The organism is Bariatricus sp. HCP28S3_A7, assembly GCF_052066375.1.
Lineage (GTDB): Bacteria > Bacillota > Clostridia > Lachnospirales > Lachnospiraceae > Allocoprococcus.
In genome coordinates this window covers 57,672-115,342 of the sequence record NZ_JBQHSG010000003.1, presented here as the reverse complement: position 1 = coordinate 115,342, position 57,671 = coordinate 57,672, and the positions used below count along the sequence as shown (strand labels likewise).

54 protein-coding genes (2 of these 54 cut by a window edge) are annotated in these 57,671 nt (G+C 42.6%); 3 read left to right on the top strand and 51 right to left on the bottom strand.

Features of this window, described 5'->3' with window-relative positions:
• The 7 genes from ACTNA4_RS03070 to ACTNA4_RS03040 all read right to left on the bottom strand — a co-directional run.
• Positions 1 to 328: the 5' portion of an acyl-CoA thioesterase gene (locus ACTNA4_RS03070; protein WP_427806563.1), read on the bottom strand. The gene continues 143 nt to the left of window position 1, outside the view; only the first 328 of its 471 coding nucleotides appear in the window; the start codon lies at positions 326 to 328; its stop codon lies off the left edge, out of view.
• Positions 318 to 1,208 (bottom strand): patatin-like phospholipase family protein, encoded by an 891-nt coding sequence (locus ACTNA4_RS03065; RefSeq protein ID WP_441028484.1) that lies wholly within the window; start codon positions 1,206 to 1,208, stop codon positions 318 to 320. The genes ACTNA4_RS03070 and ACTNA4_RS03065 overlap by 11 nt, the downstream gene beginning before the upstream one ends.
• A 44-nt stretch (positions 1,209 to 1,252) precedes the next feature.
• A complete protein-coding gene (locus ACTNA4_RS03060) occupies positions 1,253 to 3,364 on the bottom strand; it encodes a bifunctional metallophosphatase/5'-nucleotidase (RefSeq protein WP_441028482.1) in 2,112 nt (703 codons plus the stop codon).
• Between the two features lie 83 nt (positions 3,365 to 3,447).
• Positions 3,448 to 5,082 carry a SpoIIE family protein phosphatase gene (locus ACTNA4_RS03055; protein WP_441017049.1) on the bottom strand — a complete coding sequence of 545 codons (1,635 nt, stop codon included), beginning with the start codon at positions 5,080 to 5,082 and terminating at the stop codon, positions 3,448 to 3,450.
• Positions 5,079 to 5,693: a hypothetical protein gene (locus tag ACTNA4_RS03050; RefSeq protein WP_427806557.1), complete on the bottom strand. Its 615-nt coding sequence runs from the start codon at positions 5,691 to 5,693 to the stop codon at positions 5,079 to 5,081. The genes ACTNA4_RS03055 and ACTNA4_RS03050 overlap by 4 nt, the downstream gene beginning before the upstream one ends.
• Positions 5,694 to 5,696: 3 nt before the next feature.
• Complete coding sequence (locus ACTNA4_RS03045) at positions 5,697 to 6,551, bottom strand: class I SAM-dependent methyltransferase (protein ID WP_427806556.1); 855 nt, start codon at positions 6,549 to 6,551, stop codon at positions 5,697 to 5,699.
• Positions 6,552 to 6,567: 16 nt separating this feature from the next.
• The gene (locus ACTNA4_RS03040) at positions 6,568 to 8,316 is read right to left on the bottom strand and encodes an MATE family efflux transporter (RefSeq protein ID WP_441028480.1); all 1,749 of its coding nucleotides are present in this window, start codon (positions 8,314 to 8,316) and stop codon (positions 6,568 to 6,570) included.
• Positions 8,317 to 8,522: 206 nt separating this feature from the next.
• Between ACTNA4_RS03040 and ACTNA4_RS03035 the strand changes: the two genes are divergently transcribed.
• Entirely contained in the window at positions 8,523 to 10,157 is a 1,635-nt protein-coding gene (locus ACTNA4_RS03035; RefSeq protein WP_427806554.1) for an ABC-F family ATP-binding cassette domain-containing protein, read from the top strand.
• Between the two features lie 245 nt (positions 10,158 to 10,402).
• Here ACTNA4_RS03035 and ACTNA4_RS03030 read toward each other — a convergent pair whose 3' ends face one another.
• The 4 genes from ACTNA4_RS03030 to ACTNA4_RS03015 all read right to left on the bottom strand — a co-directional run bounded on the left by ACTNA4_RS03030 (position 10,403) and on the right by ACTNA4_RS03015 (position 14,858).
• Positions 10,403 to 10,609 carry a hypothetical protein gene (locus tag ACTNA4_RS03030; RefSeq protein ID WP_427819832.1) on the bottom strand — a complete coding sequence of 69 codons (207 nt, stop codon included), beginning with the start codon at positions 10,607 to 10,609 and terminating at the stop codon, positions 10,403 to 10,405.
• Positions 10,610 to 10,615: 6 nt separating this feature from the next.
• Complete coding sequence (locus ACTNA4_RS03025) at positions 10,616 to 11,119, bottom strand: GNAT family N-acetyltransferase (protein WP_427819831.1); 504 nt, start codon at positions 11,117 to 11,119, stop codon at positions 10,616 to 10,618.
• Between the two features lie 929 nt (positions 11,120 to 12,048).
• Positions 12,049 to 13,539 (bottom strand): UDP-glucose--hexose-1-phosphate uridylyltransferase, encoded by a 1,491-nt coding sequence (galT, locus tag ACTNA4_RS03020; protein WP_427806552.1) that lies wholly within the window; start codon positions 13,537 to 13,539, stop codon positions 12,049 to 12,051.
• Positions 13,540 to 13,577: 38 nt separating this feature from the next.
• Positions 13,578 to 14,858, bottom strand: a complete 1,281-nt coding sequence (locus tag ACTNA4_RS03015) for a galactokinase (RefSeq protein WP_427819827.1) — start codon at positions 14,856 to 14,858, stop codon at positions 13,578 to 13,580.
• 237 nt (positions 14,859 to 15,095) lie between these two features.
• On the opposite strand from ACTNA4_RS03015, the gene ACTNA4_RS03010 reads away from it, so the two are divergent.
• Complete coding sequence (locus ACTNA4_RS03010) at positions 15,096 to 16,094, top strand: LacI family DNA-binding transcriptional regulator (protein WP_441028478.1); 999 nt, start codon at positions 15,096 to 15,098, stop codon at positions 16,092 to 16,094.
• An 84-nt stretch (positions 16,095 to 16,178) separates the two neighbouring features.
• On the opposite strand, the gene ACTNA4_RS03005 is transcribed toward ACTNA4_RS03010, so the two are convergent.
• A complete protein-coding gene (locus ACTNA4_RS03005) occupies positions 16,179 to 16,811 on the bottom strand; it encodes a histidine phosphatase family protein (protein WP_441028476.1) in 633 nt (210 codons plus the stop codon).
• Between the two features lie 107 nt (positions 16,812 to 16,918).
• Here ACTNA4_RS03005 and ACTNA4_RS03000 point away from each other — a divergent pair, with 107 nt between their 5' ends.
• Positions 16,919 to 17,398 (top strand): S-ribosylhomocysteine lyase, encoded by a 480-nt coding sequence (locus tag ACTNA4_RS03000; RefSeq protein ID WP_427806548.1) that lies wholly within the window; start codon positions 16,919 to 16,921, stop codon positions 17,396 to 17,398.
• On the opposite strand, the gene ACTNA4_RS02995 is transcribed toward ACTNA4_RS03000, so the two are convergent.
• The 39 genes from ACTNA4_RS02995 to ACTNA4_RS02805 form a co-directional block, all read right to left on the bottom strand.
• Positions 17,386 to 17,946 (bottom strand): 5-formyltetrahydrofolate cyclo-ligase, encoded by a 561-nt coding sequence (locus tag ACTNA4_RS02995; RefSeq protein WP_441028474.1) that lies wholly within the window; start codon positions 17,944 to 17,946, stop codon positions 17,386 to 17,388. The genes ACTNA4_RS03000 and ACTNA4_RS02995 overlap by 13 nt on opposite strands.
• Positions 17,924 to 18,145 carry a DUF896 domain-containing protein gene (locus ACTNA4_RS02990; RefSeq protein ID WP_427806546.1) on the bottom strand — a complete coding sequence of 74 codons (222 nt, stop codon included), beginning with the start codon at positions 18,143 to 18,145 and terminating at the stop codon, positions 17,924 to 17,926. Before ACTNA4_RS02990 ends, ACTNA4_RS02995 begins: the two co-directional genes overlap by 23 nt.
• Before the next feature lie 46 nt (positions 18,146 to 18,191).
• A complete protein-coding gene (locus ACTNA4_RS02985) occupies positions 18,192 to 18,566 on the bottom strand; it encodes a hypothetical protein (protein ID WP_441028472.1) in 375 nt (124 codons plus the stop codon).
• Between the two features lie 55 nt (positions 18,567 to 18,621).
• A complete protein-coding gene (locus ACTNA4_RS02980; RefSeq protein WP_441028470.1) occupies positions 18,622 to 20,289 on the bottom strand; it encodes a putative polysaccharide biosynthesis protein in 1,668 nt (555 codons plus the stop codon).
• A gap of 28 nt (positions 20,290 to 20,317) precedes the next feature.
• On the bottom strand, positions 20,318 to 20,812 hold the full coding sequence (ybeY, locus tag ACTNA4_RS02975; RefSeq protein WP_427806542.1) for an rRNA maturation RNase YbeY: 495 nt from the start codon (positions 20,810 to 20,812) through the stop codon (positions 20,318 to 20,320).
• On the bottom strand, positions 20,809 to 21,816 hold the full coding sequence (locus ACTNA4_RS02970; protein ID WP_427819822.1) for a PhoH family protein: 1,008 nt from the start codon (positions 21,814 to 21,816) through the stop codon (positions 20,809 to 20,811). Before ACTNA4_RS02970 ends, ybeY begins: the two co-directional genes overlap by 4 nt.
• Positions 21,817 to 21,819: 3 nt before the next feature.
• Positions 21,820 to 23,085: a sporulation protein YqfD gene (locus ACTNA4_RS02965; RefSeq protein WP_441028468.1), complete on the bottom strand. Its 1,266-nt coding sequence runs from the start codon at positions 23,083 to 23,085 to the stop codon at positions 21,820 to 21,822.
• Between the two features lie 20 nt (positions 23,086 to 23,105).
• Positions 23,106 to 23,393, bottom strand: coding sequence for a sporulation protein YqfC (yqfC, locus tag ACTNA4_RS02960; RefSeq protein ID WP_427806537.1), 288 nt, complete (start codon positions 23,391 to 23,393; stop codon positions 23,106 to 23,108).
• Between the two features lie 61 nt (positions 23,394 to 23,454).
• On the bottom strand, positions 23,455 to 24,210 hold the full coding sequence (locus ACTNA4_RS02955; protein WP_441028466.1) for a hypothetical protein: 756 nt from the start codon (positions 24,208 to 24,210) through the stop codon (positions 23,455 to 23,457).
• A 5-nt stretch (positions 24,211 to 24,215) separates the two neighbouring features.
• On the bottom strand, positions 24,216 to 25,016 hold the full coding sequence (locus ACTNA4_RS02950; RefSeq protein ID WP_441028464.1) for an NYN domain-containing protein: 801 nt from the start codon (positions 25,014 to 25,016) through the stop codon (positions 24,216 to 24,218).
• Positions 25,017 to 25,324: 308 nt separating this feature from the next.
• Entirely contained in the window at positions 25,325 to 25,873 is a 549-nt protein-coding gene (locus ACTNA4_RS02945; RefSeq protein WP_427806534.1) for a biotin transporter BioY, read from the bottom strand.
• Between the two features lie 102 nt (positions 25,874 to 25,975).
• Positions 25,976 to 26,746 carry a peroxide stress protein YaaA gene (gene yaaA / locus ACTNA4_RS02940; protein ID WP_441028462.1) on the bottom strand — a complete coding sequence of 257 codons (771 nt, stop codon included), beginning with the start codon at positions 26,744 to 26,746 and terminating at the stop codon, positions 25,976 to 25,978.
• 119 nt (positions 26,747 to 26,865) lie between these two features.
• On the bottom strand, positions 26,866 to 27,897 hold the full coding sequence (locus ACTNA4_RS02935) for a dihydrodipicolinate reductase (protein ID WP_427819817.1): 1,032 nt from the start codon (positions 27,895 to 27,897) through the stop codon (positions 26,866 to 26,868).
• Positions 27,898 to 28,010: 113 nt separating this feature from the next.
• On the bottom strand, positions 28,011 to 28,853 hold the full coding sequence (locus tag ACTNA4_RS02930) for a MerR family transcriptional regulator (protein WP_441028460.1): 843 nt from the start codon (positions 28,851 to 28,853) through the stop codon (positions 28,011 to 28,013).
• A gap of 101 nt (positions 28,854 to 28,954) precedes the next feature.
• Positions 28,955 to 29,758, bottom strand: coding sequence for an energy-coupling factor transporter transmembrane component T family protein (locus ACTNA4_RS02925; protein WP_427806532.1), 804 nt, complete (start codon positions 29,756 to 29,758; stop codon positions 28,955 to 28,957).
• Positions 29,755 to 30,618: an energy-coupling factor transporter ATPase gene (locus ACTNA4_RS02920; protein ID WP_441028458.1), complete on the bottom strand. Its 864-nt coding sequence runs from the start codon at positions 30,616 to 30,618 to the stop codon at positions 29,755 to 29,757. The genes ACTNA4_RS02925 and ACTNA4_RS02920 overlap by 4 nt, the downstream gene beginning before the upstream one ends.
• Entirely contained in the window at positions 30,615 to 31,490 is an 876-nt protein-coding gene (locus ACTNA4_RS02915) for an energy-coupling factor transporter ATPase (protein ID WP_427806614.1), read from the bottom strand. The genes ACTNA4_RS02920 and ACTNA4_RS02915 overlap by 4 nt, the downstream gene beginning before the upstream one ends.
• Positions 31,491 to 31,493: 3 nt before the next feature.
• Positions 31,494 to 32,054 (bottom strand): CD3073 family putative ECF transporter S component, encoded by a 561-nt coding sequence (locus ACTNA4_RS02910; protein WP_427806530.1) that lies wholly within the window; start codon positions 32,052 to 32,054, stop codon positions 31,494 to 31,496.
• A gap of 54 nt (positions 32,055 to 32,108) precedes the next feature.
• On the bottom strand, positions 32,109 to 32,681 hold the full coding sequence (locus tag ACTNA4_RS02905) for a CD3072 family TudS-related putative desulfidase (RefSeq protein WP_427819814.1): 573 nt from the start codon (positions 32,679 to 32,681) through the stop codon (positions 32,109 to 32,111).
• Between the two features lie 259 nt (positions 32,682 to 32,940).
• Entirely contained in the window at positions 32,941 to 34,038 is a 1,098-nt protein-coding gene (locus ACTNA4_RS02900) for a glycerol dehydrogenase (RefSeq protein ID WP_427819813.1), read from the bottom strand.
• A gap of 141 nt (positions 34,039 to 34,179) precedes the next feature.
• On the bottom strand, positions 34,180 to 34,800 hold the full coding sequence (locus tag ACTNA4_RS02895; protein WP_441028456.1) for a DUF1847 domain-containing protein: 621 nt from the start codon (positions 34,798 to 34,800) through the stop codon (positions 34,180 to 34,182).
• Between the two features lie 29 nt (positions 34,801 to 34,829).
• Complete coding sequence (locus ACTNA4_RS02890; protein ID WP_441028454.1) at positions 34,830 to 35,804, bottom strand: ABC transporter ATP-binding protein; 975 nt, start codon at positions 35,802 to 35,804, stop codon at positions 34,830 to 34,832.
• A complete protein-coding gene (locus ACTNA4_RS02885) occupies positions 35,801 to 36,826 on the bottom strand; it encodes an ABC transporter ATP-binding protein (protein WP_441028452.1) in 1,026 nt (341 codons plus the stop codon). The genes ACTNA4_RS02890 and ACTNA4_RS02885 overlap by 4 nt, the downstream gene beginning before the upstream one ends.
• A 32-nt stretch (positions 36,827 to 36,858) precedes the next feature.
• Positions 36,859 to 37,773, bottom strand: coding sequence for an ABC transporter permease (locus tag ACTNA4_RS02880; protein ID WP_441028450.1), 915 nt, complete (start codon positions 37,771 to 37,773; stop codon positions 36,859 to 36,861).
• The gene (locus ACTNA4_RS02875) at positions 37,770 to 38,732 is read right to left on the bottom strand and encodes an ABC transporter permease (RefSeq protein WP_441028448.1); all 963 of its coding nucleotides are present in this window, start codon (positions 38,730 to 38,732) and stop codon (positions 37,770 to 37,772) included. Before ACTNA4_RS02875 ends, ACTNA4_RS02880 begins: the two co-directional genes overlap by 4 nt.
• An 85-nt stretch (positions 38,733 to 38,817) precedes the next feature.
• On the bottom strand, positions 38,818 to 40,416 hold the full coding sequence (locus ACTNA4_RS02870) for an ABC transporter substrate-binding protein (RefSeq protein ID WP_441028446.1): 1,599 nt from the start codon (positions 40,414 to 40,416) through the stop codon (positions 38,818 to 38,820).
• 140 nt (positions 40,417 to 40,556) lie between these two features.
• A complete protein-coding gene (locus tag ACTNA4_RS02865; protein WP_441028444.1) occupies positions 40,557 to 41,717 on the bottom strand; it encodes a MalY/PatB family protein in 1,161 nt (386 codons plus the stop codon).
• Positions 41,718 to 41,841: 124 nt separating this feature from the next.
• Complete coding sequence (gene rlmH, locus ACTNA4_RS02860) at positions 41,842 to 42,321, bottom strand: 23S rRNA (pseudouridine(1915)-N(3))-methyltransferase RlmH (protein ID WP_427819812.1); 480 nt, start codon at positions 42,319 to 42,321, stop codon at positions 41,842 to 41,844.
• 88 nt (positions 42,322 to 42,409) lie between these two features.
• Positions 42,410 to 45,634 (bottom strand): carbamoyl-phosphate synthase large subunit, encoded by a 3,225-nt coding sequence (carB, locus tag ACTNA4_RS02855; RefSeq protein ID WP_427819811.1) that lies wholly within the window; start codon positions 45,632 to 45,634, stop codon positions 42,410 to 42,412.
• Positions 45,635 to 45,821: 187 nt separating this feature from the next.
• Positions 45,822 to 47,003: an iron-containing alcohol dehydrogenase gene (locus ACTNA4_RS02850; RefSeq protein WP_427806517.1), complete on the bottom strand. Its 1,182-nt coding sequence runs from the start codon at positions 47,001 to 47,003 to the stop codon at positions 45,822 to 45,824.
• A 118-nt stretch (positions 47,004 to 47,121) separates the two neighbouring features.
• Complete coding sequence (locus ACTNA4_RS02845; protein WP_427819810.1) at positions 47,122 to 47,781, bottom strand: HAD family hydrolase; 660 nt, start codon at positions 47,779 to 47,781, stop codon at positions 47,122 to 47,124.
• Entirely contained in the window at positions 47,771 to 48,490 is a 720-nt protein-coding gene (locus ACTNA4_RS02840; protein WP_441028442.1) for a DNA alkylation repair protein, read from the bottom strand. The genes ACTNA4_RS02845 and ACTNA4_RS02840 overlap by 11 nt, the downstream gene beginning before the upstream one ends.
• 74 nt (positions 48,491 to 48,564) lie before the next feature.
• Complete coding sequence (gene gltA / locus ACTNA4_RS02835; protein WP_427806514.1) at positions 48,565 to 49,950, bottom strand: NADPH-dependent glutamate synthase; 1,386 nt, start codon at positions 49,948 to 49,950, stop codon at positions 48,565 to 48,567.
• A complete protein-coding gene (locus ACTNA4_RS02830) occupies positions 49,950 to 50,837 on the bottom strand; it encodes a sulfide/dihydroorotate dehydrogenase-like FAD/NAD-binding protein (protein ID WP_427806513.1) in 888 nt (295 codons plus the stop codon). Before ACTNA4_RS02830 ends, gltA begins: the two co-directional genes overlap by 1 nt.
• A gap of 76 nt (positions 50,838 to 50,913) precedes the next feature.
• Entirely contained in the window at positions 50,914 to 52,161 is a 1,248-nt protein-coding gene (locus tag ACTNA4_RS02825) for an FN3 associated domain-containing protein (protein WP_441028440.1), read from the bottom strand.
• A 24-nt stretch (positions 52,162 to 52,185) separates the two neighbouring features.
• Positions 52,186 to 54,846: a DNA translocase FtsK 4TM domain-containing protein gene (locus ACTNA4_RS02820; protein ID WP_441028438.1), complete on the bottom strand. Its 2,661-nt coding sequence runs from the start codon at positions 54,844 to 54,846 to the stop codon at positions 52,186 to 52,188.
• A 109-nt stretch (positions 54,847 to 54,955) separates the two neighbouring features.
• On the bottom strand, positions 54,956 to 55,600 hold the full coding sequence (locus tag ACTNA4_RS02815) for a ClpP family protease (protein WP_427806612.1): 645 nt from the start codon (positions 55,598 to 55,600) through the stop codon (positions 54,956 to 54,958).
• Positions 55,601 to 55,898: 298 nt separating this feature from the next.
• Positions 55,899 to 57,179: an O-acetylhomoserine aminocarboxypropyltransferase/cysteine synthase family protein gene (locus tag ACTNA4_RS02810; protein ID WP_427806510.1), complete on the bottom strand. Its 1,281-nt coding sequence runs from the start codon at positions 57,177 to 57,179 to the stop codon at positions 55,899 to 55,901.
• Positions 57,180 to 57,190: 11 nt separating this feature from the next.
• Positions 57,191 to 57,671, bottom strand: partial view of a CFI-box-CTERM domain-containing protein gene (locus ACTNA4_RS02805; protein WP_441028436.1) — the 3' portion only. 281 nt of this gene lie beyond the right edge of the window; only the last 481 of its 762 coding nucleotides appear in the window; the start codon falls outside the window, past its right edge; it ends in the stop codon at positions 57,191 to 57,193.

The following is a 57,671-nucleotide window of genomic DNA, read 5'->3' as shown; positions in this document are numbered from 1 at the left end:
GGTATGCACGGTTGATCGGATGTCTTGTTCCGTCAATATCTTCTCTATAAGTATCTACACGTATTTCCATGGATGTCCGTCCTGCAAATGTTATTTTACCAATAAGAACCAGTACGTCGTTCTGATACGCACTCATGATAAAATTCAGATTATCTACAGAAGCTGTGGTTACCCCGGTATGAGAATGACGCTTTGCAACAAGGCAGGCAACCTCGTCAATCCACTGCATCAGGACACCACCGAACAGCCTCCCTACAGAATTCAGATGCTGTGGGCGCACAATATGGATCGTTTCTACGATAGAATCTGAGATTTTCTTATTCGTCATCTTTCCGATCCCCGTCTTCCATTACTTCTCCCAGGTATTCCAGCATATCAGGAAGCATTTCTCTCATCAACGTATAACCATGTTCATAGAAAGCAGCCAGTTTATCCTGATCCTTTTCAAGACGTGATACCGGCTTCATCTGAGGCCGAAGGACAAAAATATCTCCTTTTTCTTCCAGTTTATCAATATATTCCATCGTCTGGTTATAGCGTTTGGCTCTGAGGATGCAGGTCCGTACCGCTTCCGGATATTTGCTGTACATCTTTTTGTAGACACGTGCGAGGCCCTTAGATACCGGCTTTTTACGATATCCTTTCGGCCGTGTCAAGATCAGAACATTCTTCTTTATCCCCTGTTTCTGCATATGGAGGATCGGTACAGAGTCCGCAAGACCTCCGTCTAAATATGGAACTCCGTCCAGTGTGACAATCGGACAAACAAGTGGCATACTGCTGCTGGCCCGGCATAATTTCATCAGTCTTTCACGATCACTTTCTTCGGTCCTGTATTCTGCTTTTCCTGTAACACAATTTGTTATTACGATCTCACATTTTATATCGGATTCGAAAAAAGTATCGAAATCAAACGGTATCAGTTCATTCGGAAATTTATTGAAGATCATATCCATATCCAGGACACTCCTCTCCTTTACGAATCCCTTCAGTCCATAGTAAAAATTGTAATCTTTTCCCTGGTGGATCATACAGTCCTTCGTTCGTCCGATCTGTTTTGACACATAATCGACCGCATTGCAGGAACCCGCAGAGACACCAACCACATTCGAAAAATATAGATCCTGTTCCATCAGGTAATCCAGTGCTCCGGATGTAAATACTCCTCTCGTCGCGCCGCCTTCTAATACTAATCCTGCCTGAATCAAGAAATCGCCCCTTTCAAATTATACTAAATTCATTTGATCAAGGACTATGATACCATACTTTTTTTCTTTCGAAAAGCCACAATCGTCATTGCTGAAAGAAGAAGCATCGCGCCGAATACTCCCGCGTGATTCTCATCACCTGTTTTAGGGCTGGCAGCGGAAGCCTGGGTATCCGTCTTTTCCTTTTCGGACGGATTTGCAGAAGGATTCTTTGCCTTGCATACGGTACAGATACCGTCTTTATATGTATGAGACGTCTTCAAAATCGGTTCTCCGCTTTCGATTAACTCGCCACAATTCTTACAGTACACATCTCCGGTATATCCTTCTTCTGTGCAGCTTGCATCTTTTTGATCCCGTATTTCAGTATCGGTATGCTGACATTTCTCTGCCGGAATCATAGCCTGGTTAGAAAGAGTCTTGGCAATGGCTTCTTCATCCTGCTCAAAGAAGGATACCAGTGCCTCGTCACATGCACGGAACTGACCGGTTTCTTCGGCAGTTGCCAATGAGTCATAATAATTGGATGCGGAGGCATAATTATTCGTTGCAACCGTATAAAGCTTTTCAAGATCCAGCGGTTCACCCTGAACTTTGGCACTTACGACTCTGCTGCCTGCCGGTTGTGACAGATCATACTCCACGGTTACACCGCCAAACTGAAGATAATTCCCGCTGGATGACGGCCATGCACTGTCATCTCCTCTTTCGTATGCCTCAATACACTGAACCTGGATGTCAAGCGAAGTCTCAAACACGTCAAGAAGCTGCGCACCTGTGAGCTTCTTTGTTACAATATAGTTTCCATAAGGGCTGACACCGATGATATCCCCATAAGTTACATCACCGGCTTTTATGGAAGCTCGGATACCGCCTGCATTTTCAAAAGCTACATCGGCTCCGGTCTCCAGCAGATAAGCATCTGCCACGACTCTTCCCAGATTCGTTTCTCCGATTCTCAGATTGTACCAGTCTCCGTCCAGATATTCCGGTGTCTGTCCCACTACCGTGTTGAGGATTTCTTCCTGTTCATCGTTGATCTCATTCAATAGGGCTGTCATTTCCGGATCCCTCGCATAGGCTTCAGCATCTTTCTCATTGAGGACGGTGTGTGTCAGCTCAAATCCGCTGAATTCGTTATTTTCATCGGTAAAGCATTCCAGTTCGATAAGACTGACGTTTTGCAGGTAGTAACCACTCTCGATCACATATGCAGTTCCTCCGTCCGGTGTTGTCACGGTCTCGTCCAGATTGATATGTTCATGTCCGCAAAGCCAGATATCCACTCCGTCCACCTGGCCTGCAAGTTCCTCCGGACCCAGTGTGTGGGTCAGCCCGATGACAATATCACATCCGAGATCTTCCTTCAGATGTCTTGCGCTTTCTTTCGCATATGCGACCTGATCTGTAAAGGTAAGACCTTCTACATTGGATGGAGTCGTAGAAGTGTAAAGCTGCGGATCTATGGTACCAAAAACCCCATACTTTACGCTTGGTCCATCCGATAAATCAGACTCATATACCGCATATTCATCTTCGAAAAATGATTCGCCGCTGTCTGTTACGACATTGCCGCAAAGCATTTCAATGTCAGCCATTTCCGCCAGCTCTTTCAACCTGTCTTTTCCGTAGCTCCAATCATGATTGCCCGCTGTCATCAGATCGTATCCCAGTGCTTTTGTAATTTTCGCTATGGATTCGCCTTTTGACAGCGTTGCGATCGGCTGTCCGTGAAAAAGATCTCCCGAATCGATCACGGTGCTCATTGCGGCATCTGAAGTCCAGCTGTCAATAATCGTCTTAAGGCGTTCTACACCGATTCCTTCACTTGAGTCGGTCACTCGTGCATGAATGTCATTCGTGTGTACAATCTTGATGATGATGTTATCATCCGGATCCGGAGTGATCGTTCCGGGATGATCGGTACCCGGATCTTCTTTCCCCGGATCCACAGGATCTTCCTCTATGAGTTCATTTACACTTACCCGGTTCCACAGAACATCATAGTCATTATTAAATAATATCAGGCCATATACATAGAAATAATCGCTGTAAACGACACCGTCCGCATAATAGACTTTGGTATCCGATAACTTTTTGGATGCTGTCAAAGACCAGGTGTCCGATGTCTTTTCCCAACCAAAATCGTCACACATAGTAGTGCCAGTAGTCTCTTTTTCATCGTTTCCTCCTTATTCTCAGGCCGAATATAACTGTTTATGACCATTCTGAAGCATTTTTATTGACTGTTTCCTGCCGGTCCCCGATAATACAGGCCAAGCATTGTGATATCGTCAAACTGAGGTGCATCTCCGACAAACGAATCAATATCTGCTTTCACAGCAGGAAGCTGCTCTTCTGGTATTGCATGAGGATTTATGTTCAGTGCGGCCAGCATCCGTTCTGTTCCGTAAAGCTCCTGATTCGCATTGGTCGCTTCGACCACACCATCCGTATATACATACAGGCCGTCGCCCTGTTTAAGCTGAAGCTCATACTCACGGTATCTGGCACCTTCCATTCCGGCCAGAACAAAACCATGTTTATCTTTCACGAGTTCATAACATCCTCCGGCATGGCGGATTGCCGGATATTCATGGCCTGCATTTGCACAGACAATCTTTCCTGTGGAAATCTGCAGAATTCCAATCCATACTGTAACGAACATTTCTGCATCATTATTTTCACAGAGCTGGTTGTTCACCTTTTCCAGAATTTCTTTTGGTGAAGCGCCGGTCTGTGCACTATTCTTCAGCAAAGTCTTGGCAATGACCATGAAAAGTGCTGCCGGAACTCCTTTGCCGGACACATCAGCAATGACAAGAGCAAGATGGTCCTCATCCACAAGGAAGAAATCATAAAAATCTCCCCCGACTTCTTTTGCCGGCTGCATCGTGGCATAGACATCAAATTCAGGGCGATCCGGGAACGCAGGGAAAATGCATGGAAGCATGCTCGCCTGAATCTGGGTAGCCACACTCAGTTCTGCACCGATCCGTTCCTTTTCAGCTGTAACTTTGGCAAGATTATCGATATAGATTTCCAGTTCTTCAAGCATATAATTGAATGAGTGACCGAGATCTTCGATTTCATCCCCGGTCTTCATTTCAAAATGTTGCCTGTTAAACTCTCCGGATTCTATGATCTTTTTGGTAAATAGAGCGAGTTTACTTACCGGCTTTGTAATACTGTTGCGTACAAATACGACGTAAAGCATGATTACAACAACGATATTCAGAAAAGCGATCAGCAGCATCTTATAAAGGAAAGAATTCAGTTCCCCACGTACCTTCTGCATATCAAGGATATATTGGATCTCCGCAATCGCATTTCCATTCTCATCCAGAACCGGAGAAACGGAAGTATAGTTGTATCCATAAGAGTTATCTGTTATGACCGGTGTGTCTGTTCCCTTATTCTCTGAATAGAGATCCCAGATCAGTTCATATTTCTCCAGGTCCTTTTCATCCTGAGCTGCATCCGTATACAGAATATCGGAACCATATGGAATCTGATTTGCCGGATCATCTCCCATTTCTTCCACCATTGCATCTATGTAAAATGTCACGCTGTCCTCATCCGGAACCACCAGAGACAAATAAGTAATCTCACCGTCTTCCTTTAACTGATTGAAAAGCGCTTCCGTTTCTCGATATGCTTCTGTCTCATCGCCGTTTTCACCGATTATATCCCGGACATCATCCACTGAAAGCATCGTAGCAATACTTTCACTTCCTACCGTCACCTGTTTCGCATACATTTCTTCTAATGATTTTTTTGACGTTTCATAGCTGAAAAAAGAGATCGTTACAGTTAAGACGGCTCCCATTGCCCCAAGGGATAGTATAAATTTAGGCAACAGCTTCATTTTCATAGTGCATCCTCCTTTGTGAGTGGTTTATAGTATACCGCCGCGTCGCATTTGCATCGTCCTGCGCAATACGGGCAGATTAAATCCGGAAGATCATACCAGACTTTATGCGCATCGCTGAGATAACAGAAATCCAGTTTTTCAAGTGATGCGCGAAGCGGGACTCTTTTCCCGATCTTCCAGCATACAATAAATGCAGTATCTGCCATGAGCTCTGCAAGATTTTTGAGGCTGAACTCCAATAAAGAAACAGAGAGTCCTTTCCCGCGGAAAGCATCCGCGACACCAATTGACTGAATGTTTCCGATTACCCCTTCCTTATTTGAACAAACTGCTGCGATTTGATCCTCCGGCAGTCTGGCACGTGTCGATAATTCCTTTATGACAGTGGTAAAAAAATAAATATATCCCGCCGCTTTCCCGTCTGACGTAAGAAGAAGATAAAAAAAATGATTTTTACGTTGAATTGCAGAAGCAAGTTCTTTCCTTGGATATAGGTTTACACCCACGCACCGGTCACAGAGCGTGACAGCCATATCCAAATCTTCTTCCTGTAGCTCTTTTAAATAGAATCGTTCTTTTTCCGGTCCCTTTCCGACTAAAATATTTTCCATCTACTACCTCCTGGTACAAGATACGATCAGAAGTCCCATGGAAATCTTTGCATTTTTCTGACAAACAGATTGTTTTAAAGTCTCATAATGAAGATCCATCCATGTTTTCCATTCTTTATATTGGGGATTCTCCGGGTTCTGCTCGCATAAAATATCCAGATCCTGCGGGAGATAGGAAAAAAAGGTTTCAAAAATATCCTGTTTTTTAGCAAGTTCTTCCGGTTTACAGGAGATTGCTTCCTGTTCTATAATTATATCTTGGTACCCGCTTGATGCAAGCAGCTTTGGAAGATCATATCCACAGGTTCTGTTTCCGGCCAGCGGATCACTGGATAGAATTTCCAGAAACGTTCCCAACAGATCCTCTTCATCCGGAACAAGCCTGGATGTGCGATCACTTGGTTCGACAATGACCACCCTCCCATCCTCGGCAAGAAATTGCTGAAGGATAACAAGTAGCTTTTGGGGATTGGCAAGATGCATCAGTACGAAAGAAAGATAGATCACATCAAATGCCTCAATCTTTCTGGTTTTCATTACATCAGTGAGGATCTGTGCAAAATCACGTTCTTCCACATCGCACCGGCAAAAAGTAAAATGATCATTCCCATGAAGGCAAACTGCCCTTGCAGCCAGATCTTCGAGATATTCAAGTCCGATTACCTGTACACCGGGAAAATCCGAAAACAGGTTTACTGTTTTGTGACCATCATTGCAGCCGATATCCAGAATCCGGACATCGGATTTACCGGAAAGAATCCGTCGCAAAACCGGAAGCTCATACTCTCTGAGCAGTCTGTTCTGTACGGTTAGTCTGTGCAGTTCCTGGTCATCCTGAAATACAAAATTACAATTCACAATTCCATTCTCCAAATCATATTATTAAGTATAAATAGTTAAAAATAAGTTTTCGCTGATAATAATAGTATTTTGCTTTTTTTGTGATCAGTTTTAATACACCATTATCAATCTCATCCCCGCTGGAATCAAAGGGGTTATATGTATGGACATTATCCCGTATACGAATGATATATTCGTCTTCGTTCTCCAGCAGCTTAATGGCAACATAACGTTTTTCACCTTTTTCCCTGAGTCCGAACTTAATGATGTTGAGTAGAAGTTCTTCGGCAATAAAATGAATAAAAAACGATTGTTTCGGGCTGATTTTCCATTCCTCACAAACGGAATCCAGATCTGAAGAAATGTGTTCCACACTCTCGGCATGGATTGGATAATTATTTTCAAAGACATGTCCCACTACATGATATTTTTCGGTTATATAAGGATAAGAACTTTGATATTTATGTACGATTGCAACAAAAAGCGTGCCGATTCCTTCCACCAACACATAAGTAAGAGCAAGTCCTTTGATCTGCCATCTGGCAATCAACAGACTTCCAAAAATCAGCATCAGAAGAAAATTGCGCAATGTGGACATGGCACCTGCCAGCTTCGCCCGTCCGATTGCCTGCCAGAAGGCCGTTGCTACCATATTGATCCCTGTGAAAATAATGCTGAATGCAAATATCCGGATTGCCGATTCTGCATATGGCACCGCCGCCAGATCCAGGCCGAAAAAGCCGGCCAAATTTTTCGCAAACAGGATACAGATTATTCCGAAAATTCCTCCCGCGATCACAGCTGCTTTCATACCCTGACGCAGGATCGCAATCATGCTTTCGCTGTCCCGCTCGCCTGCAAAAATAGAGGTCACGACTGCCAGCGCATTACCGGCCCCGTCAAATACTGCGAACGGTGCCATGCTGATGGTATAGATCACTCCGAATACCGCTACCTGCAAAACGCCTTGTTCCTTGCCATATAATAATAGAAGCATATTAAAAACAAGCATGATAAGTCCCTGGAAAATATATGCCGACCCCACACCAAATCCGTTAACAACAAAATTGCGGAGTTCCTTCATTCTCGGAGTAACAAGTCCCAACCGGAGCAAGGACTGCTTTTTCAAGAAATGGGACATCAGTACGATAAGACCAAGTCCTTCTGCAATACATAAAGAAGAAGATGCTCCTATAATTCCCCGGTTCAGCACCTTCATAAACAGAATATCCAAGGTCAGATTCGTCAAGATCACGACTGCGGAAGCTGATGCTGCAAGTTTCGGGTCACCGTCTGTCCGCACGGAAACAGAAAGAATATGATACATGATAAAAACCGGTGCAGAACAAAATACCACAATCAAATATTGTTCGGCGAGAGAATACAACTCTCCTCCTGCCCCCAAAAACCCCAACAGCTCCTTTCGAAGGAGAACTGCAGGAATCAGACAGCAGATACTGATGCCAAGCCCAATTGCAAGTACAGAATGAAAAGCCCGGTTTGCTTTTTCAACATCGGAGGAACCAAGCAGGCGCCCTATGTATACGTTGGCACCCACTCCAAGTGTCAGCCCAAACAATGCGTATGCCAGAAAGACCGGAGTAGAAAGATTTGTCACGGCGAGCCCCTGGCTTCCGACCAGATTTCCGACCAGAAGTGCATCAACGAAGGTCGATATCGTCATTCCAAGTGAAGAGCAGATCCCCCATAAAAGGAAATTCCAGTATGCACTTTTCGCAAATTTCAGATCTACCATTTCTTTGGAGTATGTCATAATATTCATTTCCTCCGAACGTTTACTTTTTCTATAATCTTATCATATTGGTTTAGAAATGGAAACGTTTTTTTGCAACAGAAGAAAGTCATTTTCCTCTTTCACGGTATATGAACAATCTGCATGAATTAACTTGCGTTATTCATCAAGGCATGTTACGATTATGCGAGGACTACCTAAAATCAGATATTTTTATATGAAGGAGATTAAACTTTATGATAAGCACAAGTAATGTAACGCTCCGTGTCGGGAAAAAGGCATTGTTTGAAGATGTAAATATTAAATTTACGGAAGGAAACTGCTATGGCCTGATTGGAGCGAACGGAGCCGGAAAGTCAACCTTTTTGAAAATTCTTTCCGGACAGCTTGAACCGACTTCCGGGGAAGTAATCATTTCACCGGGGGATCGTCTGTCATTCCTGCAGCAGGACCACTTTAAATATGACCAGTATCCGGTTCTGGACACAGTCATTATGGGAAATGCGCGCCTTTATGAGATAATGAAGGAAAAGGAAGTCATCTATGCAAAAGAAGATTTTACCGATGAAGACGGAATCAAAGCAAGCGAGCTGGAGGCCGAATTTGCCACGCTGAACGGGTGGGAGGCAGAATCCGATGCAGCTACACTTCTGAATGGACTTGGTATTGAGACAGAGCTTCATTATACTTTGATGAAGGATTTGACCGGTGCACAGAAGGTCAAAGTACTTCTTGCGCAAGCCCTGTTCGGATCACCGGATATTCTGCTTCTGGACGAGCCGACCAACCATTTAGACCTGGATGCGATCGCATGGCTGGAAGAATTCCTGATCAACTTTGATAATACTGTGATTGTTGTATCCCACGACCGTTATTTCCTGAATAAAGTCTGTACACAGATTGCAGACATTGATTATGGAAAGATTCAGCTTTATGCCGGAAACTATGATTTCTGGTATGAATCCAGTCAGCTTTTGATTCGTCAGATGAAAGAAGCGAACAAGAAAAAGGAAGAAAAAATCAAAGAATTACAGGAATTCATTTCCCGATTCAGCGCCAACGCTTCCAAATCCCGTCAGGCGACTTCCAGAAAGCGCGCGTTGGAGAAGATTCAGCTTGAAGAGATCCGCCCTTCCAGCCGCAAATATCCTTATATCGATTTCAAGCCAAATCGTGAGATCGGAAATGAAGTGCTTACAGTCGACGGAATTTCCAAGACAATTGACGGTGTGAAAATTCTGGACAATATTTCTTTCACACTCAATCATGACGATAAAGTCGCATTTGTCGGTGGAAATGAATTTGCTAAAACGGTACTCTTCCAGATCCTGATCGGAGAAATGGAACCGGATGAGGGAACCTATAAATGGGGTGTTACCACTTCGCAGGCGTATTTCCCGAAAGACAGCGGGAAAGAATTCGACAACGATGACACTATCGTGGAATGGCTGACACAGTATTCCGAAGTCAAGGATGTGACCTATGTACGCGGCTTCCTCGGAAGAATGCTTTTTGCCGGTGAAGACGGTGTCAAGAAAGTTAAAGTGCTCTCCGGAGGCGAGAAAGTGCGCTGTCTGCTTTCGAAAATGATGATTTCCGGTGCGAATGTCCTGATTCTGGACGAGCCGACTGACCACCTGGATATGGAAGCAATTACCGCACTCAACAACGGAATGAAAAAATTCCCGGGAGTACTGCTCTTCGCTTCCCGTGACCACCAGATCGTCGAGACTACCGCAAACCGTATTATGGAAATTATGCCGGGAGGTAAGATGATCGATAAGATCACGACTTATGATGAATACCTTGCAAGCGATGAGATGGCGAGAAAACGTCAGACTTATACGGCTTCGGGGGATGATGAAGATTAGAGGGGATTTGGACTAAGGGACGCCCCGCCCACCTGTCCCATCTATACCTGGACACGCTTTCGCTCGGGAAAAAACGCAGCGGTACTATGATGCCAGGACGCCGCATTTTGTGCGGCTTCTGCCATCAAGTGCCGGCGTTTTTTACGGTCCTGGCATAGATGGGACAGGTGGGCGGGGCTGACTAGTTCAAAGACGGGAGTATGATAGCTGAAATACCATTCAATATAACGGAGTAATACGGATTTTTATTTTGTGTGATTGTATTCTCTCCTTTTTCGGCTGGTAAGTTTGATTCCTTCATTGATGACAGCAATCAGGCAAACGGCAAATAATTCGTGTATCGGTATTTTCTGGCTGGCAGATGCCGATTCAAATACTCGGTGCAGCACAACAGTATGATCAATGGTCTCACGCCGTTTATCTGGGTGTTTGAATGGAATTTCTTTGTCCATACTATTCTATCTCAGTTTCCCCAAAATACAGAGATCATAAATACTCCCATCCTTCACAACGGCCTGTTTCATCGTGCCTTCCATTGCAAATCCATTTTTCTCAAGGACTTTTTTGGATGCATTGTTTGGATTATATACCAGCCCGGTGATCCGCAAAATATCAAGCTCATCAAAAGCAATTTGACATATTTGCCGGACTGCCTCTGTCATAATTCCTTTTGACCAGTATTCCGTCAGTAGAAAATATCCAATTTCCGCATCTTTGCAGAAAACGTCATCTTTCCTTTCAACCGAAATGTTTCCAACGATTTTATCATCCACAGAAATGGAACGAAAAATACCATTTGAACCTTCGTTTTCTTCCACCATACCCAGCCACCATTTTGCATTATCTTCCGTATATGGGAAAGGCAACCGGTTTGAAAGATACGTTCTGCTTACTGCATTACAAATAGATACCAGATCATCTGAATCCTCGATAGACCATTTTTTCAATTCCAGCTTCATCATACGCTCTTCCTCCAAATTGAGTAGATATTTTCCTACCATTATGCTCTTTTCGATCTGCTTTTTCAATATTCATTTTACATATCAATCACTTTTGTCGCAATTTTATTCCGAAACCGAGCATCATGTTCCACAATAAGCATAGTCGGACGAAATGTATCAAACGTCGATTATCTTCTCATCTTTTCACCTCTCTCTTTCAAATTCTCTCAAATTAATTGTAATTATACACTCCGTCTCTACAGATTACAATACTAATATAGCATCTCGAAAATAACTGGACGTTATACTAGAAGTAATAAAGCACCCGTCATAATCCCTATACCGATCACAACGATAAAACCTCCGCCTATCTGCTCCAACAATCGCCCGGGCTCAGACAACTCCGGATTATTATATTTCCACCGGCTCAGGAAAAAATGAACTCCATCCGGATTCAAAATAGTCACAATCCCTAATACATACACAAGAACACCCAAAAACGCAATATACGGTCTTGATATCGTATCCTCATTTCCAAAACGGACATCACAAATCGCCTGAAACTCAAATTATTAACTATTACATGTTGAACATGCTTTTTCTATCATCAACCAAACATCCCTGCTTATACCGTACTTAATTCATATTTTCTTCTAAAAGTACGTAATAATTATCATTCACAACTTATCATCTTAATATTTTCCCAGGATAAGCCGTAAGGCGCCATCCGTCCCTCAAACAACCTTACTCCTAAAGTTTTGCAAAGCACAGCCCCGCCCAATCCCATGTTGTATTCCGGACCGTAAAAAACGCCGGCACTTGATGGCAGGAGTCGCCGGGCAGGCGACAACCTGGCATCATAGTACCGCTGCGTTTTTTCCCGAGCGCAAGCGTGTCCGGAATACAATATGGAATTGGGCGGGGCGTCCCTTTACAAACTAATTCCCCTCTTACAAACTACTTACAAACCGATCAAATGCCTTCTGTCCATCCTCTGTCTGCTTATAAACTCCGGCGTCTTCCAGCACCTGACTGAATACCTTACCAATCTCTTCATGAAGAATATCCATAATATTTCCTTCATTCACCTCGCTGTAATTCGGAAGGAATTCCTCAACCCAGTCAGCATGCTTCTCCAGCATTTCATCTGCACGGATATCGCTTCCTGCAAGGATCGCTTTGGCAAGCTCTTCCATTTCCTGTTTCAGTCTCGCCGGGAGTACGGCAAGTCCCATCACTTCGATCAAGCCGATATTCTCTTTCTTGATATGATGAAGTTTTGCATGTGGATGGTATACACCCAGCGGGTGCTCTTCTGTCGTGATGTTGTTCCTTAGAACCAGATCCAGCTCGAACTGTCCGTTTCTCATACGTGCGATCGGAGTAATCGTATTGTGCGGTTCTCCGTCAGTCTCAGCGAAGATAAATGCTTCTTCGTCTGTATATCCTCTCCAGACTTCCAGGATGTGGGCTGCCGCTTTGATGAGGCGCTCTTTTTCACGGCTCTGAAGACGGATAACGGACATCGGCCATTTTACAATTCCTGCATGGACGTCTTCGAATCCCGGAATCGTACATTCTCTTACAACCGGAGCTTTTGCCATGGCAAATTCATGATTGCCGCCCTGGAAATGATCGTGGCTTAAGATGGATCCTCCTACGATCGGGAGGTCAGCATTGGAACCAACGAAATAATGTGGGAACTGTGTTACGAAATCAAGGAGTTTTGCAAATGTAGCTTCCTCAATCTTCATCGGTACATGCTCGCCGTTAAATACGATACAGTGTTCATTGTAATACACATATGGTGAATACTGGAATCCCCAGTTTTTGTCGTCGATTACAACCGGAATAATTCTGTGGTTCTGGCGGGCCGGATGGTTTACACGGCCTGCATAACCTTCATTTTCTTTACAGAGAAGGCATTTCGGATATCCGCTCTGTTTCGCCGTCTTTGCCGCAGCGATTGCTTTCGGATCCTTTTCCGGTTTTGATAGATTGATGGTGATCTCAAGTTCACCATATTCTGTGGAAGTAAGCCATTTCTGATCCTTTTTGATACGGTATCTTCTGATGTAATCACTGTCCTGACTTAATTTATAGAAATAATCAGTCGCGCATTTTGGTCCTTCCTGATAGAGTTCATTGAAATTTGCAATTACAGTACTTGGAGCCGGAACCAGTTTTCCCATAATCTTTGTATCGAACAGATCACGGTAAACAACAGAATCTTCGATCATACCCCGGCTTACTGCGTAATCGGTGATCTCTTTCAGAATGTCCTCAAGTTCCACTTCTTCCGGGATCTGTTCCGGTTTCTCATACTCGGACAGATTGAGTGCTTCCAACACCTGGTTTGTAACGTAAATCTCATCTTCTGCCGCTACCAGTCCTGTTGTTCTACCATACTGCATCAGTTTCGCAACCGCTTCATAAATCATTTCTTTTTCTTCCTTTCCAACTTCTTTATGCTGAATTATTACATTACTTTCATTCCGCCGTATTTACGCACTTTCAGTACATGACATGCGCCCTCTCCGAATACGGCATCCAGTGCTGCGCGGTAAGTTTCCACGAAATCATTCTGTACAAAAGCCTGAATCGTTCCGGCGAATCCGCCTCCGTGTACACGACATACTCCGTGATCTTTCAGAGTCATTTCGCTGACTGCAAGTGCAATGGACATGCTCTGATTCTGTACGTCCTTGTTGGTATAAATGTTCTGCAGATACTTAAAAGATGAATCGCCGGACTGTTTGATCATTTTCAGGAAGCCTTCGAAATCTCCGTTATTTAGTGCGTTTACCTGATCTGCCACTCTGTCATTATCTTCGAAAAAATGCAGCGCACGAAGCACCGGGCGGTCTCCTGTCTTCTCGCGAAGTGCAGCAATATTTGCATAGAAATCTGCTTTTGGAACTTCACGAAGGAATTCTTTTCCGAAGAATTCTGCAACGAGCTTCATTTCTTCCGGAATCTTTGCATAGTCATCGGTAAGATCGTGATGAGATCCCTTTGTGTCAACGATGCAAAGGCTGTATTTGTGTTCTTCAAAGTCAACATTTACTTTCTCTACGATCGGTTTTGCCGGATCTGCGAAATCAATGTGGATCAGTCCGCCGACTGCACATGCTGTCTGATCCATCAGTCCGCAAGGTTTTCCAAAGTATACGTTCTCTGCATACTGTCCCACCTGCGCGATTTCAACCATGCTGATCACCATATCGTTATATAATCCGGAAATGATGGTGCCGATGATCGTCTCAAATGCTGCGGAGGAAGACATTCCGGCACCGTTCAGCACATCGCTTGTCACATACGCGTTAAATCCGCCGACTTTATATCCTCTTTCACTCAGTCCGGCAAGCACACCGCGGATCAGACCGGCTGAAGTGCTTTCTTCCTCCGGACGTTTTTCCAGCTCGTCAGCACAAAGTTCGATCATTCCGTAACCGTCTGAGTAAATGTTCACGCTGGAATCCTCGTTCTTATTTACGATCGCGATGGCATCCAGATTAATTGAAGTTGCCAGAACCATGCCGTGCTGATGATCGGTATGATTGCCGCCTACTTCGCTTCGTCCCGGAGCACTGTAGATTTCTACTTCCTGTTCTCCGAAGATCTTCACATATTCGCCAAGCGCTCTCACATAGCGTTCTTCCTGATATCCAATCACTCCCTCGTCTACGTAAATATCTCTTAACAGTTCTCTGCAAGCTCCGGCTTTCATTTCTTCCACAATCTGATTGATTTGTCTCATGACGTTCCCTCCGTTTATTTCGTACATTTTTGATTAACTAAATCATACAACATATTTAGTAAATATTCAATATAAATTTACTAAAATTTATGCACAAATTTACTGTTTGATTTTTGTGTAAAGTGAAGGATAAGTACGGAAATATCCTTTTGTACGCAATCTTTATCTTTCATTTTCCATTTGAGTTTGATATAATAGTAAAATATAGTAAACTTGCAAATATCAAGGGGGACTTTTATGGCAACCATTAAAGATATCGCTGCAGCGGCAAATGTTTCGGCAGCGGCTGTTTCCAGGATTTTAAATAATGACGAGACACTCAACGTCTCACCGGAGACACGTCAGAAGGTTCTGGATACTGCCAATAAGATGCATTATGTTAAAAGAAATCGCGTTTCCGTGAAGACGGCGTTCACCATGGGGATCGTCCAGTGGTTTTCTTCCCAGCAGGAACTTGAGGACAGCTACTATCTCCTGATCCGCCAGGGAATCGAGGACTACTGCATTTCACATAATATACAGGTGGTAAGAACATATAAGAGTGATGTCAATTATTTTGACGCGTTAAAAGACGTAGATTGCATTATTTGTATCGGCAAATTCAGTAAAACAGAAGTTGAATCTCTGGTAAACTTAAATCCAAAGATTCTGTTTCTTGATATGCCGGTTAAAAATTCGGATATCTCCACAATCATGATCGATTTTGAACATGCGGTAAAGCTTGTGATGGATTATTTGACCGGACTTGGTCACAAGGAAATCGGTTTCCTGACCGGCAAGGAATATGTCAGCCCTGAACAGCTTTATCCGGATTACCGCAAAAAGGTGTTCGTGAGCTATTGTGAGGAGCATCAGATTCATTATAAACCATATCTCAGGGAGGGATTATTCCGAATTGATTCCGGCTATGAGATGACCTGTGATTTGATCCGAAGCAAAACGCTTCCGACGGCGATTTTTGCAGCCAGCGATCCTATCGCCATGGGTGCGATCAAGGCACTTACGGAATACGGATACCGAATACCGGACGACATCTCGGTGATTGGATTTGATGATATCAGCATCGCCGAATTTACGATGCCGCCGCTCACAACGATCCATGCGCCTGCTTATAATATGGGACATTACGGTGCGTCGATTCTGCACCATATCATCCGGCAGCAGTCCGGTACTGCGATGAAGATCCAGCTCCCCTGCTCTCTCGCGGTAAGGGAATCCTGCGCCGCCCCTGAATAAATAGAAAAAACCGGAAGAGAATGTAAAATAATACATGCTCTCCCGGTTTTCTCTCCCGGTTTTATTTATTCCTAAGTTTTTCTTTTACCAGTCTGCAACCTCTTCCCGGTAATATGTAACAGCCTCTTCCAGTATATGAGCCTTGCCGTCTTTTACTTCCACAACGGTAACTGCACAGTTTTTATGGACTCCGCTGCCCCAGAATTGTTCGATTGGCGCTTTCTTGATCAGACGCAGCATACCACATAAAGCCGCACCATGCGTGGAGACGAGAATCGTTTTATCTGCAAGCTCTTTCTTATGAAAGATCTCTTCCAGAAATGCATGCAGCCGTTCAGAAAGCTGTTCGAAGGACTCTCCTCCCTGCGGAGGGTCATATTTCTCCGGTGCCAGAAAGAAATTTCGAAATGCCGGATCCGGAATATTATAATCATGTCCTTTACAGATCAATCCTTCATATTCACCAAATCCCATCTCCATAATCCTTGTGTCTTCGATCATCGGGATCTTCCGGTCCCCGATCACAAGTTCTGCCGTTTCCTTTGCCCGAAGAAGCGGACTCGTATAGACCACCTCAAAGGGAACGTTCTGAAGTGCCGGCGCTGTTTCGCGGGCAAGCTTTCGTCCGAAGTCATTGAGGGGAATATCCACCTGTCCCTGAAGTCTTCGTGTCTTGTTCCAGTCGGTCTCACCATGCCGTATTAAATAGAGTTTCATTTTTATGCCTCCTGACTCTCTTTTGTTCTCTGTTCGCCTACTTGTTATTTTTATCATTCCACGTTATAATTGAATACAAAATGATGTATATGGAGGAAATGATTATCATGAAGAAAATTACCAGTTTTACCATAGACCACCTCAGACTGATTCCGGGGCTCTACGTTTCCAGGAAAGATTTTGCCGGTGACTGCCCTGTGACCACCTTTGACATTCGTATGACCAATCCGAATGAAGAACCGGTTATGAATACGGCTGAAGTTCATACCATTGAACACTTAGGTGCCACCTTCCTTAGAAATCATGAAGTTTATGGAGATCGGACACTTTACTTCGGCCCGATGGGATGCAGGACCGGTTTTTACCTCCTTCTGACCGGCGATTACGAATCCGAAGATATCGTGCCACTGATGAAGGAAATGTTTACATTTATAGCAGAATATACCGGAGATATACCGGGTTCCTGTGCGAAGGACTGCGGAAATTATCTGGATATGAATCTCAGAATGGCAAATTATCTTGCCAGAAAATACCTCGATGAAGTTCTGAATGATATCACCGAAGAGAGACTGCATTATCCTGCATAAATATGAGATTCTGTCACGATACAGTCCGGTTTCAGATCAAACGGTTCTGCCGGAACCTGTTCCACGATTTGCAGGTCATATGCAGCAGCTATTTTATAAACTGAATCATATCCGGCGAAATACCGGTCGTAGTAACCGCCGCCGTAACCGATTCGGTTCCTGCTGCAGTCAAATGCGACTCCCGGCATAATAACAACTGTCCTGCTGTCATGTTCACGGATAACAGGGCAGTTCTTTTTCGGTTCCGAGATTCCCCATTTACCAGGGATCAGGTCCTTTTCCGACTGGATCCGGGCAAATACCATTTGTGAGCCGATGAGCCTGGGAGCAGCGACATGTTTTCCCATTTTCTGCGCTTTTTCCCAGATCAGACCGGTCTCCACCTCATGATTAAAATCAAGATAAAGAAGGATGATCTCTGCCTGTACAAATTGCTCACAGGAAACAATTTTCCGGCAGATTGCTCTACTCTTATCCGCTACTTCATCTTTAGAAAGTGCGGATCTTCTTTTCAAAATTTCTGCCCTAATTTGCTTTTTTGTTTCCATACTTTTCTCCGAGGTTTGTGATTGTTCCATCCTTTTCCTGAATCGAAATATTATTCAGCTGCCCCCGGAGGCTCATTTTAAATGCTTCAATATATTCACGGCGCAGAATCTGCTGTTCTTTTTTTTCTTTTTCCGTCAATCCTTCTGCTTTTGATTTATGATACAGCTCGTTAATACGGGCAATTTTTTTTTCATCCATTTTCTTTTGTTCCTTTCTGTTATGTCATCCGGAGGTCCGGCGAACTTTAGCTGGAATAATTTTCCAGAAATCCATAGAGTTTTTCCGTTCCTTCGATGATCATTCCATTTTTGATTTCATTCTGATACGTATCGGGCAGATCAGAAATCAAAATATTTGTATATTCATAAACCGTTGTTCTATCGTTCATATAGACGACAACGTAACCGTTCAAATCTTTCAGATAGTACAGTTCATCTTTCTGAGCATCTCCCTGTGTACTTACCGTTTTTTCCTGACTGATACTGTTTTCAGTCTGCTCTTTTTCCCCTTCTTCCACAAGTTCCTGAGAATATCGATATTCTGCCCGATATCCGTAAGTGACCACAGCCATAATAACTAAAGCGATTGTGAAAAGGCCAATACCATATTTTTTCCCCATAAGGACAACTCCTTTTTGTATACAGTATCAACCATTTTCACAGAATTATACAATCTTAGTATGCACTGTCGTTCAATAAATGAAGTTTACGGCAAATGCTGATCAGTGTTGCGCCTTTCGGCATGGATAAAAGTTCATCTTCCGTAAGTCCTCCCATTTTCAGCAGGCACACGGCATAGACAATCACAGCCGTGAACAGTGCAACTAACGTCGCAAATCTTCCGCCAACAAAAATATCGAGTACCAGGTGTGCGAGGTATGCCGCGATTCCCATGATACCGGCTGCGATTCCCGGAATCACAAAGGTTCGCTGGCGTTCCTGAACATATCCGCATGCTTCACGGATATCATGCGAATTCATGATACACATGCTAAGTGAGAAAACGATCTTGCTTACAATCACTGCATAAAGTCCCCACTTAAATACGACCATCATGATAAACAGGGAGACCAGATGAAGGATCAAAGACACCGTTGCATTCTTCACCGGTTTCATCATTCGGTTCAGTCCCTGAAGTACGGCATTTGTAATGGTGGAAAGTGAATAGAAAATCAGCGAGATCGCACCGATCTTCCAGATCATGTTCTGCATCGAATTATCCACGCTCGGCCAGATGAAATTCATGATCGGTTCTCCGAGTACAAAGAATCCAACCGCACTTGGGATTGCAATCAGCATCGTATATCTGGCCGCCATATAAATCCGGTTATGTACCAGTTTGCGCTCATGGCTCTCATACGCACGGACCAGCCCCGGAATCATGGAAGATCCAAGCGCATTTGCGACGGCAAGAGGAACATTGAATAAAGTATAATACTGACCTAATTTACCAAGTAAGGTAACACATTCTTTTTCCGAAAATCCCTGCGCTGTCATAATCTTGTTGAACATGGCACTGTCAACGACATTACTTAAATTATATACGGTCGTACTCAAGATGACAGGTGCGATCGTAAGAAGCAACAACTTGAAGATCGTCTTATAATCCTCAGTGTGCTTTGATCGGTCCATGCGAAGCTGTTTCTTCTGAATAGACTTATAAGCACAATAACTGAATCCCAGAAATACAAGGCCCATCAGAGCACCTGCCACGGTACCAAGGGTACCGCCTGCCGAAGAATATGCAGCCGCCAGAAGTTCGTTGCCCTGGGTCTTTGCTACACTTTCTCCATACTTCAAAAGCATCGAAGCACCGACAACGCTGACTACCGCATTCACGATCTGCTCGAGTATCTGGGAAAGTGCAGTCGGAATCATGGTTCCGAGTCCCTGAAAATATCCTCGCAGTACACCCATGATCGATACGATCAGAAGTCCGGGTGCCAGTACCTTAAGTGCATAGGAACTGAGCTTCGCCCCCATAATATTTGTTGCAATCGTATCTGCCCCTAATAGTACGACCAGTGTGATCAATCCTCCTGCCACAAAGGCAAAAAGCATAGCTGCCTTGAAAACACGATATGCATTTTTTCTTTCTCCTTTTGCCATTCTGGCAGAAACCAGCTTGGAAACAGCGAGCGGTAAGCTGTAGGATGATATTGTAAGAGCAATTGTGTAGACCTGGAAAGCGATATCGTAATATCCCTGTCCATCGAGCCCCATAAAATTCAGCATCGGGATCCGGTATATGAAACCTATGATTTTTGTGATGATACCTGCCGATGCAAGGATGATTCCTTGTGCAAGAAATCCTCCGCCTTTCGATTGTTTCTTTTTTGCCATATAGCACCTCATTTATCTCATTTCCAGATTATCGGGTTATTCCCAGTCCGTCGAGAATTTCCCGCTGTTTCTTCTCCATCACCGCACGTTCCTCTTCTTCCATGTGATCGTACCCCAGTAAATGAAGCATACTGTGCGCGATAAGAAATGCATATTCCCGCTCGACTGTATGTCCGTATTCTTCTGCCTGCTCGACCACTTTCTGTTTGGAAATGACAATGTTTCCAAGCATCAGTTCTCCGGTGTCCGGATCAAAACAACTCTCATCTTCTTCCAGAAATGCAAAATCCGCGGGAGACTCATATGCGATCATCGGGAAAGAGAGTACGTCTGTTGCACGGTCTATATCCCGGAATTCCCGGTTCATCTCACGGATTTCTTCATCCATGGTCAAAAGGAGCTCCACTTCGGATTCATACGGACACTGTTCATAATCCAGGACGGCATCCCCGACTCTTTGGGCGACTTCCTGATAATTGAGATCCAATTCCAGATCTCCTTCATTTTCTAAATAAATTCTCATCTTTCGTACCGTTTCCTTCTGTCCTTGCTTCTCTTTTTCTTAAGTTCCGTTTTCTGTTCATAATCTTCATATGCTTTGACGATCTTCTGTACCAGAGGATGCCGAACAACGTCTCGGCTGGTCAACTGACAGATGGAAATTCCATCGATATTCTTTACTACGTTGATTGCCACATCCAGACCGGATGTCTGACCGGATGGAAGATCTTTCTGTGTCGAATCACCGGTAATCACCACTTTGGAGCCAAAACCGATTCGTGTGAGGAACATTTTCATCTGAGCCGGAGTTGTATTCTGTGCCTCATCCAGAATAATAAACGCATTATCCAGTGTTCTTCCACGCATGTAGGCAAGCGGTGCAACTTCGATCAAGCCTTTCTCCGAATTCTTCTGAAAACTCTCCGCACCCATGATCTGGTACAATGCGTCATAAAGTGGACGCAGGTAGGGATCGATCTTACTCTGCAGATCTCCCGGAAGGAAGCCAAGCTTCTCACCAGCTTCGATTGCAGGCCGCGTCAGAATGATCCTGCCCACTTCATTCTGCTTAAATGCGGTGATTGCCATTGCCATCGCAAGATAAGTCTTTCCTGTTCCTGCAGGGCCCAGACCAAAGGTAATCATATCTTCCCGAATGGCATCTACATATTTCTTCTGTCCAAGCGTTTTCGGTTTGATCGGCTTACCCTGAAGTGTATAACAGATCAGATCTTTGTCAATCTCCAGGACACTTTCGGTGCTGTCATCCATTGTCAGTGATAGGGTATAGTCTACATTCTGTTCCTGTATAACATTCCCGCGGCGAGACAATTCTGTAAGCTGGGTAAGTGTCCTCTCTGCACGTTCTACATTACGCTCATCACCAAGAATCTTCACTTTTCCGTCTCGTGCGATTAACGTCACATGTAATGTACGTTCTATCTTTTTGGCAAAAACATCGAACTGTCCGAAGACATTCCGTTCGTGTTCTGCCGGTATCTCGATTTCAGTCTCAAGAATTCCCATATCTCAATTTCCTTCCTGTTGCGTATCTTTAGCATCACTTGATGGCAGCTCCTTTTTTGCAGTCAGGTGTTTCGAGCCAATTGTTTCTGCAAGTGTCAGAGTACCCCTGGCAGATGCACGCGCAGTATCACTGTATATTTTAACATTATTCTCCAAAATTTGAACCCCTTTTTTCTCTAAATTAAGACAGAATTTTTGAAAATCAGCAGACAATTTTTCCTGATACTCTTTTTCCTGATGTTTTTTATTGAGCGGCTGATATTCCTCGATCACATCCATGCCCAAAGTGACAGGAAGCCAGAAATGTTCACCAATACAAAAACGCTTCTCAAGTGTAGTATATGTTTTGTGTGCAAATTCATTCTTTCCGGTTCCCAGTTTGAATAAATGCTGATCCGTTTCTATCCAACATACATATTTCTTATTTCCTGTCCATTTTTTTATCTCATAAGTGATCGGCAGACTGTCTTCATAGGAATATACTGTTTGCGCAGTAATATCAGCATCAGCCTGATGGTACTGATATCCAATGACTTCTTTTGCATCATTAAGAATTTCAACTGTACCACTCACAAGGATATCTCCTTTTTGTACCGAATCTCCCTCGTGAACCATTGGAACACCTTCCCGCGTTATGATTTCAAGAATGATTCCGTCCTTTTCCGCAATAATATCTGCCGGCTGTCCATTTGCACGATCCAGCCCAGAGTCTTCTGTTTCCTCCATGACCCGGTCTGTATTTTCTTTCACACGGATCATGAGACGTGTTCCGGTTACATATGCCGACGCCCAGATTACATTATCGTATTCCTTCCGGATATCCCTAACGATCTGGTCACAGTCTACTTTCGATTTTAACATTCCATGGTAGATTCCTTCTGATTCCAAAAATTCCAGCATGGTCTCGTCTGTCCGCGAAAGATTCCCGTCGATATGGATATTCCATACAAAAAGCGACATGACATAAACAAAGATAATACAGAAGAAGATTCCACCGAAAAACAGCTTCCGCTTTCGGTATTTGTGTAAAAAAAAAGGAAAGCCTGCCCGCTCCATGATCACAACCTTCGTTCTCGTTTTGCGTATAACAGGCTTTAATTCGCGAAATCCACGGACACTGATATTCATTTCGTATGCGTGTCCGCACGGTTTTAAATTCCATAGATAGATTCCATGATAACTGCAGAGATTGATGAAACGCTCCGGCGAATATCCTTCCACCCTGATTCTGAGATATCCGGAAATATATTGTAAAACGGCAATCAGCATACACTTTTCAGCCCTTTCTGCTATAGATACTCAACCTTCTCCACTCGTCCCGTGATTTTCATCTCGTCATTTGTGTAATAAGCAATCTGAAGATTTTTTCCGGTGATCCTAATCTGTCCGCATTTACTCTTTATGCGGATCAGGATATCTGTATACTCCAGAATCCCGCGATAATTCTCAACGTTTACTTCCAACTGCCCTGTCATGGTCACTATGGGGACACCAAGCATAACATCTTTCGGCATATTTGCCGCATCCGCAATTCGATATCCCAGCATTTTCCCATTCTGGTCTGATTCCCGTCTCATAGTTCTGCCATTAACCATTTTGTTGTAAATATATGTTGGTCACTGGCTTTATATATCTGCTTTATTTGAAGTTTTTGAATTTTTCCGGCAGCATTTTTCCTGCTGATGTATGAATTTCAATATATCCCATCTCAGATGCGATGAACCGTACACAATGTTCGCTGTCTTCTGCGGGCTGTACCGGACTTCCTATCGTAATCGTATTCTTTTTCACATTCGTCGAAAATGCATACTCACTTCCAGGTCCAAGCATACAGATCGGATTCCCGTTAAGGAAAAACGAATCCTGACATCCCTCATATCCTCCCTTTTCTGAAATGATATGAATTGTCGCCGGCATTTCCAGACAGTCGGCATCATTGACCGGGTTTTGTTTTACAGCTTCATTCTGCTGCTGGGCATCCCATGGATTCTGCGCCTGATTCCACTGGTTCTGCGCCTGATCCTGGTCGTTTGGCTCTCTGTTTAAACGATAGCCCTGGTTATTCTGAGAAGGATTCCATTGGCTCTGTACCTGATTCCACGGATTGGATGTCTGTGACGTCTGATCCACTTTCGGAGAATTCTTCGCTGCCACATAAGACATGTATCCTCCGATCACTGCTCCGATACAGCCTAAAATAAACGCACCTGTGAAAGGATCATCATTCGGGAACAACAAAGCCATGAGGATCGCCCCTGCGAAGCATCCGGTAAATTCCATTCCGAACCATAGCGCAAGTGTCATAATACGATATTTTCTCGGGCTCTGCCCATTTGCTGCGGCATTCTTACCATTTACACGCCACAGCCATATTAAACAAACAATCTCTAACATATGAATCACTCCTTTTCTTTTCCATTCTTCTGCTTCTCTGTTTTGATTCTGCAGCAGATCTGTTTTTGACCATTTTCTAAAGGTAATTTCTTAACTTCATAATCCCCAAGAGAACGAATAAATGGTGTGAGCTTGGAAAATCCATAATTACGTACATCAAAATCCGGCATCCTCTTGGAAAGCTGATCTCCTAATTTCCCGGTATAAATCCACCCTTCATCATCAGAAAACTTATCGATGATTGCATTGATCGTTCTTCGTACCCGCTTTAAGTCTTTCTTCTTTCGTTTGCTCTGTGAAGATTTCTGATGAACTTTCTCAGTACTCTTCGCGTCGTCTGCCTTTTCACACATTTCCTCTTCCTGCTGGCTGGCACAGATCAGATCCAGATACTTGAATTGATTGCATGCCGAAATGAAAGGCTGAGGTGTTTTCTCCTCTCCCATTCCGATCACCTGCATACCAGACTCTCTCAGTCTCGAAGCAAGACGGGTGAAATCACTGTCTGACGATACAATACAGAACCCGTCTACATTTCCGGAATACAGAATATCCATCGCATCGATGATCATCGCCGAATCGGTCGAATTCTTGCCGGTAGTATAGCTGTACTGCTGCATCGGTATGATTGAATTCTCCAGAAGTACATTCTTCCATGATGCAAGCCTCGGGCTCGTCCAGTCTCCATAAATTCTCTTATATGTGGCGATACCGCTGTTCGCTGTCTCGTCCAGTATCGTCTTAATATATTTATCTGAAATATTATCCGCATCAATAAGGATTGCGAATCTAAGTTCACTGTCCATCCTGTTATAACCTGCCTTATTCATTTTTTATACTGACATTATTCTATCATTTTCTTTTACCATAGTCACATAAAATCTCTATAAATTTTTATATATAAGAAAAAGAGACATGATTCTATTCCAAAATCATGTCCCCGGCTTAATTTATGATTCTATCTTTCGACATTTTTTCCCACAAGAATTCTACGGCATGCACTGACCGGATACCAGCTGCACCCCTCACAGATGTCCTCCAGCATTTCCGGTGTCATTTTCCTCGTTGTACCCTTTCCCGCTATATGCCTGCGTGCATAATAAATGATGCGGTCTTAATTCCATTGTAATGCCGCTCCCAGTCTTTTATGAATCTGAAGTCCAAGCACAGATGCAAGAACCGCCTTAATAATCGCCGTAGGAATAAACGGAAGAACACAGGCTGAAATTCCTGTCCATACCGGCGCTTTCGCAATGATACAGAACACGATAACGCCAACAACATAATTGGAAACCGTTCCAAGAATCAGCATCAACGTAAACATTCCTTTTTTATCTTTGTGTTCCACTCCGATTCCGATAATAAATGCCATGATTGGGAAGGAAATGATGAATCCGCCTGTCGGTCCGATCAAATTCTGGATTCCACCACTGAATCCCGCAAATACCGGAATTCCCACTGCTCCCATCAGTACATAGACCAGAATGGAAAGTGCACCTTTTTTAGATCCAAGGATGACAGCGGCAAGTGTAATCGCAAAGGTCTGCATCGTCATCGGAACCCCCATCGGCATCGGAATCGAAATCTGTGCCATAACCGCCGTCAGCGCCGCCATGATTGCAATACTGCATATATCCTGAACTGATAATTTTGATTTTTGCATATCAATATGCCTCCATTTCTTTTTGTATGTTCACAGTATATACAAACGCGGGCTGATTGTCAACCTACAATTCTATAAAAGTTAACAATTGCAGAGCGTTAACTAAACTTGAATAAACATCATTTCTTTTTCTGAAGAATGTTCTTCACTATACCGGAACCCCATACCAGAAAATTGCTTCACGACATTCAGATCCTGTGCATGTTCATTCGCGAGAAAAGCGACCATCTGACCTCTTGCCATCTTCGCTTTCGTTCCTTTGGTGATCAATTTATCACCGGAATACTCTGCAAATATGCATGTGGCAAATCGGATATTTGCTTCAACAAACGGTTCCACAGCCTGACTGTATTCTTTTGATGCAAGATTCAGGATGATCGGTTCTATTCCCTCTGATACATCCTCTCTCACTTCATCCGCAATTCTCCGGTAAAGACTGTCTCCCCAGAAATCATATAAATCCTTAGCTCCGTCAATTCCAACTCTTGTCTGCATTTCCAGACGATAGGGGACGACACCGTCAGTTGCATTCAATATTCCATAAAACCCACTTAGAATTTTCAGATTCTTCTTTACATACTCCCACTGCCCGTCCGTAAAGACCTGCGGCGCCATGTTGTTGAATGCAAGTCCATTATACGAAAGGACAGCCGGTGTCAGGCCTTTTCTAAGATCCATATTCTGGTAACGCTGGAAATTCTCTTCCGTAATCTTGTCATTTGCGCGGAAGAGCTTCTTCAATTCTGCCCGGTCAAACTGTTTCATCTGACGGAGAATTCGTTCCGTGCGGTCTAGCATCACAGGGAGTGAGGTGGCTGCCATAAAATCGTGATTCTCTTTCATCTGTTTTGCAGGGGAAATGATAATCTTCATTGGTATGTATACCTGCCTTTATCTTTATCTTTCTTTTGCATTGTAACAGAATTTTGCAAAAAAATCACCACCATTTCCAAGTATAAGCTCTGATATGGTGGTGATTTTTCATTTATGGTTTATTTGTTCAAATAGAATTCCATCGGATAAGTAGGATATGCAATCTCCTCCAGCTGATCCATTGTTACCAGTCCGGACGGTGCACGTAATACAGACGGAATACGATTTACAATTGTTGCACAGGTGTGTTCAACGGTTGCCGGTTTCACAACATGAAATTCTGTATCCGGTTCGCCGGTAATCTTCCAGTCACACATATCTCCATCATCCGGTCCATAGACTTTACCAATGCACTGGGTTTCGATGACCGGTCCCTGGAATGTCTCGGTTGTTACAACTGCAGCCATTCCAATACAGTTTCCTTTCGGAATGGTATCACCCAGCGTAGATGAATACAGATCACTGTCATGGAAATACGGAACGCATTTCTGTGTCTGGCTCTTGATCGTCCATCCCATCTTGGAAGCGAGGGCTTCGTTTGAATTCCATACGTAAGAAGGTTCGATTTCTTCCGGATGAGCGATCTGCTTTTCAAATTCTTCCGGAGTCAGTCCTACTCCATGCGCTTTTGCAAGTGCAAGTCCGTAATCTTCTACATTATAACTTACAGCACCTTCAATTTTCTCAATCTTATGACATCCTCCGGCAACCATGCCTACCATATTTACCCAGAAAATATCTTCCATACCACTTCCTACAAATGTACATCCGTGTTCTTTTGCTGTTACATCAAGAAGATTTGCACGAACCGGATCAGTCGTCCAACAATAAGTAGCTTCCTCACAGGTGGAAATGACACTAATTCCTCTTTCCAGACACTTCATATAATGCGGGAAGCAGTCACTCACCAGACTGAACAAAGTCACAACCGCAATATCCGGATCCGTATTATCGAGCACTTCGTCTGCTTTATCACTGATCAAAACTCCTGTTTTGATTCCAAGTCCTGCATAATCGCCTACGTCCATTCCTACAATAGCCGGATTCGTGTCAATGGCACCTACGATCTGACAGCCTGTTTCGTAAAGATAACGAAGCGTGTATTTACTCATCTTACCACAACCATACTGAACAACTTTAATTTTTTCCATAAGAAAAACCTCCTTTGATTGTTCATCACTTATTAACTTACTTACATGATATCGTCTCATGTAAGGTGAGAGTCAAGGAGGCTTCTAAAATTATTTTATTAATTATTTTTGTACTATTTTGAGAAACTTACAGGAACCTGCAGGCGCAGATACATGGACCTTTTTTCACAATCAAAAACGTTAAACTCTGTAAGCACTTCACAAATATAATCACCTGTAATTTCAAACTGCTCATCTTTACAATGTCTAAGCAGCAGCTCGGCATACTCTTTTTCTGAATCAAACTCATCCAGATAAATGCAGGTATACATATTGTTTTCTATCACTTCTGTCTGATGAATCAATGGAAAATGCTCATCTACAAATACAAAAATCTTATTGGAAATATATTGCTTCCGGATGAAATCTTCTTTTTTCATAAGAGTACCGGCATTGCAATAATAAACCGGCGGGACGTCATGATCGATCAGTTTATGTTTTAATTGCTTGAGAATTTTTTCATATGTATCGATATCATGATCATAGAAATTTACATCCGTATCCATCGAATAGATCCGCCTGGCCGGTATATATTCCAATGTGATCGTTCCCCTGCTTGGAGATTTGCTGTATCTTTCAATACTGCCGATGGCTCGATCGATTGCATCTCGCTGGATTTTCAAATGTTCGATATCCTGTATGGTCTGTTCTCTTTTCCTGATAAGAACCGATTCAATCTTACGCAAATCTTCCGAATCTAGGACTTCCCGGATTTCCTTTAATTCCATCCCCAGTTCTTTCATATACTGAATCATGTCAAAGCGGGCGTTTTGTTTGATATCATAGTATCGGTAATGGGTTTCTGGATCGGTATAGTATGGTTTTAATAGTCCAAGCGAATCATATAATCGGAGTGTCGGGACTGTTGTGTTATTAATGTGGGCCATTTCTCCAATACTAAGATAATTTTCTCTCATAATACAGATGCTCCTTCAAACAAAATACACCGTGTTTTACTGCCTCTAACTCTCATCTTACTACAGAGTTTCAAGATCGTCCAATTGGAATCATTACTCGATCAGACGTGACAGATTCGTAAGCTGGTCATCAGAACAGCAAAGAAGAACAAAACAACATATGCAATCCTGTCCCGCTTTTGATACACCAACGGGTACATTTTAGAAGTTGGCTTATCTCCGGAATATCCTCTTGCTTCCATCGCCATCGCAAGATCAGATGATCTTCTTACTGTTGACATGAATAATGGCATCAGAAGCGTCAGCACATTTTTACACTTTTTCAAAACAGAGCATTTTTCAAATTCTACACCCCGGGCCGCCTGAGCATCCATAAGAACGTTGATCTCTTCCAGAAGAATCGGAATAAAGCGAAACGCAATCATGACGATCACCGTCATGTCATGCACCGGTATATGAAACTTCTCCAATCCAGAAAGTGCTTTTTCCAGTCCATCTGCCATCTCCTTTGGTGTTGTTGTATAGGATAACAAAGATGCACCCAGAATCATTAATGCGATTCTGGAGGTAAGGCTGATGGCTTTTATGATTCCTTCTTCCGTGATTTGAAAAATCCAGAACTTTGCTACTACATTCCCTGGTGTACAAATCAGGCGAAAGCAGAACGTAAAAATCAGCAGAATTATTATCCCCTTCAGTCCTTTCAGCATAAATGAAAGCGGAACCTTTGAAACGTGATATAATACGAAAACAATTCCAAGATATACCAGGTACAGAAGGGGGTTTTTCACCAGAAAAAGAGTAAGCACATAAACCAGTACCCCCATCAATTTTGTACGGGGATCCATGTTATGGACAACCGAGGTATTTGCATAATACTGTCCGATCGTAATATCTCGTATCATCTGCGCTCTCCTTTCCTTTTTTGAAGCACTTCGAGAATCATTTTTTCAGCCTCATCCACAGTAATAGCCGCATGTTCAATCGCAAAACCGGACAGACGAAGTTTCTCTGTAACATCTGTGATCTGAGGTACACCGATTCCAATGCTTTTCAGATAATCAATCTGGTTGAAAATCTCTCTGACCGTTCCTTGTCTTACAAGCCTGTGATCATGAAGCACAAGCACTCTATCCGCATATTCTGCCACATCCTCCATATGATGAGACACAAGAACAACTGCAATCTGCCGCTCCTTTTTGATTCTTTCTACCAGCTGGTAAATACTCCTGCGGGTCCCCGGATCCAGTCCGGCAGCAGGCTCATCCATAACAAGAATCTTCGGGTTCATCGCAAGAACACCTGCAATGGCGACACAGCGCTTCTGTCCTCCGGATAATTCAAGAGGACTTACATAGTAATAGTCCGAATCAATTCCGACCAGTTCCAGACTCTCTTTTGCCGATTTTTCCGCATCTTCGTGCGACAATCCCATATTCAGCGGGCCGAAACTGACATCCGCAAGCACCGTGTTTTTAAAAAGCTGTTGTTCGGGATATTGAAAAACAAGACCAACCTCTTTCCTCAATTTAGATAATACATATTTTTTATCGTAAATACTTTGTCCATGAAACAGAATATCTCCAGAATCAGCTTTCAAAAGTCCATTCAAATGTTTGATCAGTGTTGTTTTCCCAGATCCTGAAGAGCCAATCAGGCCAATCAATTCTCCTTCTCTGATTTCAAACGAAATATCATCCAGAACCTTGCATTCATTTACAGTCTTCTTCCCATATGTAAAAGTGAGATTTCTTACTTCCATCATTTTCGGATTCCCCCTTCCATATGGTTCTTTATTTTCATCATCTGTTCCAAAAACTGTTCCTCCGTCAGAACCGGAAGTTCCAGGGGAACACCGTCCTGATAGAGTCTTTGCGCAAGTTCCGTCACCTGTGGCACATCCATTTTTACGCTTCGAAGCAGCTCCAGATCCTGAAAAATCTCTGTTGGAGTTCCCTTTTTTATAATGTGTCCCTTGTCCATCACAATAATCTGATCTGCATCTACTACCTCATCCGTATGATGGGTGATCAGGATCACGGTTATTCCTTTTTGTTTATTTAATTCATGTACCACTTGTAAAACTTCTTTTCTGGATTTCGGATCAAGCATGGCTGTCGGTTCATCTAGAACAATACATTTTGGCAGACCTGCCAGAACACCGGCAATGGCAACCCGCTGCTTCTGCCCTCCCGACAACCGGAAAGGAGAGGCTTTTCTCTTTTCAAGAAGTCCGACTTCTTTCAGACTGGTTGTCACTCTTTTCTGGATCTCATTCGGTTCCAGATTCTTATTTTCCGGCCCAAACGCCACATCTTCTTCCACACTGGTTCCGATGATCTGGTTGTCCGGATTCTGAAAAACCATACCGACTTTTTCTCTAATTTCCCATAAAGCTGCTCTGTCCTCCGTTTTCTTTCCATCGATCCAGACCGTTCCTTCATCCGGTAACAGAAGCACATTCAGATGTTTGGCAAGCGTCGATTTACCGGAACCATTTGCACCTAATATTGCCACAAATTGACCGGATGGGATATCTAATGATATCCCATCCAATACTGTCTTTTTGCTTTTTTCGGTTTCGGACTCCCATACTGTATATTTGTGTATTAAGTCTTTTATCTTAATCATTCTTATTCCTTACTGCTCTTTTTTGAAATTATCCAGGAATCGCGCCGGCATTGCCTTAATCAGTGCCCAGCCGATAATACAGGTTCCAACCTTATCGATCAGGTTAGAAGCGATATTTCTCAGGAATGATGCCTGGAAAATACTCTTTCCTCCCTGTACTAATGCTGTAACTAGCATATCTGATACAGAACCGTTCAGACCACCATATACATAAATACCGATCGGTGTTCCGATTGCAGGACAGATCACACTTAATGCAAGACCTGTTACAATTGCCGGGATAATAGACCATGTGAACTTCTTGGCAACAAGACCAACGACCAGACCTACCGCCATATTTACAAGGAAGAACGGAATATCTGTAACACTGTACATAAGTCCTGTAATAATATTGCTTAATGATCCCACGATCATACCCGGAACCGGTCCAAGAATCGCTGCAGAAAGAACCGTTCCCAAAGTATCAAGGTACAGCGGAATTCCAAGTGCTGCTGTAATGATACCGAGAACGATATTCATCGCCACACACACTCCGCAAAATGCTGTTACATACACTTTTCTGTTTTTCATAGTTGTTTCTCCTTCTTTCTCATCCTATAGATGTATGTTACTGTTCTGGTTTTTTCAACAATTCTTTTTGCTTGTTTCCTTACCAGAAACGGAGTCTAACAACTGAATTGTATCTTTCATATTGTAAATCGGTACCTGAAGTTCCCGTTCTTTTAATTCTTTTTCCAGAATTTCCATCAATACTCCCGGTTCCTTCACGCCTTTACAAGTACCCACCTTAACTGAAACTTCATCCATATTTCCGGATAATTCTCCGCCCCAGTTTCCCCTGCAGGTAAGACCATAACCGCAGCTTGGGCTTCCATCCACAGATACGATTCCCAGCACCTGGTACTCATCCGGATATCTTAGATATTCCTCCAGCTGCATGAGAACCGGTTCTAACATCTTGCGGCATTCTTTACGAAAATGCGGATGATCAAACTGATCTTTTACGTGTCCCCATCTTCTTGAGCCATACAGGATGAATTCCGGGCAGGGGAGCTGCAAAAGTTGAATATCGTCTTCCATTACCTTTGTCATCAAGGTACGTCTAAGTCTGTATTCCTCTTGAAGCTCTTTTTCATCCATTGCCACTTTGGACGCAGTATTCAGAATACAATGTGATACAATTAACAGTCTTTTCATGTTATACCTCCATCTGCTCTATGCTATCACGATTCCTATAAAGAGTCCAATTGGTATTAGTAATATACACTTCTAATTATAGATTATTTCTATTAATATTCAAAAAAAATATAAATCCATATAGTTATATTCACTTCATATAATGATATACTAAATTTAATAAGAAATGATAAACAGAAAAAGAGAAGGCACATCCCCAACATCTTTTCATAAAGACATGGAATGCGCTTCCTCTCTCTTCGTTAATATTACTTTTCAATTAATTCTTCTGCAATACCGCCCTTCCCAAAGAATCAGCCGTAACAATCGCATCATAAAGCTGTGCAGGAGTAACATCTGCTACCATATTATGGATGGATTCTCCTTCCACACAAGATTTTTCTGCAATTACTTTGATTTCTTCTTTGGTAGTCACTCCAATTTCTTCCAGCGTAACCGGAAGTCCTACTTCCCGGCAAAAATCCTGTACTTCTTTGAACTCTTCTTTTGAAGCACCTTCCAGGACAAGCTGTACCAACGTTCCAAAAGCAACACAATTACCATGCGGTGCACTGTGTCCTCCAAGTGCTGTTAGACCATTGTAAAATGAATGGGCTACTGCAAGTCCTCCGTTGTCAGCGCCCACACCTGACAAATATACATTCGCCTCAATAATTGCATCCAACGCAGGGGTTACTACCTGATTCTCACATGCATGTTTTGCTGCTGCTCCATATTCTTTCAATGTCTCATAACAAAGCTTGCAGAGCGCCATTGCAGATCTGGTAATTCCTCCAAATTCAAGACTTGGTGCATCTGTTCTTTCACATGCTCTTGCTTCAAAATAAGTACCAAGTGCATCCCCCATACCTGCAACCAGGAATTTCACAGGTGCTTTTGCAATTATATCACTATCTACAATGACAGCTTCCGGATTCTTTGGATAGAACAAATAACTGTTAAACGTTTCATCATCGTTATATATTACGGAAAGTCCTGTGCAAGGAGCATCCGTTGCTACCACGGTAGGAACAATCACAACAGGTAATTTTTCATAATATGCTGTAGCTTTTGCAGTATCGATTGCTGATCCTCCACCAACACCCACAACAACATTGATTCCATTCTCTTTTACGAGTTTACGCATTCTTTCAATCTCACCGGTACTGGAAATTCCACCGAAGATTTCATAAACGCGAAGATCCTCCGTTCCATCAAAACTCTTTTCAATTTTGTCATGGCACATCTTATGCCCACTTTTTGAACAGATAAATAACCATTTATCTCCCAGTTCTTTCATCTCTTCATGAAATTTGAAAAGAGCATCTCTTCCTTGCACATATTTCTGTGGTGTACGCATCATTCTAAGTCTTGCCATTACAAATGCCTCCTTGCTTGTTAATCTTTTAACATTCTCTATTATAGTCTCATTTTTTTAAATAACAAGGTGTAAAATGTACAAAAAAGAGGGAGAAACTTCTCAGGAATTAAGCAGTATAAATCAATTTTAGTAAACAGATTATTTCATTAATCTACTATAACTTGTATCAATTGCATATAGTGCAGCCGCCGGATTATGTACTAAAACCCGATCTTTCACAATTAATGTCGTCGTCAATGCTTCTGCATATTTGTAAAATAAACTGTCATGTCCTACGCAGAGTCCAATCACTACATTTAAATCTGTTTTTTCTTTATTCAATATTTTCGCCTGCATGATCGGATTACACATAATTTTACCTGTTTTTTCACATTCAGCCGGAATACCTGCTTCAGTTTTAGGAATTGCCCCTGTTTTACAGCAGGCTGAAATTACTTCAAATCCACGATTTCGAAACAGTTTTGCCACAATTTTTGATTCTTGGTAGAGTGCCGCACAGTTTGCAATTCCGATTTTCTTTGCATTAATCTTGCGTGCAAACTCTATGGTTTCTTCAATTCGTGTCATCTTTCCATAATACTGATATTCAATTTCTGCTGATGCAACTGTAATTTCTTTATTGTCTTCATAAAGTTCCAATAATTCTTTTTTTTCTTCTTCTTGCATTTTTGCTGTCGGGCAAAACTTTGGATAATTATCACCTCCTCTTGCACAAAAAACAGCTCCACAATCTACACAGGATAATCTTTCTTTTTCCATAGTTCTCCTTCTGTGTTTAACAACACTGATTATTCACTTCGTTTACTGCATAAATGACAAGCAACAAAATGCCCATTTTTCATTTCTTTGTAAGAAGGTTCAATCATTCTGCATCGTTCTTCTGCCCTAGGACACCTTGGTGCAAATTTACAACCTTTAGGCAAGTCAATAGGGCTTGTCACTTCTCCTTTTAATTCCATCTGTTTACGCTCTTTTTCAAGATCAGGATCAGATACCGGTACTGCAGAAAGCAGTGCCTGTGTATAAGGGTGTAATGGATTATTATATAATTCTTGGGTGTCCGATAGCTCGACAATCGAGCCAAGATACATAACAGCAACACGGTCAGAAATATATTTCACCATCGCCAAATCATGTGCAACAAATAAATATGATAGTTTTCTTTCCCTTTGCAATTTGACCAGAAGATTAATAATTTGAGCTTGTATTGATACATCAAGTGCCGAGATAGGCTCATCACAAAAGATCAATTCTGGTTTTACAGCCAAAGCCCTCGCGATTCCAATCCGTTGTCTTTGTCCTCCAGAAAATTCATGTACATATCGATACATATGTTCCGATCCAAGCCCCACAAGATTCAGAAGTTCCTCAACCTTTTCTGCTCTTTGCAATTTACTGCCTGAGATTTTCTGGATATCCATCCCCTCTGCCACAATATCCACAACTTTCATTTTCGGATTTAATGATGCATATGGATCCTGAAAAATCATCTGAACCTCTTTATGAAAGATATTTCTCTCACTTTTTTTCATAGAATAAATATCCTTACCCTTGTACATTGATTTTCCTGACGTACATGGACATATTCCAATTGCCGTTCGTCCGCAAGTCGTTTTTCCGCACCCAGATTCCCCTACAAGTCCCAAAGTTTCACCTGAAAATACTTCAAAGCTTACATCATCCACCGCTTTTAACACTTTATGATGAGGCATAGAAAAATATTTACAAAGATGTTCAACTTTTAGAAGCACTTCTTTATTCATTCTTTTCTTCCTCCCTCTTTTTTCCCAAGACATGCTCTGATCTTCTCATCATAGAGCCAACAAGCGACTGCATGACCATTTCCACATTCTACGAATTGTGGTTTTTTTTCTTTACAAAGATTCATGGCAAATCTACACCTGTCACAAAAAGCGCATCCAGACGGAGGATTTAGCAAATCAGGCGGCGTTCCTTCAATAACATGCATTCCCTGTGATTTATCATTCATAAGACTTGGCTGTGATTCTAAAAGAGCTATTGTATAGGGATGCTTTGTCTGATAAAATATCTCCCTTACGTCACCCTTTTCTACAATATTTCCGGCATACATAACCAATACGCTTTGAGCCATTTGAGCTACAACCCCAAGATCATGCGTTACAAGAATCAATGACATTTGCTTTTCCTGTTGAAATGTCCGCATTAATTCTAGAATCTGTCCCTGAAGCGTGACATCAAGCGCTGTTGTAGGTTCATCTGCAATCAAGATATCTGGATCATTTGCCATCATCATCGCAATCATTGTCCTTTGTCTCATTCCACCGGAAAACTCATGCGGATATTGTCTCGAACGTTTTCTTGCTTCTGGTACACCTACTTTTTCAAGAAGCTTTATTGCCATTTCTCGGGCTTCCCTTTTTTTAATTTTTCTATGATTCAAAATAACCTCTTCAATCTGTTTACCGATTTTCATTGTTGGATTCAATGCTGCAAGAGCATCTTGAAATATCATTGCTATTTTATCACCGCGAATTTCATTCCATTCTTTTTCAGAGAATCCTGTCACTTCCTCCCCTTCAACACGAATACTGCTCCCTGTCTTAATCTCACCTTCCGGTGGTCGAATTAAACCAAGGAGTGATTTAACTGTAACAGATTTTCCACAACCAGATTCGCCAACTATGGCAAGGCATTCTCCTTTTTCAATGTTAAAAGAAATATTTCTTACACACTGCACTTCACCGGCATAAGTATGGTAGGAAACTGACAAATCATTTACTTCTAATATGTATTTTTCTTTCATTTCTTTCTACCCATTTTTAAACCATTTACGCTTTATTTTCTGTTACGTGGCTCTAATGTTTCTCTCAGAACATCGCCCAGAAGGTTAAAAGACATCACAGTAATCAGTATCAAAAGTCCAGGATAGATTGCCAGAAGTGGACTCTTTAAAATATCTTTCTGCGCACTTTGCAACATACTTCCCCAGGATGCCTTGGGAAGTTGAACCCCGAATCCCATAAAACTCAGTGCAGATTCCGTCAAGATTGCCTGAGCCATGCTAATACTGGATGCAACAATAATTTGTGATGTCATATTTGGAATAATATGTTTTATGAGTACATGCCATTTGCTTGCGCCAAAATTCTCTGACGCCATTACAAAATCACGTTCTTTTAGAGACATCGTTCCGGCACGGGTAATACGTGCAACACTCATCCAAGAAAATATTGCAATAATTATAATTAGTGTTGTAATATTAGCCGATACATATGCATTAATCACTACGATCAACACAAAACTCGGAATGGACATAAATACATCGACAAAACGCATCATAATTGCATCAATCTTGCCGCCGGCATAACCACTAAGAGAGCCATATAGTACACCAAATACAGTAGAAATGATCATAGAAAATAAGCCTACACTCAATGATACTCTTCCACCATAAAGAGCTCTAGTAAAATAATCTCTTCCCATATCGTCTGTTCCAAACCAATGTATCGAACTTGGTTGCATATATTTTTCAGCAATGCTCACCTTATCCGGATCATATGGAGATAATGGTGCACACAGTGAAGCAATCACAATAATCAAAAGCATAAAAAGCAAAATAACTGCAACCTTATTTTTACGAAGATTATAGATAAAATCATTAATAAAACTTCTCTCTTCTCTCTCAATACGGTCTTTTTGCGAAATGCTTAAAGGATTCAATTGTTCTTGACTGTAACTTATATCTGTCAAACTGCTTTTCCTCCTTCCAGTTTGATCCTAGGATCTGCAAAATGATAGCATATATCTGCCAGAAAATTTCCGGTAATCAGCACAATGCAAGAAAGCATAGTAGTTCCCATTATCAACGGATAATCACGGGTTCTGATTGCTGTAATTCCAAAAGTTCCAAGTCCCGGCCATCCAAATACTGTTTCAACAATATAGGATCCGGCTACAAGGCTTCCAAGATTCATCCCAACAACTGTAATAATAGGAAGAAGGCAATTTTTCATGACATGATGAAATAGAATTTGTTTTTCAGGTGTTCCTTTTGCTCTAGCTGTAAGTACATAATCTTCTTCCATCTGCGTAATAACATTTGCCCGGATATACCTAACATAAATAGATATTTTACTGATGCTGAGAGCAAGCACCGGCATGATAGCATGTTTCACAACATCCCAAAACGAATTTTCTCCTGTTGTATGCATTCCAGATCCGGGGAGAAGCTTCAATTTCAACGATAAAAATAAAATCATTAGAATTGCAAACCAGAATTCAGGAATAGAAATACCGATATAATTAAATACACTAATTGTTTTATCTGCAAGTGTATTTTTCTTGCTACCTGCTATCAAACCAAGCGGTATTGCCACTGCAAGTGAAAATAATATCGATGCACCCATAATCCCAAGTGTAGCTGGTAGTTTTTCTAAAATTTGTGTAGTAACTTTTCTTTTATTATGTATCGAATATCCCCAATCACCTTTCAGAATCTGTTTCACCCATTTGACATATTGGACGGGTACCGGCTGATTCAGTCCCATATTTTCCCGGACAATTTCCATATCTTCATCTGTCATGTTCGGTGTCCTATAAAATTCTGCAGGATCTCCGGGCGCCATATAGATCATCGCAAAAGACAAAATCGAAGCCAATATAATAACCGGAATAACTTGAAGAATACGTTTGATTATATATCTTTTCATTTCATTCCTCCAAACTGACAATATAATACAAGAAAAGGAAGGACTTCCACCTTCCTTTTCTAATCTTCGTATTCTACGCTAATTTTTATTTTGTAAGATGAAATTTTGTAAAATCTTCGAAGAGAGTATTCATGCCATAATCTTCAAATCCCTCATAATTATTCTGCATAACTACAACATAATTCGTATCTGAAATAGAAACAAGTGAATAGCAATCCTGTGCGGCTTTATATGCTTTTTCTGCTCCTGCTTTTCTTGCTTCCATATTTGTAGTCATCTCTGTTTCTCCCCAGGCAGCATCTACATCCTGTGATACATCATATCCCATATATCCGCCATATGCAGATGTATAAAATGGCATTGAATGGAATTCTTCTCCATTTGACATATAACCGCTTGTAAGGAAATCCCACGGCTGTGCGCCAGTCTGTGCAGCAAAGAATCCTGCTGAATCAAGTCCCTGGACTTCCACCTCAACGCCAATTTCTTTCAACTGTTGCTGAATCATAAGCGCAGTACTTTCCATACCAGTTCGATTGTTATTGAATACATAAGTTAATTTCTTCCCTACAATCCCTGCTTCCTCAGCAAGTTTCTTAGCCTCTTCCAGATTTTGCTCATAATTTACATATTCATCAATATAAAAATAAGATAACCTGCTAAACATACTATTTGCCGGAACTGCAAAAGTATCGTCTCCATAAACACCTTCAACAATTTCCGGAATATTAAGTGCAAGACAAATTGCCTGACGTGCTTTCTTATCCTGAAGGATTCCTTTATTACTCATAATTAAGAAATTGATACGACCTTCTGGAAAATTATACACTTTATAGTCTTCATTGTTCTCATAAGCTTCTAAAGATTTTGCATCTGTTACACGCAACATATTGATTTCACCATTCTGGAATGCAACTTCTCTTGCACTAAAATCAGGCATGATTTTGAATTCAATCGTATCAAGACTAGGCTCAGTACGATAATAATCTTCATTCTTTTCTACAACAATTTTTTCACCCGGAATATATTCTTTTAATTTGTATGGACCAGATCCGATTGCAGATGAATATTTTTCTTCATCTGTAAGACTGTCATCTTCCCAGATGTGTTTCGGCATAATATGAAGCTCACCAATACTGTACATCATAGATGCATGCGGATATGGTGAAATTACTTTCACAGTCAGATCATCTACTTTCTCTGTTGTGAGAGGCTGACCACCAGATGTGACTCGCATATTATCTGTTCCTTTTTGGTTGTCCGAATTCTGGAGCCACTCAATTGTATAGATTAAATCATCTGCTGTAATCTTCTCACCGTCATGCCATTTCAGATCATCTCTGAGTTTGACTGTCATAGTTGTACCATCTTCAGACAATTCACAGGATTCCGCCAAATAATACCGTACTCCATCACTGGTCACACTACAGAGTTCATCGTAAATGGTACTTAATACCATCTCTGCATCGTCATCTCCCGAAATGGTACCATAATTAAATGATTTCAAATCCGATCCAATCGGTATCGACAAATTACCACCGCTAATCGGCTCCGATTCCTTGGTTTCTTCTGTTTTTTGGACTTCTTCAGATTGGGAAGAATCTTCTTTTTTTCCTCCGCATCCGGCCACAAGCATCATAGTCATTGTCAAGCACAGCAAAACACTTACAATTCTTCTTTTCATTTCTTCCTCCTGTATTATAAATAAACAAATGAATTACAAAATAAATTATAGAAACCAGTCAAATAATTGTCAATTATTTGACGCTCTATTCATTATAAATATTTATTATATATACGTATATATATTCATATTATCTATAATTATTTGAAACAATGTACTAGTCCATCTACAGCAGTAACTACATTTTCAAATGAAGTAGCCAGATTCATTCTTATAAATCCTCGATAACGTTCTCCGCCAAACCAATCTCCAAAATCCACTGCCAATTTACATTCATTGATTATCTTATCTTTTATCTTTTCTGTTTTCTCATATGCTCGTAAATCAACCCATGCAAGATATGTCCCTTCGAGCGGTGATACTACGACCTGTGGAAGTTTTTCTTTTAAAGTGTCACTCAGATAATGAAAATTTTTAACAATTTGACATTTTACTGCTTCATACCATTCTTCTCCACCTCTGTATGCTGCTTCCGCCGCGATATATCCGAAAGTATTGCCACTTTTCACACGGATTCCTTCCACAAATTGATCCCATTTTTGGCGAAGTGCATTGTTTGCAATTAAAATAATAGAATTTTGAACACCTGCCAGATTAAAAGTTTTAGATGGTGCTGTCATTGATATCAACATGTCATGATATTCCTCATCTAAAAGAGCTGGAATATTCTTATGCCCTTCATAAGTCAAATCTTGATGAATTTCATCCGAGATCACCATAACATGATGCTTTTTGCATATCTCCAGCATACGCGAGAGTTCTTCTTTTTTCCAGACACGCCCTACTGGATTATGAGGAGAACACATAATAAACAGTTTGACTTGATTTTCTTCGATTTTCTTTTCAAAATTATCATAATCTATGGTGTATATTCCTTTTTGATTTTTCAAATCACAGGTAATTAGCTTTCTTTTATTATTCTTGATTGCATTCATGAATGGATAATATACCGGAGTCATTACAATGACTGCATCTCCAGGATCTGTCATGATTTGTATTGCCCAGCTAAATCCAGCTACAACTCCCGGTGAAAATCTGATCCATTCTTTTTCAACTTGAAAGTCATAGTGTTTCTTCTCCCATTCCAAAAAAGCATCATAATATGAGGGTGGCACGGCATAATATCCAAAAACTCCTTGTTCTACATAATGCATCATTGCTTCTTTTACACAGCCAGGTGCCTGAAAATCCATATCTGCAACCCACATAGCAATCAGATCATCTCGTCCAAACATATAAGAAAGACCATCCCACTTTCCGCAATTTGTATTTCTGCGATCTACGTACTTCAATTCTTCCATTTTTATCCCCTTTCAGAAACTTTTGCTAAATCTAATGATAGCACTTTCTACTTTCAGCTTCCAATCAAGAATATAAATGGAACCGGCTTATTATTTACTTTTTCTATAAGTATTCTTCTCGCTATTATTTATGATACGGCTCCCCCGAAATAATCCTGTAGCTCCGGTAAATCTGCTCCAGCAGAATCACCCTCATCAATTGATGCGGAAACGTCATTTTCGAAAAACTAAGCGCAAAATCCGACCGTTTTATCACATCTTCCCCGAGTCCGATCGACCCGCCGATAATAAACATAATATGACTGACTCCGCGTATTCCCAGAGTATCGATCTTCTCTGCCAATTCCTCAGAAGTCATCATTTTCCCTTTAATTTCCAGCGTAATCACAAATGCATCATCTTTGACATATTTCAGAAGTCTTTCTCCTTCTTTATCCCGTATTACATTTTCTACAACTTCACTTGCATTATCCGGAGTTTTTTCATCTGCCACTTCGATGATCTCCAGCTTGCAATATTTACTCAGCCGTTTTGAATATTCTGCGATTGCGTCTTTCAAGTATTTTTCTTTTATTTTACCTACTGTAAGTAACGTAATTTTCATATTTTACCATCCTTTTTCATATAGTCCGGAACTAATTATAGCAGAAAAAAGGTATCAGTAAAACTACCGATACCTTTATACTATCTATTTATTTATCATGAATCATACAGTGAAGTTCCTGAAGGGATCTGACTTCTCCGCATCCCTGCTTCTTCATGGATTTGATTCCGCTTACGGTTGCCTTTGCTGCCGCAATTGTCGTCATGTACGGTACTTTCTTCTTGATTGCCGCTTTTCGCAGGTAGCTGTCATCCCAGATCCGGTCTTTTCCGATCGGGGTATTCACGATCAGATCGATCTTTCCGTTTGTGATCAGATCCAGCATGTTCGGTCTTCCTTCCTGCAGCTTGTTGATCATCTCCGCCTCGATTCCGTTTTCGCGAAGAAGTTCGCAGGTGTGTCTGGAAGCGATGATCTTGAAGCCGGTTTCTGTAAATTCACGTGCCAAATCGACAACTTCCGGTTTGTCCTTATCATTTACGGAGATCAGTACAGTGCCTTCCAGAGGAAGTCTGGTCTGGGTAGCTTCCTGTGCTTTGAAGAAGGCTTCTCCGTAAAATCTGGAGAGTCCGAGCACTTCTCCGGTAGACCGCATTTCAGGTCCGAGTACCGGGTCAACTTCCTGGAACATATTGAACGGGAATACGGCTTCTTTGACTCCGTAATACGGAATGTTCTGCTCTTTCAGTGCCGGTACCGGTGACGGTCTTCCGGTCAGTTCGGATGTCACGATATCGATGGCCAGCGGCACCATACGGATGTTGCATACTTTGGATACGAGCGGTACCGTACGGGATGCGCGAGGATTTGCTTCGAGCACATATACTTTGCCGTTCTCGATCGCATACTGCATATTCATAAGGCCGCGGACACCCATTTCTTCTGCGATCCTTCTGGTGTATTCCTTGATCGTCTGTACATTTTCTTCGGAAATGTATTTAGATGGAACGATACATGCAGAATCACCGGAGTGTACACCTGCAAGTTCGATGTGCTCCATAACTGCCGGAACAAATGCATGGGTTCCATCGCTGATTGCATCGGCTTCGCATTCGGTTGCATGTCCGAGAAAACGGTCGATCAGGATCGGTCTGTCCGGTGTCACACCGACTGCAGCCTGCATATATTCTACCATACTTTCTGCGTCATAAACGACTTCCATTCCACGTCCGCCGAGTACGTAGGAAGGACGTACCATTACCGGATAACCGATTTCTTCAGCAATAGCGAGTGCTTCGTCTACCGTAACCGCCATTCCGGATTCCGGCATCGGGATCTCAAGCTTCTCCATCATTGCACGGAACAAATCCCGGTCTTCTGCCATATCGATTACAGACGGAGCAGTTCCGAGAATCTTCACACCATTTTTCTCCAGGTCCGCAGCCAGGTTCAGCGGTGTCTGGCCTCCGAACTGTGCGATTACACCGACCGGTTTCTCTTTTTTGTAAATGCTGAGTACATCTTCCAGTGTAAGCGGCTCAAAATACAGTTTGTCAGAGGTATCATAATCCGTAGAAACAGTTTCCGGATTACAGTTGACAATGATCGTCTCAAATCCAAGCTTCTTCAGTGCAAGGGACGCATGTACACAGCAATAATCAAACTCAATTCCTTGTCCGATGCGGTTCGGTCCGCCGCCGAGGATCATGATCTTCGGCTTGTCATTATTTACCGGATTCTTATCTTCGGCATTGTAGGTGGAGTAGTAATATGCGCTGTCCTTGGTACCGCTTACATGAACGCCCTCCCATGCCTCTTCCACTCCGAGACTGATTCGCTTGTTCCGGATGTCTTCTTCCGGAACTTCCAGAATCTGGCTCAGATATTTATCGGAAAATCCATCTTTCTTTGCCGTGATCAGCGCTTCATCAGAAGGAAGCTGGCCTTTATTCTGCATCAAAGCCTCTTCCTCTTCCACGAGTTCCTTCATCTGCTCTATAAAATAATGTTTTACTTTCGTAATTTCATGAATTTCTTCTACTGTTGCACCTTTCCGGAGTGCCTCATACATCACAAAATGCCTTTCACTGGACGGAGTGATCAGAAGTCTCAGGAGTTCTTCTTTTGACTTGCTGTCGAAGTCTTTCGCATGCCCCAGTCCGTAGCGCCCTGTTTCCAGGCTTCGGATTGCTTTCTGGAACGCTTCTTTGTAAGTCTTACCGATACTCATGACTTCACCGACGGCGCGCATCTGGGTGCCCAGTTTATCTTCCACACCTTTGAATTTTTCAAATGCCCAGCGTGCGAATTTGATCACGACATAATCGCCGTCTGGTACGTATTTATCCAATGTGCCGTATTTTCCGCAAGGAATGTCTTTCAGCGTGAGGCCGGTTGCCAGCATTGCTGAAACAAGAGCGATCGGAAATCCGGTTGCTTTGGAAGCAAGCGCGGAAGAACGGGATGTTCTCGGGTTGATCTCAATGATAATGTCACGATCGGTCTTCGGATCATGTGCCCACTGCACGTTGGTTCCACCGATGACCTGGATGGATTCCACGATTTTATAGGACTTCTCCTGAAGACGTTTCTGAACTTCTTCGGAAATCGTAAGCATCGGTGCGGAACAGAATGAATCACCTGTATGGATACCCAGCGGGTCTATATTTTCTATAAAACATACGGTGATCATGTTATTCTCAGAGTCACGCACCACTTCCAGCTCTAATTCTTCCCAGCCGAGGATCGATTCTTCGACCAGCACCTGTCCTACAAGACTCGCCTGAAGGCCACGAGCACAGACCGTTTTCAATTCCTCTACATTGTATACAAGTCCGCCGCCGGAGCCGCCCATCGTATAAGCCGGACGAAGGACCACCGGATAACCAAGTTTATCAGCAATCGCAAGTGCTTCATCAACCGAATAGGCAACCTCACTTCTTGCCATCTCGATCCCAAGGCCTTCCATTGTCTTCTTGAACTCGATACGGTCTTCCCCACGTTCTATTGCGTCTACCTGTACACCGATTACTTTTACATTATATTTATCAAGTATTCCTTTCTGTGAAAGCTCGGAACAAAGATTCAGTCCGGACTGTCCTCCAAGATTTGGGAGCAGTGCATCCGGTCTTTCCTTCGCAATGATCTGTTCCAGCCGTTCCACATTCAGCGGTTCAATATACGTAACATCCGCAATCTCCGGATCTGTCATAATTGTAGCCGGATTTGAATTAACAAGTACAATCTCATACCCCAGATTTCTGAGTGCCTTACATGCCTGTGTGCCTGAATAGTCAAACTCACACGCCTGTCCGATGATGATCGGCCCTGAACCGATGATCAGTACTTTATGGATGTCTTCCCTCTTTGACATACTCGTTTCCTCCTATATGTATCATTTTATTTTTGCCCAATCATATTATACATGAAACCATATAGGCTGGCAATGTAAAATCTTCAGTTGTTGCATAACGATAACAATATGTTCCAAGACAGAAAGAGAGATACAGATCTCTTTAAAACTGTACCTCTCTTTTATATGTTTCAATCGCAATGTTCAATTAGAAATCTACTTCTGTTCCGTAGTATGTACATGTCAGAAGTTTTTCCATTGCTTCCGGATCGATCGCTCTTGGGTTGGATCCTGTGCAGGCATCTCCAACTGCAAGCTCGGCAATCTTAGCAACTTTTTCTTTGAATTCTTCTTCATTGATTCCGAATTCTTTCAGAGTCTTCGGGATATTCAGTTTGACGTTAAATGCATCGATCTTTTCACATAAGCTGTTAATCAGAGCTTTTTCAGAGGTTCCCGGAAGTCCCATTCTGCGTGCTATTTCTGCATAGCGTCCTGCTGCGACTTTGTCATGTGCATTGTATTTGATTACATACGGCAGATAAATTGCATTTGCACATCCGTGTGGAATATGTCCTGTTGAGAATGCAGCACCTGTCTTATGTGCCATAGAATGTACGATACCAAGTAAAGCATTGGAAAATGCCATACCTGCAAGGCACTGTGCATAATGCATCTGTTCTCTGGCATCCATATCACAGTTGTAAGAAGCCGGGAGATAATCAAACACCATTTCAATTGCCTGAAGCGCAAGTGGGTCTGTAAAAGGTCCGTTCAATGTAGATACATAGGCTTCGATAGCATGGGTAAGTGCATCCATACCTGTGTAAGCAACCTGTTTAACAGGAAGTTTTTCAACAAGTTCCGGATCAACGATTGCAACGTCCGGTGTAATATTGAAGTCAGCAAGCGGATATTTCACGCCTGTCTGATAGTTGGTAATTACAGAGAATGCTGTTACTTCTGTAGCAGTTCCGGATGTTGTCGGGATAGCACAGAATTTTGCTTTCTGTCTTAATTCCGGGAAATTAAACGGAATGCAAAGCTCTTCAAATGTCGTATCCGGATATTCATAGAATGCCCACATTGCTTTTGCAGCATCGATCGGAGAACCTCCGCCCATGGATACGATCCAGTCCGGCTCGAATTCGCGCATAACTTCTGCGCCTTTCATAACGGTTTCTACAGACGGATCCGGCTCCACACCCTCAAACAGTCTGACTTCCATGCCTGCTTCTTTTAAATAACTTACAGCTTTATCAAGGAAGCCCTGGCGTTTCATAGAACCTCCGCCTACTACAAGGATGGCTTTTTTCCCTTTTAAGTTCTTCAGTTCTGCCAGGCAGCCCTTTCCATGGTATACATCTCTTGGTAAAGTAAATCTGCTCATTATTAGCATCTCCTTTTCTTTGTTAATATTTTAACCATATTATATATCTGTTAAATATTTAACGCAATAAGAATAACTAAAATAATTGTACTAAATTCAATACAAAATTGGTAGGAATTTATGCGTTCAAGATGATTTCTGCTACTTCTGCAGTTGTCTTGGCAATATAGTCCGCTCCGGCTTCTTCCAGTTCTTTCCGGTCACCGTACCCGTATAAGACCCCCATACAGGATAATCCGTTTTCTTTTGCTCCTAGGACATCGTGCTCCCGGTCTCCGACCATAAGTACCTGATGCTTTTCTTCTTCCGTGATTTCTAACGTATTCAGCGCATATCGGATCACATCAGCTTTCCGGATACGCGCCTCATCCATGGTTGCGCCACACACGCAGGCATAGTCCCCGGTAAATCCGAAATGCTCTGCAATTCTTCTCGCAAACGGTTCCGGTTTCGAAGTTGCCACTGCCAATATGAGTCCTTGTTCCTTCAATCTTTTTATACTCTCATCAAATCCGTCATATACAGAATTTTCAAAGATACCTTTTTCTGTATAATATTCTCGATAATACCTGACAGCTTTCGCGGCATCTTCTTCACTCATTCCATAGTATTTCATCATCGAATCGGTGAGTGGCGGACCGATAAATCTTTTTAATTTTTCTCTGTCTTTTTCCTCATACCCCATTTTCTCCAACGCATACGCCACCGAATTCATGATTCCAGGACCGGATTCTGTAATCGTCCCGTCTAGATCAAATAAAATATATTTAAACTTCATTCTTTTCCTCTTTCCTGATCGGTACTTTCAATTTCTTTAATTCTTCTTTTTCCTCTTGAGAAACCCGGTAGGATTCTCTTATTTTCTGGATTGCTTTATTCTGTGTAAATGTATCCAGATGATTGTGCTCCAGAAATGCTCTGGTTTTTTCGGGGAATTTCACATAGCACATGGAAATCGCCCAGGCAACTGCCATTTTTACATAATATCCTTCATGTTGAATCTTATCAAAGATTTTCAACAAACGATCTATGTATTCCTCATTTATAAAATAATCCATAAGCCCAACAACACCGAAACGGATGCTGAACTCGGTACCCTCCTCGACTTTCTGCCGCAGATAAGAATACCATATTTCTGGTTTTTTCTGCATGAATTTGTAAGTGCTCATGCAGCTGTCACAGACGGCCCAGTTATCGATCTCGGGTACAAACCGGTTCAGATACTGCATTCTTTCTTCATCATCCATCTTTGCGTACCCGATGATCATACCACGGATCATCACTTCCTCGTAGGTGTCAGGGCAACACTTCTCTAAATAATTTCTCCAATCCTCTTTAGCGGCACTTCTTGCAATTTTACGCAGCTCGGGAATGCGTACTCCCATAATATTTTCTGTTCCCGGCACCAGTCCCGAATGAAATTCCCTGTACTTTGGATCTGCTTTTTCAAGAAGTTCCGATTTTATTCTTTCCGATAAATTGTCCATTATACTCACCTTGTAAAAAATGAGCCTCTCTTTTGGAGAGAGACTCATTTGATCACGATTATGAATCATTCAGATTATTTGTTTGAAAGGAATTCGTGAATACCTTTTGCTCCTGCTTTACCAGCACCCATTGCAAGGATAACAGTTGCTGCACCTGTAACAGCATCACCGCCGGCATAAACACCTTCTTTGGAGGTCTTTCCGGTTTCTTCATCTGCTACGATACATTTCCACTTGTTAACTTCCAGACCTTCTGTTGTAGAAGAAATCAACGGGTTCGGAGAAGTACCAAGTGACATGATAACTGTGTCAACATCGATCACAAATTCAGAACCTTCTACAGCTACCGGGCGTCTTCTTCCGGATGCATCCGGCTCACCAAGTTCCATACGTACACACTTGATTCCTTTTACCCATCCGTCTTCTTCAAGGATCTCTACCGGATTAGTAAGAAGATCAAACTGAACACCTTCTTCTTTTGCATGATGTACTTCTTCTACTCGTGCCGGAAGTTCTTCTTCAGAACGACGGTAAACGATATGTACTTCTGCGCCAAGACGAAGTGCTGTTCTTGCAGCATCCATTGCTACGTTACCACCACCGACTACAGCAACTTTCTTTCCTGCTACAATCGGAGTATCGTAAGAATCATCAAACGCCTTCATAAGGTTACTTCTTGTCAGGTACTCATTTGCTGAGAACACGCCGTTCGCGTTTTCTCCTGGAATACCCATGAATTTCGGAAGACCTGCTCCTGAACCGATGAATACTGCTTCAAATCCTTCATCTTCGATTAACTGATCGATCGTTGTAGATTTGCCGATTACAACGTTGGATTCGAATTTAACACCGAGCTCTTTCACTTTATCGATTTCTTTAGCAACAACTTTCTGTTTCGGAAGACGGAATTCCGGAATACCATATACCAGTACACCGCCCAGTTCATGAAGTGCTTCAAATACAGTTACATCGTAACCTAATTTAGCAAGGTCGCCGGCACAGGTAAGACCTGCTGGACCGGAGCCGATTACAGCTACTTTGTGTCCGTTCTTGACTTCTGCTCCAACCGGTTTGATATCATGTTCCAGCGCATAGTCAGCTACGAAACGCTCCAGTTTACCGATTGAGATCGGCTCACCTTTGATACCGCGGATACATTTACCTTCACACTGTGATTCCTGAGGACATACACGTCCGCAAACAGCCGGAAGTGCGGAAGACTGTCCGATAATCTTATAAGCTTCCTCAATATTGCCTTCTTTTACTTCGTGAATGAATCCAGGAATATTGATTCCTACCGGACATCCCTTTACACACTGTGCATTCTTACAGTTGATACAACGGGAAGCTTCTGCTGTAGCTTCTTCCTGATTATATCCATAACATACTTCTTCAAAATTTGTTGCACGTACCTTCGGATCCTGTTCTCTTACAGGTACTTTCTTTAATACGTCTGCCATTATTCGTCACCTCCGCAATGACCGCATCCACCGTGATGTGTGTCACCTTCCTGTAATTTTAACAATGCTCTGCCTTCTTCAGTCTTGTACATCTGCTGTCTCTTCATTGCTTCGTCAAAGTTTACAAGATGTCCGTCAAATTCCGGTCCGTCTACGCATGCGAACTTGATCTCATCACCAACATGCAGACGACATGCGCCGCACATTCCTGTACCGTCTACCATGATCGGATTCATACTTACAATGGTAGGAATCTCCAGTTTCTTGGTAAGCAGGCAGACAAATTTCATCATGATCATCGGTCCGATTGCTACACAAACGTCATACTTATTGCCTTCTTCGATCAGTTTTTCGATCTTGGTTGTTACCATTCCGGCATGTCCGTATGTTCCGTCATCTGTACATGGATAATAATTTCCGGCAACGGCTTCCATTTCTTTCTCAAGAATCAGCATGTCCTTTGTCTTTGCTCCGACAATAACATCTACATCGATTCCGTGTGCTTTCATCCACTTAACCTGCGGATAAACAGGTGCAGCACCTACACCACCGGCAACAAATAAGATTTTCTTATTCTTCAGGCTTTCCAGATCTTCTTTTACAAATTCTGATGGGCATCCAAGCGGACCTGTGAAATCTCTGAAATAATCCCCTTCTTTTAATGATGCCATCTTCTCTGTAGAAGCGCCAACTGACTGGAATACAATCGTGATGGTTCCTGCTTCTCTGTCGTAATCGCAAATCGTAAGCGGAATTCTTTCCCCTTTGTCATCCATCTTAACGATTACAAACTGCCCCGGTTCACAATGCTTTGCAACACGAGGAGCTTCAACATCCATAAGATAAATCTTATCAGCTAATTTTTCAGCTTTTGTTATCTTGTACATTGCTTATGCCTCCTAATTGTTTTACTCTCTTTATGATAAATTATAAACAATTAAATATCAAGTACTTCTTCTACTTTTATTCTGATAAAATCAACTCATATTTTCGAATCGTGACATCGCTGATCCGTCCTTTTTTATTTACAAGCACTGCTTTAAAGGTAATACTTCCCTCAGACATCGTGATCGGACCTGTATACTTCACCGTAGTGGAAGACGATGGATCCGGATCACTTCCATCCGTCGTATAATAACCTTCATAGTTTTCAGGTACCACGATTTCAATGCTTTGCACGGTATCATACGATCCCGTTGACGGCGTCACAGACGGCGCATCTTCAATCGGAAACTCGATCGTGTAGGTCTTCCTGGCAACCAGACTGGGAATTCCTTTTTCGTTTACGGAAATTGCTCTGATCTCCGTTACTCCTTCGTCAAGCCGAATCGGTTCCGTATACTTCAGACTATTCTGAGTCGGATCGGTTCCATCGGTCGTATAGTAGATGGCCGTTCCTGTGCCGGTAAGTTCCAATGCCTGAATTTCTTCATATTCTTTCATCTCATCCAGACTGTATTCCGGTTCTTCCGAAATATAATCACTACATGCTGAGAGAACCTGTTCACTTGTACACTGATCAAGAAGAACGGACACCTTCATCTTCTGATCCGTATCTATGTAGAATTGAATCGCTTTTTGATAAATTTCCGTGTTCGAAGGCTGTTCTTTGATTGCATTCAGAAAAACCTTTTCTCCGCTTTCTGTATCATTCTGTGCCAGATAGACCTTCGCAAGTCCTTCATAGGCCTCACCACGCTTCTCATTTTTAGAAACAGCCTTTTCAAAGCAAAGAAGTGCCTCCTTGTATTTGCCGTTTTCCAACATCCGGTAGCCTTTATTCACTTTACCGGTATAAGAATTCAAATATACAATTACACCGACGATCAAAGCCAGGATAACCCCGGAAAATAAAATGATTCGTTTTCGGATTTTCTTTTTCTTTGCAATCTGTTTCTTTCGTTCTATTCTCTTCTTTCGCTCTCTGAGTTCTTCCGGAGTCAAATTACCGCTACGACCTTTTCCCGTATTTCTGCGAGGATTGGCTTTCCCGCTGCTTACCTGACCGGCTGAAGTTCTCTCCGAGGTACTCCTTCTTCCGTCCCTTGCGTGTCCTACCGGATCAAATGATTCCGTTACAGCACCTTTTACCTGAGCTGCGAGTACGTCATCAAGCGGATTATAGTCAGGCACGATTTGTATTTCCCGGCCGCATCGGGGACAGATCAGACGATCGTCCGGGATTTGCGCTCCACAGTTCATACATTTCATTGTCTTTCGTCTCCTTCCGTTTTTCTAAACGTATTCTTCTATATATTGTTCAAATTCTTCCATCGACATCAGCACTTTTCTTGGTTTTGTTCCTTCTTCCTCGCCTACAACCCCGGCTTCTGCAAGCTGATCCATAATTCGTGCTGCACGGTTAAATCCAATCTTGAATACTCTTTGAAGCATGCCGATCGATGCTTTATCTTTCTCAATAATAAATTTGCCTGCTTCCACGAAATAAACATCCCGGTCATCCGCTCCTCCGGATGCCTGAGCAGCCGACGGATTCAGATTAACGTGGTTCTGGATATCTTCGTTGTAAGTGATCTTGCCACTGTTTTCTTTCAGATACTCGACAACATTCTGTACTTCTTTGTCAGAAACAAATGCTCCCTGAACACGCACAGGTTTCTGATATCCTGCCGGATAGAAAAGCATATCACCTTTTCCGAGAAGTTTCTCTGCCCCGTTCATGTCAATAATCGTTCTGGAATCGACCCCCGATGAGACGGAAAATGCGATTCTTGACGGCATATTTGCTTTGATCAGACCGGTAATGACATTAACCGATGGTCTCTGTGTCGCAAGTACCAGATGGATTCCGGCTGCACGTGCAAGCTGGGCAAGACGGCAGATCGATTCTTCCACATCTCCCGGTGCAACCATCATGAGATCTGCAAGCTCATCTACGATAATCACGATCTGCGGCATCTTCTGCGGCTTATCAGGATCGTCAATATCTTTGATATTTTCTACTCTGTCATTGAAACCTTTGATATCTCTTACATTGTATTCAGCAAAAAGCTGATACCGCTTATTCATTTCTGCAACCGCCCAATTCAGCGCACCTGCCGCTTTCTTGGGATCCGTTACAACCGGGATCAGAAGATGCGGAATCCCGTTATAGACACTTAGTTCTACTACTTTCGGGTCTACCATAATCAGTTTTACTTCATCCGGTTTTGCTTTATAAAGAATACTCATGATCAATGTATTGATACAGACGGATTTTCCGGAACCGGTTGCTCCTGCTACAAGAAGATGCGGCATTTTCGCAATATCAGACACAACAACCTTTCCGGCAATGTCCCGACCTGTAGCAAATGCAATTTTTGATTTATTCTTTTTAAACTCATCAGACTCCAGCAGATCACGCAGCATGACTGTAGAATTTTCCTTATTCGGAACTTCGATTCCAACCGCCGCTTTTCCCGGGATCGGTGCTTCTATTCGGATATCGGCAGCAGCAAGATTCAGCTTAATATCATCGGCCAAGCCAACGATTTTACTGACTTTCACGCCCATTTCCGGCTGCAGTTCATATCTGGTAACAGAAGGTCCACAGCTGATGTTCGTAATTGTAACATTGACCCCGAATGTCTGGAGTGTCTTCTGAAGCTTCATGGCAGTCTCTCTAAGATGCTTATCGGAATCCCCGCCGCTTCCTGATCCCTTCTTAAGAAGAGAAATGGGTGGGAAGCTGTACTCTTTCGGCATCTGTGTCTGTGATATGATTTGTTCCACATCCGCTGTTTCTTTCGAGACATCTGCCTTCATTTTTGATGAATTGCGTTTATTCTGAGGAACATCCGCCGTATGATCCTGAGCTGTGATTCTTTCTGAAACAGTCTCAGGCTGTGTTTTCCCGGATGCTGCCTTTGCTTCTTCCATCGCATCTTTCAGGAAATCCGGGACATGCTCAGCCGGATTTACAGACGGTTCCGGTTCGGGCTCCGGTTTCAACTCTACTGCAGAAAGCGGCATTGCACGGTTAATTACAACATCGTCAAGTGCAATCTGACCAGTCTGCTCCATGATATGCTTCGCTGCTGCCTCTTCCGCCCCTGCAATCACCGTGTTAACATCTTGTTTCGAACGCTTTGTTGCTTTCACTCTCGATGTGCGTTTTTTCTGTTCTTTCTTATCGGTTTCCGATTCGGTTTTCGGCTCTTCCAGCTTCCTGTCCAGTGTGGTATTAAACGACACACCGGAGACTTGGTGATCCATCCGCTTCTGTTCCCTTTCCTGTTCGCGAACCTGCTCCTTCTGCATCTTCTTCTCGATAGATTCTTCTCTGTGACGCTTCATATCTTCACGCGCGCGGTCATAAGCCTTCTCGCTTCCCTTTCTCACTCCGCGTAAAACAGAGCGTTCTGTGATCAACACAATGCAGATGATCATCAGAATCACTACGACAACATATGTACCGGCCACTCCGATCGCAGGCACCATCAGATCTGCAATACCTTCACCAATCAGTCCGCCTCTGTCATTCAGAAGCTGGAGAAGCACACACAACAGAATTGTAAGTACGGCGGCGGCCGATATTTTTATATATGCAACCGAATTTCCTCTATTAGAAACCACAAAAGCAACTCCGCAAAATAACAGGATCGGAAATACATACGCCATCCATCCGATATATTTCTGCATCACTCCAGCGATCTTCGCTCCGACAAATCCTGCCAGCCCGAAATTACTGATTACAAGGAGAATACTCACTGCCAATGTCACCCAAATCAGAATCTCTCCTGCAATAAAACTGTTCTGAGAGGCAGCTGCAGCTGTTTTTGTCTTTTTTACTCCCCCGGTATTCCCTGTTTTCTTTTTTGTCTGACTTCTCCCCTTCGATTTAGAAGAGGTGGAAGTCCTTGACGTTTTTTCCTTTCCCTCTGTTTTTGAAGCCATAAAACTTCCCCCTTATCAAATATACCCCTTTTATCTTTGCCGGTTTAATAATCGGCTGATTTTATACATACTATACTATTATAGCATTAGCCGCCGTTCGTGTCATTACTTAATTTTCATCAGACTTTTTTTGTTTTTCCCGGATCATTTCATGCAATTTTTTCAAAGCCTGACTGATTCCGCCTACTTCATCAATGAGACCTTCTCTCACGGCCTGCTCTCCGTCGAGCATCGTACCTACATCTTTTACCAATTGTGTCGGATCCAGCATCAGTTCTTCAATGCGTTCCTGACTCATCTTTGAGTGGGCAGCCAGAAATCCGGTAATCCGATCCTGCGTCTTCTCCATATTTCGAAGGCTCTGCATGACACCGATAAACATACCGCTGGTTCTGACTGGATGAATGATCATGGTGCCACTCGGAACAATGAAAGAATAATCCGCCGAAACCGCCAGTGGCCCTCCAATAGAATGACAGCCGCCAAGTACCAGCGAAACGGTCGGTTTACTGAGGGAAGCTATCATTTCTGCAATGGCTAATCCTGCCTCCACATCACCTCCGAGTGTATTAAGAAGGATCAGTACTCCGTCAACTTCCTCACTATTTTCTATCTGGGCCAGCTTAGGTAGAAGATGTTCATATTTGGTTGCCTTCGTATTTCCGGACACCGCTTCATGTCCTTCAACTTCTCCTATCACCGTCAGAAGTTCAATCCGGTGTGCATGACCTTCTTCAAGCGGAAGTGTTCCCATTTCCCGGATATGAATGTCTTCCTCCGATAGATTTTCCGGTTCTTTCTTGTCATTTGCCTCTGTCTCACTCATGTTGGATCGCTTACGTATCTGATATTCTTTCACATCACTGTCTTCCATTATTGCTCCCTCTCTTTCTATACACATTTCATTCAGAACACGGTTCTCTGCAAATAAAAGTATGCACAGGGGAAGGAAATACTATACTCAAAAATGGTTCGCGGGATCATTTTTCTCATCTGCATGGCAACAAAAAGGGAGACTGCTTTTTCACAATCTCCCTAAATCATTTTATTAACTATACTGCTTCCAGTGCCTGTTTCAGGTCATCAATAATATCGTCAATATTTTCAATGCCCACACTGAAACGGATCAGATCCGGCTGTACTCCTGCTTCCAGAAGTTCTTTATCATTCATCTGACGATGTGTATGGCTTGCCGGATGAAGAACACAGCTTCTCGCATCTGCGACATGAGTCACAATCGCAATCATCTTAAGACTGTCCATCATCTTCACAGCTGCATCGCGACCACCTTTCAGACCGAATGTAATGACACCGCAAGTACCGTTTGGCATATATTTCTTGGCAAGATCATAATATTTATCACCTTCCATAGATGGGCAGTTCACCCATGCAACTTTTTCCTGGCTCTTCAGGAACTCAGCAGCCTTCAGCGCATTTTCGCAATGTCTGGGCATACGAAGATGCAGTGTCTCCAGGCCGATATTGAGAAGAAACGCATTCTGCGGTGACTGGATAGATCCAAGATCTCGCATCATCTGGGAAGTCGCTTTTGTAATGTATGCTCCTTTACCGAAACGCTCCGTATAAACCAGCCCATGATATGTCTCATCCGGAGTGGTAAGTCCCGGGAACTTATCCGCATATTTTGTCCAGTCAAAGTTACCGCTGTCAACGATCGCACCGCCGACACAGGATGCATGACCATCCATATATTTGGTGGTGGAATGTGTAACAATATCCGCGCCCCATTCAAACGGGCGGCAGTTGATCGGTGTTGCAAATGTATTATCAACGATCAGCGGGACTCCATGTGCATGTGCTGCTTTGGCAAATTTTTCAATATCCAGTACAGTAAGTGCCGGATTGGCAATCGTCTCACCGACAACAGCTTTCGTGTTCTCCCGGAAAGCTGCATCAAGTTCTTCCGGTGTGCAGTCCGGATCAACGAAAGTTGCCTGGATGCCCATCTTGCGGATGGTATGTGCATAAAGATTGTATGTACCGCCATATACGGCAGAAGAACAGATAATATGATCTCCTGCTTCCGCAATATTCATGATTGCGTAGAAATTTGCCGCCTGTCCGGATGACGTTAGCATCGCTGCATATCCGCCCTCCATATCACAGATCTTTGCTGCGACAGCATCATTGGTTGGATTCTGCAGCCTTGTGTAGAAATATCCGGAAGCTTCCAGATCAAACAATTTTCCCATCTGATCGCTGTCGTCATATTTAAATGTTGTACTTTGATAAATCGGCAGAACACGCGGTTCGCCGTTCTTCGGTGTATATCCTGATTGAATACACTTCGTCTCAATTCTGTAATCGCTCATGTTGAGTCCCCCTAAGAATATAAATATTTTGTCTTCAGAGTGCGTACCATATCGATGTACACTTCCTTACACTCTGCCGGTTTTCCATCCTCTATCAGCCTGACACATGGTTCAAGATACTGTTTCCAGATTTCCAGATAAACCTCTCCCGCATCTGTGCTGCGTCCAAGCCTCTTAACAATAGTCGGCGCTATATCATAGTATTCTCGAATGATCTGCATACCACCTTCGGAATTTGCCAGATATCCGTCACGGTAATTTCTCAGTGTTTCCAGTTCATAACAATGATCCGGCTTGCCGAGGCCCTCACAGACTGCAGTGGTTATATAGCACATCCGTGCTTTGAATCCGCCCTCAATATCTTCATATGATGATTTGCCAAGATCCATCTCCAGCCCGTTATCGTTCCACAAAACAATCATACAGTCTACGACTTTCTCACACACAGGTGTCCTGCCGTAACGCATCATCGGGATAATGAAAGACACCATT

What these genes read in the sequence shown, in the direction of transcription:
- galT (WP_427806552.1), bottom strand. Translation starts at nt 13,539, where the DNA reads ATGATTTATGAAGCGGTTGCGAAACTGATGCAGTATGGTAGAACAACA.
- ACTNA4_RS02870 (WP_441028446.1), bottom strand. Translation starts at nt 40,416, where the DNA reads ATGAAAAGAAGAATTGTAAGTGTTTTGCTGTGCTTGACAATGACTATG.
- yaaA (WP_441028462.1), bottom strand. Translation starts at nt 26,746, where the DNA reads ATGAAGATTATCATTTCCCCTGCAAAACAGATGAAAGAGAATCACGAT.
- carB (WP_427819811.1), bottom strand. Translation starts at nt 45,634, where the DNA reads ATGTCAAAGAGGGAAGACATCCATAAAGTACTGATCATCGGTTCAGGG.
- ACTNA4_RS02825 (WP_441028440.1), bottom strand. Translation starts at nt 52,161, where the DNA reads ATGAAATGTATGAACTGTGGAGCGCAAATCCCGGACGATCGTCTGATC.
- yqfC (WP_427806537.1), bottom strand. Translation starts at nt 23,393, where the DNA reads ATGAGACGGGAATCAGACCAGAATGGGAAAATGCTGGGATATCGAATT.
- ACTNA4_RS02970 (WP_427819822.1), bottom strand. Translation starts at nt 21,816, where the DNA reads ATGGGAATTCTTGAGACTGAAATCGAGATACCGGCAGAACACGAACGG.
- ACTNA4_RS02905 (WP_427819814.1), bottom strand. Translation starts at nt 32,681, where the DNA reads ATGAAAAGACTGTTAATTGTATCACATTGTATTCTGAATACTGCGTCC.
- gltA (WP_427806514.1), bottom strand. Translation starts at nt 49,950, where the DNA reads ATGGCAGACGTATTAAAGAAAGTACCTGTAAGAGAACAGGATCCGAAG.
- ACTNA4_RS02815 (WP_427806612.1), bottom strand. Translation starts at nt 55,600, where the DNA reads ATGGGAACACTTCCGCTTGAAGAAGGTCATGCACACCGGATTGAACTT.
- ACTNA4_RS03035 (WP_427806554.1), top strand. Translation starts at nt 8,523, where the DNA reads ATGATAAGCACAAGTAATGTAACGCTCCGTGTCGGGAAAAAGGCATTG.
- ACTNA4_RS03000 (WP_427806548.1), top strand. Translation starts at nt 16,919, where the DNA reads ATGAAGAAAATTACCAGTTTTACCATAGACCACCTCAGACTGATTCCG.
- ACTNA4_RS02950 (WP_441028464.1), bottom strand. Translation starts at nt 25,016, where the DNA reads ATGGACAGTGAACTTAGATTCGCAATCCTTATTGATGCGGATAATATT.
- ACTNA4_RS03055 (WP_441017049.1), bottom strand. Translation starts at nt 5,082, where the DNA reads ATGAAAATGAAGCTGTTGCCTAAATTTATACTATCCCTTGGGGCAATG.
- ACTNA4_RS03015 (WP_427819827.1), bottom strand. Translation starts at nt 14,858, where the DNA reads ATGAGACAAATCAATCAGATTGTGGAAGAAATGAAAGCCGGAGCTTGC.
- ACTNA4_RS02830 (WP_427806513.1), bottom strand. Translation starts at nt 50,837, where the DNA reads ATGTACAAGATAACAAAAGCTGAAAAATTAGCTGATAAGATTTATCTT.
- ACTNA4_RS02945 (WP_427806534.1), bottom strand. Translation starts at nt 25,873, where the DNA reads ATGCAAAAATCAAAATTATCAGTTCAGGATATATGCAGTATTGCAATC.
- ACTNA4_RS02930 (WP_441028460.1), bottom strand. Translation starts at nt 28,853, where the DNA reads ATGAGAGAAAATTATCTTAGTATTGGAGAAATGGCCCACATTAATAAC.
- ACTNA4_RS02810 (WP_427806510.1), bottom strand. Translation starts at nt 57,179, where the DNA reads ATGAGCGATTACAGAATTGAGACGAAGTGTATTCAATCAGGATATACA.
- ACTNA4_RS03025 (WP_427819831.1), bottom strand. Translation starts at nt 11,119, where the DNA reads ATGATGAAGCTGGAATTGAAAAAATGGTCTATCGAGGATTCAGATGAT.
- ACTNA4_RS02955 (WP_441028466.1), bottom strand. Translation starts at nt 24,210, where the DNA reads ATGTTAGAGATTGTTTGTTTAATATGGCTGTGGCGTGTAAATGGTAAG.
- ACTNA4_RS03005 (WP_441028476.1), bottom strand. Translation starts at nt 16,811, where the DNA reads ATGAAACTCTATTTAATACGGCATGGTGAGACCGACTGGAACAAGACA.
- ACTNA4_RS02900 (WP_427819813.1), bottom strand. Translation starts at nt 34,038, where the DNA reads ATGGCAAGACTTAGAATGATGCGTACACCACAGAAATATGTGCAAGGA.
- ACTNA4_RS02965 (WP_441028468.1), bottom strand. Translation starts at nt 23,085, where the DNA reads ATGCTGATTGCCGTTTTACAATATATTTCCGGATATCTCAGAATCAGG.
- ACTNA4_RS03050 (WP_427806557.1), bottom strand. Translation starts at nt 5,693, where the DNA reads ATGGAAAATATTTTAGTCGGAAAGGGACCGGAAAAAGAACGATTCTAT.
- ACTNA4_RS03040 (WP_441028480.1), bottom strand. Translation starts at nt 8,316, where the DNA reads ATGAATATTATGACATACTCCAAAGAAATGGTAGATCTGAAATTTGCG.
- ACTNA4_RS02820 (WP_441028438.1), bottom strand. Translation starts at nt 54,846, where the DNA reads ATGGCTTCAAAAACAGAGGGAAAGGAAAAAACGTCAAGGACTTCCACC.
- ybeY (WP_427806542.1), bottom strand. Translation starts at nt 20,812, where the DNA reads ATGAGAATTTATTTAGAAAATGAAGGAGATCTGGAATTGGATCTCAAT.
- ACTNA4_RS03010 (WP_441028478.1), top strand. Translation starts at nt 15,096, where the DNA reads ATGGCAACCATTAAAGATATCGCTGCAGCGGCAAATGTTTCGGCAGCG.
- ACTNA4_RS02980 (WP_441028470.1), bottom strand. Translation starts at nt 20,289, where the DNA reads ATGGCAAAAAAGAAACAATCGAAAGGCGGAGGATTTCTTGCACAAGGA.
- ACTNA4_RS03060 (WP_441028482.1), bottom strand. Translation starts at nt 3,364, where the DNA reads ATGTGTGACGATTTTGGTTGGGAAAAGACATCGGACACCTGGTCTTTG.
- ACTNA4_RS02895 (WP_441028456.1), bottom strand. Translation starts at nt 34,800, where the DNA reads ATGGAAAAAGAAAGATTATCCTGTGTAGATTGTGGAGCTGTTTTTTGT.
- ACTNA4_RS02865 (WP_441028444.1), bottom strand. Translation starts at nt 41,717, where the DNA reads ATGGAAGAATTGAAGTACGTAGATCGCAGAAATACAAATTGCGGAAAG.
- ACTNA4_RS02910 (WP_427806530.1), bottom strand. Translation starts at nt 32,054, where the DNA reads ATGAAAAACAGAAAAGTGTATGTAACAGCATTTTGCGGAGTGTGTGTG.
- ACTNA4_RS02935 (WP_427819817.1), bottom strand. Translation starts at nt 27,897, where the DNA reads ATGGAAAAAATTAAAGTTGTTCAGTATGGTTGTGGTAAGATGAGTAAA.
- rlmH (WP_427819812.1), bottom strand. Translation starts at nt 42,321, where the DNA reads ATGAAAATTACGTTACTTACAGTAGGTAAAATAAAAGAAAAATACTTG.
- ACTNA4_RS02845 (WP_427819810.1), bottom strand. Translation starts at nt 47,781, where the DNA reads ATGAAGTTTAAATATATTTTATTTGATCTAGACGGGACGATTACAGAA.
- ACTNA4_RS02920 (WP_441028458.1), bottom strand. Translation starts at nt 30,618, where the DNA reads ATGATGGAAGTAAGAAATCTCACTTTTACATATGGGAAGAAGACTGTA.
- ACTNA4_RS02850 (WP_427806517.1), bottom strand. Translation starts at nt 47,003, where the DNA reads ATGAGCAGATTTACTTTACCAAGAGATGTATACCATGGAAAGGGCTGC.
- ACTNA4_RS02885 (WP_441028452.1), bottom strand. Translation starts at nt 36,826, where the DNA reads ATGAAAGAAAAATACATATTAGAAGTAAATGATTTGTCAGTTTCCTAC.
- ACTNA4_RS02875 (WP_441028448.1), bottom strand. Translation starts at nt 38,732, where the DNA reads ATGAAAAGATATATAATCAAACGTATTCTTCAAGTTATTCCGGTTATT.
- ACTNA4_RS02925 (WP_427806532.1), bottom strand. Translation starts at nt 29,758, where the DNA reads ATGATACGAGATATTACGATCGGACAGTATTATGCAAATACCTCGGTT.
- ACTNA4_RS02995 (WP_441028474.1), bottom strand. Translation starts at nt 17,946, where the DNA reads ATGGAAACAAAAAAGCAAATTAGGGCAGAAATTTTGAAAAGAAGATCC.
- ACTNA4_RS02840 (WP_441028442.1), bottom strand. Translation starts at nt 48,490, where the DNA reads ATGGACAATTTATCGGAAAGAATAAAATCGGAACTTCTTGAAAAAGCA.
- ACTNA4_RS03030 (WP_427819832.1), bottom strand. Translation starts at nt 10,609, where the DNA reads ATGGACAAAGAAATTCCATTCAAACACCCAGATAAACGGCGTGAGACC.
- ACTNA4_RS02985 (WP_441028472.1), bottom strand. Translation starts at nt 18,566, where the DNA reads ATGGGGAAAAAATATGGTATTGGCCTTTTCACAATCGCTTTAGTTATT.
- ACTNA4_RS02890 (WP_441028454.1), bottom strand. Translation starts at nt 35,804, where the DNA reads ATGAATAAAGAAGTGCTTCTAAAAGTTGAACATCTTTGTAAATATTTT.
- ACTNA4_RS02990 (WP_427806546.1), bottom strand. Translation starts at nt 18,145, where the DNA reads ATGGATGAAAAAAAAATTGCCCGTATTAACGAGCTGTATCATAAATCA.